Raw genomic sequence first — 54,934 nt, forward strand, 5'->3', positions numbered from 1 at the left:
TTGAAGGAGTTGGCGATCGTCAGGAACACCGGAAAGAGCGCCACCAGTGTATAGGCGATCAGCGCGACATGGACGGCGCCGGTGCGGGCGAGGGAGCTACGTGCTTTCGACATTTTGGTCCTCCTCAGAACTGATAGCGGCGCATGCGGCGCTGGATGACGAAGAGGTAGAGCGAGACGCCGGCAAGGATGATCAGGAACATCACCGTTGCGATCGTCGCGCCCATCGAACGGTCGCCGAGCTGGAGCTGGAAACCGAAGAAGGTGCGGTAGAGCAGCGTGCCGAGAATGTCCGTTGACCCATTCGGTCCGGCGAGCGCGCCCTGCACCGTGTAGATCAGGTCGAAGGCGTTGAAGTTGCCGACGAAGGTGAGGATCGAGACGATGCCGATCGCCGGCAGGATCAAGGGCAGCTTGATCTTCCAGAACTGGCTCCAGCCGGTAACGCCGTCGAGCTCGGCCGCCTCGATCACCTCGTCGGGAATGTTGAGCAGCGCGGCATAGATCAGCATCATCGGTATGCCGATATATTGCCAGACCGATATCAGCGAAACGGCGACCAGCGCCGAATCGGGCCGGCCCAGCCAGGGAGCGAAGAGCCATTTGAGGCCGACGAGATCCATGAGATGGGGGGCGACGCCCCAGATCGGGGAGAGGATCAGTTTCCAGATGAAGCCGACGATGACGAAGGACAAGAGCGTCGGCAGGAAGATCGCGGTGCGGTAAAAGGCGCTGAAGCGCAGCTTCGGCACCGACAGCATGGCAGCGAGCGCTATGCCGATCGGGTTCTGCACGGCCATGTGGATCAGGAAGAAGACGACGTTGTTCCGGAGCGCGTTCCAGAAATCCGCGGCCCAGCGCGGGTCGCCGAAGAGCACGTTGAAATTACCGAGGCCCACGAAGGCATATTCCCCGTCGACCGTATTGAAGAAGGATTGGCGGAGCGTCTCTATGAGCGGCAGGATCATCACCGCCGTGTAGATGAGAAGCGCCGGAGTGAGGAAGACGAGGATGTGCCAGCGCCGCGGGCGCTTCAGCTCACCGACATCCATCATGATCTCGCGTTTGTTCATCGGCCTCTGGCCCGTTCTAACCGGCTTGCGCGTGGCGCAGCCTCGATGTCGTTCGAAATGGGCGCATTCGTCCGCGCCTCGTCCTGCAGCGCCGCGCGTCTAATCAGACGCGCAAAGGTCGCTGTAGCACTTTGAAATGCTGCATGTCTTTGTTCTTAAATCGAAATCGATTTAAGGAGACATGCAGTGGGCGCCGCCGCGGCAGTCGAAAATGCGGGCCATGCCGCATTCCTGTCCGCTCAAGTCCGGCCCTGCCGGATATCTCGATACTGATGGCGGCGTCGCTCACCGTGCGAATCCTCGCGCGGGAGCGAAAGAGGGGCGCGAAGCCGCGCCCCTTCGGCTTACTTTGCCGGCTTAAACCAGCTTTCAAGCCCTTCCTGCAGCTTCTTGGCCGCCTCTTCCGGCGTCTCGGTGCCGTTGATGACGTTTGCCGACGCCACCCAGGTCTCGTTCTCGAGGTTCGGGGTGCCGCGCGAGAGGATCTGATAGGTCGAGCGAATGGTCGACTGGCACTTCTCACGCCAGGAGACGAACTCCTGGGCGAGCGGGTCGCTCATCTTCACCGCAGTCGAGTTCAGGCTGAAGAAGCCCGGCAGGGCATTGGCGTAGATTTCCGCGAATTCCGGCGAGGCGACCCAGGTGAGGAAGGTCTTGGCGGCCTCTGCATTCGGGCTCTTGGCATTGAGCCCGATGCCGATGTCGTTGTGGTCGGAGATGTAGCAGGTGTCGCCGGCGTTTTTCACCGGCGGCGGGAAGGCCCCCATCTTGAAGTCCGCCTGCGCGTTGAAGCCGGCGATTTCCCAGGAGCCGGCCGGATAGATCGCGGCGCGGCCGAGCGTGAAGAGGTTCTGGCTGTCCGGATAGGTCTGCGCCTCGAAGCCGTCGCCGAGATAGTCCTTCCACTTGGCGAGCACGCGATAGGGCTCGACCCAGGGCTCGTCGGTGAGCTTCTGCTCGCCCTTGATCAGCGCCAGCCGGCCTTCCTCGCCCTTCCAGTAGTTGGGGCCGATATTCTGGTAGCCCATGGTCGCGGCTTCCCAGAGATCCTTGGTGCCCATCGCCATCGGGATGTAGTTGCCGTCTTCCTTGATCTTGTCGAGCGCGGCGAAGAACTCCGCCTCGGTCGTCGGTACCGAGAGGCCGAGCTGATCGAAGGCATCCTTGTTGTAGATGAAGCCGTGGATGACGGAGGCCATCGGCACGCAGAAGGTGGCCGAGCCGTCGTCGGTCGTCCAGGCGGACTTGGCGACGTCGGAGAAGTTCTCCATGCCGGCAAGGCCGGTCAGGTCGGCGAGGTGCTTCTTGTTGTAGAGCTCGAGCGAGGCGTCGAAGGGGCGGCAGGTGATGAGATCGCCGGCGGAGCCGGCATCGAGCTTGGCATTGAGGGCGGCGTTGTACTCGGTCGGGGCGGAAGGCGAGAAGACGACCTTGATGCCCGGGTTCTTGGCCTCGAAAGCCGGGATCAGCTTCTCCTGCCAGATCGCCAGGTCGTCATTGCGCCAGCTCTCGATGGTCAGCGTAGCGTCCTGCGCCTGCGCAAGCCCGGCGGAGCCGAGAATGCTCGATGCAAGCAGCAGGCCTTTCATTGTCGTGCGGGTCATTCAGGTTCTCCCTCTTATAGGCGCCGTCTCGGGCGCGGTTTTGGATCCCAGTTTTACGTCTGCGAGACGATCGCGATCGCCTTGCGCAAATTCTGATCGGCCTTTGCCAGCGCCGCTTCGGCTTGCCCCATGTCCTTTGCCCCAGAGCCAAGCAGGATCGCCAGCTTCACCGAGCCGGAGGCGGCGTCGACCAGCCGTCCCGCCTCATCGGCGCTGACGCCGGTAATGTCGGATACGATCCGGACGGCGCGGCCGCGCAGCTTGATATTGTCGGCACGCAGATTGACCATGTGGCCGTCGAGCACATGGCCGAGACGGATGCCGACAAGCGTCGAAAACATGTTGAGGGCAATCTTCTGCGCGGTGCCGGCGCCCATGCGCGTGGAACCGGAGACGACCTCCGCCGGCGTCTGCAACAGGATCGAGACATCGGCGGCTTCGAACAGGGGAGCGCCGCTATTATTGGCGACCCCAACGACCTTCGCGCCGCGCTTGCGCGCCTCGTCCGCGGCGGCGAGCGCATAAGGGGTCGATCCGCTGGCGGAAACGGAAACCAGGCAGTCGCCGGCCGAAATCCCGGCCTCGCGGACATCGCGGCGTGCCAGCTCCGTGTCGTCCTCATAGCCGCCGGCGAGATCGCCGAGGCTGGCGGTGCCGCCGGCAAGGAGGATGACGATCTGGTCCTTGGCTATGCCATAAGTTCCCGGCAGTTCCAGCGCGTCGGCCATGGCCATCAGGCCGGAACTTCCCGCACCCGCATAGGCGAGCCGCCCGCCGGCGCAAAGCGCTTCTGCAGCCAGGGCAGCCGCGGCTGCAATGGGTTCGAACGCCTCGTCGACGGATTTCGCCGCCGCCTGCTGCCCGCCGGCGAGCAGGCGAAGGGCAAGCGCCGGATGCATCAGGTCCAGATCCTTGGCCTTGTCGTCGCGCTCTTCGGTCTTAGCTGCCGGCATCGGTTTGTTCTCCTCTTCCCGAATTAATGCCAAAAAAATACCAATTGTCTAGCAGAAATTTAACTTTTGGCCTGTCCGAGCGTGGTGCTTAAAAAAAAATCATTGAAAAGCAAGAACTTGGGAAGAAATTTAGATTCAGCGCGAAATCATGCTTGGTTAATGGTATTTTTTTGGTATCTTTAGGCCTCGGAGGTGCCCATGACATCCTATCTCGTCGGAATCGACGGCGGCGGAACCAGCTGCCGGGCGGCGGTTGCAAGCCCGGATGGCCGTATCCTCGGCCGCGGAAAGTCCGGTGCCGCCAATATTCTCACCGATCCGGAAACGGCGCTGCAAAATATTGCGGGAGCGGCGCGTGCGGCTTTCGAAGACGCCCGCCTCGATCCGGCCGGAATCGCCGCGGCCCGCGCGATCGTCGGGGTTGCGGGGCACAATGTCGGCGACGCCGTCCACTACGTGAAGCGACGGCTGCCCTTCGCGCAGGCCGACATCGAATCCGACGGGCTCATTGCACTGCAGGGCGCGCTCGGCGACGGCGACGGCGCCGTCGCGATCCTCGGGACCGGCACGATCTATATCGCGCGCCGGGGCGAAGTGGTCGGCTATATCGGTGGCTGGGGTTTCACGATCGGCGATCACGGCAGCGGCGCGCGGATCGGCCACGCGCTCTTGCAGGAGACCCTGCTTGCCTATGACGGCATCCATGCGGCGTCGCCGGTCACGGACTCCGTGCTCCTGGAATTCAACAACGATCCCCGCGATGTGGTCGATTTCGCGCGGCTCGCCAAGCCCGGCGAGTTCGGCCGCTATGCGCCGCGCGTCTTCGATCATGCGGGGAGCGGCGATCCGGTCGCGACACGCCTGTTGAAGGCGGCCGCGACGACGGTGGATGAAGCGCTCGACGTGGTGGTCGCGAGAGGGGCGCGGACGATCTGCCTGCTCGGCGGCCTTGCTCCCCTCTATCGCCCATGGCTCGCCGAGCGGCACCAGCCGCACTTCGTGGAAGCCGAGGCTGACGCGCTGACCGGCGCCGTCGCGCTTGCGGCGCAGCGCTTCGGCACCCGGCCGGAGATCGTCGCATGAACCACGCGCTAGCCGCCATATTGCCGCTCGAAGGCTTGCTATCGGGAGGCGCGGGCCCGCTCTATCTCAAACTTCGGCAGTCGCTCGAAGAAGCGATCCTGTCGGGCAAGCTCAGTCACGGCGATGCCTTGCCGGCCGAGAGGGACCTCGCCGAATACGCCAATGTCAGTCGCGTGACCGTGCGCAAGGCGGTCGACGACCTCGTGCGGGATGGTCTCCTGGTGCGCCGCCACGGCTCCGGAACCTTCGTCGTCCGACCGGTCTCGCGCGTCGAGCAGTCGCTCTCGCGCCTCACCTCCTTCACCGAGGACATGGCACGTCGCGGCCTCAATACCCGGGCGGAGTGGTTGGAACGGGGGCTCTTCCATCCTTCGCCCGACGAGATGATGACGCTCGGCCTTCCGGCGGACGCGCTGGTCGCCCGCCTCGGTCGCCTGCGTATCGCCGACGACCTGCCGCTGGCGATCGAGCGCGCCTGCGTTTCGGCGGAGTTCGTGCCCGACCCACTTTCCGTCGCCTCGTCGCTCTATGCCGTGCTCGAAAAGGTCAATGCAAGGCCGGTGCGCGCCGTGCAGCGCATCTCCGCCTGCAACATCAAGGACCCGGATGCCTCGATGCTCGGCGTCGCCGTCGGCTCGGCCGGGCTCTCCATCGAGCGGGTCTCCTATCTCTCTTCGGGGCGGGTCGTGGAATTTACCCGATCGCTCTATCGAGGCGACGCCTATGATTTCGTCGCGGAGCTGACAATCCCGGAAAGCTGACCGGCGCCGAAGCGGGATGAGGAAAAGTGTGAGCGGTTTTCCGCCCGCAACCCACGCTGAACTTACAGCGCCGCGCGTCTTTTCAGACGCGCAAAGGTCGCTGTAACGCTTTGAATCTGCGCATCGAGCTTTCCGAAAATCGGGTACGATTTTCGGAAAGCTCGATGCGGTAGCTAAGGAAAGGACTTTGATCATGCAGACCAACATGCGGCGAGAAATCGACGAGATTCCCGAGGCCGCCGCACGATTGCTCGATCGCTCGGGGACAGCGCTCGCCGCGGCGGGGGCCGCGATTCGCGCCAGGGATCCGGCCTTTCTCGTGACGATCGCCCGCGGATCCTCCGACCATGCGGCGCTCTTCCTCAAATATGCGATCGAACTCACGGCCGGGCGCCCCGTTGCCTCGCTCGGGCCTTCGCTCGCCTCCATCTACGGCGCCGAATTGAAGCTCGGCGGGGCGGCGGCCATCGCCATCTCGCAGTCCGGAAAGAGCCCGGACATCGTCGCCATGGCCGAGGCCGCATCGCGGGCCGGCGCCGTCTCGATCGCGCTCACCAACACGCTGCCCTCACCGATCGCTGACGCCTGCAGCCATCCGCTCGATATTCTGGCGGGGCCCGAAATTGCCGTCGCGGCGACCAAATCCTATGTTAACTCGATCGTCGCTGGGCTTGCCGTGCTCGGCGAATGGACGGGCGACCCCGGCCTGAAGCGGGCCGTGGCTGATCTCCCGAACCGCTTCGCCGAAGCGGTGAAGCTCGACTGGCAGGAATTCGCCGCCGAACTTGACGAGGCGGAATCGCTCTATGTGCTCGGCCGCGGGCCGGCGCTGGCGATTGCCAGCGAAGCAGCGCTGAAGTTCAAGGAGACGTCCGGCATGCATGCCGAGGCCTACTCGGCGGCGGAAGTGCTGCATGGACCGGTCGCGCTTGTCGGCGCCCGCTTCCCGGTCCTGGCGCTCGCCGCACGCGATGCCGCCGAAACCTCGGTCGCCGAGATCGCCGACGGCCTGAGCGAGAAGGGCGCCGTCGTGCGTGTCACCTCGGCGCGGGCAGCAAAGGCAAAGCGCCTGCCCTTCGTCGAGACCGGCCACCCGATCACCGACGCGCTGGCGCTGATCCTGCCGTTTTACGGCTTCGTCGAAGCCTGGTCGCGCTCGCGCGGGCTCAATCCCGATGCGCCGGCGAGCCTCAAGAAGGTAACGGAGACACGATGACTGCGAAGAAGAAAATCACCGGCGCGCGGATTTTCGACGGCATCGACTGCCACGATGGCGCCGCGCTCCTGATCGAGGCGGGGCGTGTCAAGACGATCGTCCCCGCAGGGGCTGCCGCCAACGACGCGGAGACGGTCGACGCACGCGGCCTGCTGCTCGTCCCGGGCTTCATCGACCTGCAGGTCAATGGCGGCGGCGGCGCGCTCTTCAACGAGCAGCCGACGCTCGAAGGCATCCGGCGGATCTGTGCCGCCCATGCGCGGTTCGGCACGACGGCATTGCTGCCGACGCTGATCACCGACACGCGCGCGGTGCGGACCGCAGCAATCGGTGCCGGCGTCGAGGCCAGGGCCGCCGCTGTACCGGGTTTCCTCGGGCTGCATCTCGAGGGCCCACACCTTTCCCTGGTCCGCAAGGGCGCGCATGATCCATTGCTGATCCGGCCCATGGAACAGCCGGACCTGGACGAGATGCTGGCCTGCATGAAGGCGCTCGGCTGCCTGATGGTGACACTTGCCCCGGAAAATGCCACCAAGGAGCAGGTAAAGGCACTTGCCGATGCCGGCGTCGTCGTCAGCCTTGGCCATACGGATGTCGGTTTCGAGACGGCCTGCGCCTATGCCAGGGCAGGTGCGCGCACCGTGACGCACCTTTTCAATGCCATGAGCGGTCTTGGCCACCGTGAGCCCGGCGTCGTCGGTGCAGCGCTGGCGGCCGGCACGCTCCATGCGGGAATGATCGCCGACGGCTTCCATGTCGATCCGGCGGCGATGGGCATTGCCATACGCGGCAAACAGGGACCGGGGCAGATCTTCCTGGTGACCGACGCGATGTCGACGATCGGCACCGAGATGACGCGCTTCCTCCTGAACGGGCGCGAGATCCTGCGCAAGGATGGGCGGCTGACGCTCGCCGACGGCACGCTTGCCGGCGCCGACATCGATATGCTCTCCTCCGTCCGCTTCGTGCACGAAAGGCTCGGCCTGCCGATGGAGGAAGCGCTCCGCATGGCCTCCGCCTATCCCGCAGACGCCATGGGCATCGCCTCGCATAAGGGCCGCCTCCTGCCCGGGGCCGACGCCGATTTCGTGCTGCTGACCCCGGAGCTTCGAATGAAGTCCACCTGGATCGGCGGGGAGTGCGTCTATTCCGCCTAGAGCATTTTGCAGCCAGGTAGAATCACCTGGCGTCGCACAAATGCGGCAAAAACAAACTCAATGAATCTGCGCATCGAGCTTTCCGAAGATCAGGTAGGACCTTCGGGCCGATACTATAGCGCGCTGAGCCGCCGCTTCATCGTCCTGACCGTTGCCGCATCCGTGCGGCGGCGCTCCGGCGGCGCGAAGCGCATCTCGACGATATGCTGGTCATTAGCCGGCTCACGAACGGAGCAGGATGAATGGATCTCGATGACCGCAAGCTTCGGCAGGAGTGCGTCGATCGTATCGGGATTGACGCCGGCGCCGGGCATGATCGAGAGCCGGCCGGCCGCGAGTTCGATGAGCTGCGCCAATGTGTCGATCGCTTCCGGCGCGCTTCTGGCGCCGCCCGACGTCAGTATGCGTTCGAAGCCGAGTTCGGCGGCGATGCCGATCGCCTCGGCAAAGTCCGGCACCAGATCGAAAGCCCGGTGCAGGGTCAAGCCGAGGCCGGCTGCGTGGCCGGTGAGTTTGACCAGCATGCGCTCGTCCAGCCGGCCATCCGGGCGTGATGCGCCCAGCACGACGCCCGCCAGCCCCACCTTGCGCGCCACATCGATATCGCCGCGCATGATGTCGAGCTCGGCGGGGCTGAAGACGAAATCGCCGGCGCGGGGGCGGATCATCGCATAGACCGGCACCGGCGGCGGTTTTGCGCATGCCATCAGCCCGGCGCTCGGCGTCAACCCGCCGACGGCAAGCGCCGAACAGAGCTCGATGCGATCGGCACCGCCCTCGACCGCGGCCTTCAATCCCTCCGCGTCGTCGACGCAGACCTCGAGCAGGATGTCCTTCATGCCGGTGGCCCCCCGTCCAACTGGTTCCGATTGCGGCCGAGCAGGGCGGCGCCGATCAGGCCCGGCTCCACCCGGCACTCGCCCCGCACCACCAGCGGCCGATCGAACCGGCGCAGGATCCGGCCGCGCACCGCCCGGTCGATCTCGCCGACCAGTGCCTCGGAATTCGAAAGGCCGCCGCCGACGGGGACGATCGTCGCGCCGGTGATGTTGATCACCAGGGCCAATGGCGAACTGACGAGATCGACATAGACGCCGATCGTGCCGTTCGCTTCGCCGTCGCCTTGCTGCCAGGCTTCAATGACCTCGTGGCTGGCCAATTGCCTGCCATGGAGGGCCGCATGCAGCCTTTCCAGTCCGCGCGCGCCCCCGATGGTGTCGATGCAGCCGCGCTGGCCGCAGCCGCAATCGAAGGCCGGTATTGCGACGGGCGGGTTGCCGGCTTCGCGGGCGGCAACCGGCCCATGGCCCCATTCGCCGGCAAAGCCGCCATCGGCATTGATCAGTCTACCGTCGACCACCAGCCCGCCGCCGACACCGGTCCCAAGGATTGCGCCGAAGACGATGCGGTGGCCGCGTCCGGCACCGAGGCCGGCTTCGGCAAGCGCAAAGCAATCGGCGTCATTGGCGATCACCACGGGCAGATGCAGCGCCGCCTCGAGTTCAGCCGCAAGCGCACGCCCGTCGATGCAGGGGATGTTGGCGCATTTGATCCGTTGCGTCTCTGGGTCGATGACGCCGGTGATCGAGATTGCCAGGCGGTCCGGCAGGCCGCCCGCTTCGTCGACCACCGCCTCCAGGGTCGAGACGAAACGATGGAAGTCTGTAGGCGGCGTCTGGCGCCGCGGCAGCGGAAATATGCGGTCGGGCGAATGGGTGATGGCGCCCTTGATCGCCGAACCGCCAATATCGAAGCAGATGATCATGCCTCGCCCCGGATCGGCGCCTCGAGCGCAAGAGCGGCGGAAAGCAGACGATCGTCCTGATGATGCGGCGCCGACAGGAGTAAGCCGACCGGCATGCCGGCCGCGCCCGTTCCGCAAGGGATGGAGATGCCGCAGAAATCGAGAAAATTGCCGATCAGCGTGTTGCGCAGCGTCCGGGCATTGGTCTTGAAGAAGAGCTCGTCGTCGCCAAGAAGAGGCGCGAGCGGCGGCGCCACATGCGGCAGGGTCGGATGCGCGATCAACTCGCCGGCATACAGCCTCTCCGCCGTTTCATGGATCAGCCGCTCGCGTGCCTCGACGAGGGCGATGTAGTCGCTGGCGCTGATCTTCTCGCCGAGGCGGACCCGTGTCACGACTCGGGGGTCCATCCGGGCGGCTTCGGGGCTGGCGAGGCGCTCGCGATGCAGCGCATAGGCTTCCGCATTCACCAGCGCCCCGTGACGCCTCATCAGGTCGAAGATCGCGGCGAAGCTCGGGAAGGGCTGGCGTCGGACCCGGACACCGGCGGCCTCCACCCTCTTGATCGCCGCCTCGAAGGCGGTCACGATCTCCGCTTCGGCATCGTCGAACACGATGGTTTCGGGAATGACGAGCGAAAGCTCGGCAGGTTCGGCGCGGCGGACCACCGGTGCGGTGAGGCTGTGCATGGCCGCATCCGCCCAGACGGCGTCCTGGACTGTCAGGCACAGGGGACCGAGCGAATCGAGACTTCCGGCGAGCGGAAAGACGCCCCTCATCGCATATCGCCCGCGCGTCGCCTTGTAGCCGACGACCCCGGTCATCGCCGCCGGAATGCGCACCGAACCGCCTGTATCGGTACCGATGGCGAGAGGCACAAGGCCGGCGGCGACTGCCGCCGCCGAACCGGAGGAGGAACCGCCGGGAATGCGATGGACGTCGGCCGCTGCGGGATTGCGCGGCGTGCCGTAATGCGGATTGAAGCCGAGACCGGAGAAGGCGAACTCGTTCATGCCGGTACGCCCGACGCTGACCATGCCGGCGCCGCTCAATGCCGCGACCACCGCCGCATCGGCCGGCGCCGGCGGCTGGTCCTTGAGCACCACCGAGCCGGCGGTCGTCACGCTGCCGGCCATGTCGAAGAGGTCTTTCCAGGCGACGGGAAGGCCATCGAGCAGGCCAAGCGAGCGACCGGCCCTGATGCGCTCGGAGGCCGCCTTCGCTTCCCGCCCCGCCCGCTCGCGCGTCACCTCGAGGAAGACGGCCCGGTCGTCGTGGCCCTCGATCCGGGCAAGTGTCTCCTCTGTGAGCGTGACGGGATCCACCTCGCCGGATTGCACAAGAACGGCGAGACTCGCGAGCGTCTTTTTGCTGGTCATGGTCTCTCCTTACTCTCCTTCGTCCGGGCGCCGGGCTGCACTCAAGCCTGCTCAAGCGGCGCGGGTCTCTCTGCCCTAACATATCGCCACCCATTGCGTTTGCCAGCGCCTGCCCGCCGTCGAAGCTGTAGATTGTCGAAGCGTCTTGCCGCGCCGTTCGCCTTTGCCTACATGGCGTTCGACTCATCGCCTCAAGGAGACCTGTCATGATTCTGGATGCGGCGCGGCTTGCCTTCGCCAATCTCTTTGCGGCCGAGACCCGCGCGGTCTTTTGGAAGGTCATAGGGCTCACGCTTCTGGCACTCGTCGCGCTCTGGTTTGCGCTGCGCGAGCTGTTCGTCTGGCTTGCCTTGCCGTGGTTCGACACGCTGTTTCCCGGAACGCCCGAATGGGCGGGATGGCTTACCTTCATCGTCGGCATATTTGCCAGCCTCGGCCTCGCCTTGGGGCTGGCGCTGCTGCTCGCCCCGGTGACGGCGATGATTGCCGGCTTCTTCCTCGACGACGTCGCCGAGGTGGTCGAGAAGCGCGACTATCCGGGCGAAGCCCCGGGAGTGCCGCTGCCGCTTGCCGAAGCGATCGGGAGCTCGGCGAAGTTCCTGGGGGTCGTGGTACTCGGCAATCTCGTGGCGTTGTTCCTCCTGCTGGTGCCGGGCATCAATCTCATCGCCTTCTTTGTCGTCAACGGCTACCTGCTCGGCCGGGAATTCTTCGAGTTCGCCGCCATGCGGCACCGCGTGCCGGACGAGGCGCGGCTCTTCCGCAGGAAGCACCGCGCAACGGTGTTCCTCGCGGGCCTCATGCTTGCGGCCTTCCTGGCCGTGCCCGTGCTGAACCTGCTGACGCCGCTTTTTGCCGCGGGCATGATGGTGCATCTGCATAAGATGCTCTCGGCCCGCGACCCCGGCTTCTCGGCCGTCCGCGCATCGGCCCGAAAATCGTAACCGGTTTTCGGAAAGCGCGGTGCGCAGATTCACAGACCCGCGCCGCTGTAGCCGTGTCGCGGCCGGAACGGGGGCTGATTGCTTCACGCCGCGAGCGGCCGGAAGGCCGCGCCGGTTTCAAAATGGAGAGGGAGAACCCCGCATGAGCCAGGCAGACGACCGGATTACCCGATTGGAGGAAATGGTGGCTCACCAGGCCAAGACGATCGAGGAACTCTCGGATCAATTGGCCGAGCAATGGAAGGTGGTGGAACAGACGCGGGCCAAGCTGGACCGGCTGACCGAGCGGTTTCTGACGCTCGAGGAGCAGGCGCAGGAGGCGATCCCGGTGGCACGGCCGCCGCATTACTGATTACCAACGGTGCTGCAAGTCGAGGTCCGCTTTGGGACGCGCAGCAGAAAGCCGCCGGCTCGCGAGAGCCGACGGCTTCATGACATTACAGCATAGTGCCGCGATCAATAGGGGCAGGACTCGTCCGTCATGTAGTCGTGCACCTCGAGATTGCCGGCAATGATTTCGGCCTTCACCTTTTCGACCGCTTCGAGCATGTCCGGCGTGATCAGCGCCTTGTTGTGCTCGTCGAGCGCATAGCCGACGCCGTCTTCCTTCAGGCCGAGATTGGAGACGCCGAATTCGAACTTGTCGTCCTTGGCGGCCGTGAAGGCGTCGTAGACGGCGACATCGACGCGCTTCAGCATCGAGGTCAGCACCTTGCCCGGCTGCAGCATGTTCTGGTTGGAATCGACGCCGATGCCGAGCTTGCCCGCGTCCGCTGCCGCCTGCAGAACGCCGACACCGGTGCCGCCGGCGGCGTGATAGACAACATCCGCGCCTTGGTCGATCTGCGACTTGGTGATCTCGCCGCCCTTGACCGGATCGTTCCAGGCATCCGGCGTCGTGCCCGTATAGGCTTCGAGCACCTTCAAGCCCTCACCGGTCGATTTGGCGCCGCCGACGTAGCCGCAGGCGAATTTGTGGATCAGCGGGATATCCATACCGCCGACGAAGCCGACCGTCTTCGTCTCGGAGGCGAGACCGGCGAGCACGCCGACGAGATAGGAGCCTTCCTGCTCCTTGAAGACGATGGATTTGACGTTCGGCTTGTCGACCACCATGTCGATGATGGCGAACTTGGTGTCCGGGTATTCCGGCGCGATCTTCTCGAGCGATGCCGCCCAGTTGAAGCCGGCCATGACGATCGGGCTGTTGCCGTCGCTGGCGAAACGGCGCAGCGCCTGCTCCCGCTGGGCATCGTTGGCGATTTCGAATTCGCGATATTCGATGCCTGTTTCGGCCTTGAACTTTTCGGCGCCGTTGAAGGCGGCCTCGTTGAAGGATTTGTCGAACTTGCCGCCGAGATCGTAAATGATCGCCGGCTTGATGTCCGCGGCCAGCGCCGTCGCGGACATCATCGAGAAAGCAAAGAGACCGAGAATGGTTTTTTTCATCTTGCAGCCCTGTCGTCGCAATTGAATGTTTTCGGGTTTTCCGGCGGCATCGGAAGCCTCGCCGCGGAACCCGCCCCTCTTCTGTTTAAGGCTTGGGTGGCGGCATCCTTGCACGGCTTCGGCAAAAAAACACTCGAAATTTTTCGGATGGTAAAAAACCACGCGCGGCGCCGTTGGACAATGCTCGCGTCAGCCGACGGGGCAGTTGACGCCGGTGCCGCGCAATCCGCAATAGCCGTCGGGGTTTTTGGCGAGATACTGCTGGTGGTAGTCATCGGCGAAGTAAAAGGGTCCGGCCATCCCGATCTCGGTGGTGATCTCGCGCCCGTGGCCGGAGGACTTCAATGCCTTCCGGTAAATGTTTCGGGCGGCATTCGCCTCGGCGAGCTGCTCTTCGTCATGGACATGGACTGCCGAGCGATAGGTCGTGCCGATATCGTTGCCCTGCCGCATGCCCTGTGTCGGGTCATGCTCTTCGAAGAAGGTCTTGAGCAGCCGGGCGAAGGAGACCTTACCGGGATCGTAGACGACCAGCACGACCTCGGCATGCCCCGTCAGACCGGTCGTCGTTTCCTGGTAGGTCGGGTTCGGCGTCAGCCCGCCGGAATAGCCGACGGCGGTCACGTGCACGCCGGGCGTCTTCCAGAAGAGCTGCTCGGCGCCCCAGAAGCAGCCCATGCCGAAGAGCACTTTCTTCGTCCCTTCCGGATAGGGGCCCTTGAGCGGCCGTCCGGAGACGAAATGCGTCTCGGCGGTGGGGATTTCCTGGCTGCGTCCGGGCAGCGCGGTCTCGGCGTCCGGCAGGAGGGTTTTCTTGTTGAACATGTCGATCAGAAACATCTCGGTGCTCATTTCATGCGCCGTAGGTACTCAGGAAACATGCGGACCGGAATAGGGCAGCCGATTGCTCTCAGGCGGCAAAGCGCCCGGCCGCCGGCCTTCTCCTGTAGCCCGCCATCCAGAGAAGGAGGGCGATGACAAGAAACACCGCAAATGCCGGCTGCATGAACAGCCAATGCAGAGCGGCGAGCCAGATTGCCGGCCCGGAATCGGTCCGCTGCAGCGATTGCACCCAACCGAGCGCTTCCGGCCCGAGCACCTCAATGCCCTCTCCAAGCGGCGTCATCACCGGCGCGGAGGCCGCCACCGACTGGATCGAGTCGATCGTTCCCGCGAGCACGGCAACCGTCAGCGCAAGCAAGCTCGCAAAGCGCAGCAAGAAACGCATCCGTCCTCCTTTGACGCCGGGCGCGCGCGAAAGACTATTTCGTGAGTTCCGGGCATCGGCATCTGCATCAAGAGATAGGCCGGCCGCCGAATGAGCGCAATGGCCGGCGGCGCACGCGCGCGTAACGTGCTGTCAATATTCTGTCAGAAACCAGTTGATCCCGTCCGCATCATCGGTATATATCGCGCCCGTCCGCCGGTTTTCGCCGGCGCACCAGCCGGATTGACCAACGGCTGCAGACGGATGGACAGGTGGCCGAGTGGTTGAAGGCGCACGCCTGGAACGCGTGTATACGTGAAAGCGTATCGAGGGTTCGAATCCCTCTCTGTCCGCCATCAAACTCTAAGCGTGATGCGGCGTAGCGCCGGTGGCCGTGGCGGATCGGTGTATTCTAAGCCGTCTGGGGAGCGCCTTTCCGGGAAATCCTCGCCCTAGCGCGGAGTCCTCGATGACAGAGACCGTTACAGTCACGCAGGAGATCACAGAGAAGGTCGCAGCGGCGGGGCTTCGCCTGCGGTTCGACAAGGTGGCTTTGCGGCTCATCGAGAATTTACAATCCGCCCTGGCCGAGATCGTACCAGAAGACCAAACCTTGATCTTCACCCTGACCGCTCCAATAAGACTTCCCGCAAAGACGGCTATTGCAATAGAAGGTCTGGTGCGCGACGGTCCGCCTGATAGCGAGGTGGGAAACACAATCCACGGCAACCATATCCGGCTTTGCCGCGTTACGGGTGTCTCGGCAAAAATGCCGAGGGTTGTCGGGTTCGTGCACAATCCCGATTCAGACGCCAGTCTTATCCTGACCTTGGCTGAGGCGCGGCTGCTCGGGCGGAATCCGTTCAGTCCCGAGGCCTGACTGGCGCCTGGGCTGGGTGCCTGATCATCCTTGGGCCATTCGATAGGGCTATAGCGTATAAGTTGTTCATCACTATCGGTCGTGGTCCGCCATCCCGCTTCTTTTGCTACAATTCATCCCGGTTGGATCTGCTGCGCGGTAGGCGCCCGCACGGGCTCGTCCTTTGCGCAAAACGAACGATCCTGGCTTGCTCGTCGGAGTGAGCCACGTCGGGGGATTGGACAGGGCGTATGCCAGACGCGGATGATGGGAGCCCCTACTGGAGCGTGGACCAAATCGCGGTGGCGGATTCGCTTGGATCCGGACCGAATGGACTTACCTCTGATCGCGCTGCCGCCCGGCTTGCCTCGGTCGGCCTCAACAGCGTCGAGGACGCCGCGCATCTAAGTGCCCTGCGCCTTTTGCTGCGCCAGTTTGAAAGCCCACTCGTTCTTATCCTGGTTTTCGCCGCGGCGATCTCACTTATTCTGCGCCAATGGATCGATGCCGGAATTATTCTGGCCATCGTTATTGGAAGTGCGCTGCTGAGCTTCTTTCAGGAGCACCGGGCCTCCGCCGCCGTCGAGGAGTTGAAGAAACGCCTTGCGCTGACCTGCCGCGTCATTCGCGACGGGGCGGAGCGAGAGATCCCGGTCAGCATCATCGTGCCCGGCGACGTCATCCTGCTGTCCGCTGGCAATCTCATTCCCGCCGACGGTGTCGTGATCGAGGCAGCGGATTTCCTCGTCAGCGAGGCCGGCATGACCGGCGAGTCCTTCCCGGTCGAGAAGCGCCCGGGGGCGGTCCGGCGGGACGCGGCGATCGCGGAACGGACGAATTGCGTGTTTCTGGGGGCGTCGGTGCGTAGCGGCACGGCCAGGGTGCTCGCGGTCAAGACGGGGCATCGAACCGAGTTCGGCGCGATCGCCGCCCGTTTGCACGCCCGTCAGCCAGAAACCGACTTTGCCCGAGGCGTGCGCCAGTTCGGCTATCTGCTTATCCGTGTGATGGTTGTCATCGTCCTGTTCGTGCTGACCGTGAACTTGCTGCTCGATCGTCCGGTGGTCGAATCGCTGCTCTTCGCGGCGGCTCTGGCTGTTGGGCTGTCGCCGGAGCTCCTGCCCGCGATCATCAGCGTGACGCTTTCGGCTGGCGCGCGCACCATGAGCCGGCGTGGCGTCATTGTGCGCAGGCTCGACGCCATTGAGAATCTTGGCAGCATGGACATTCTCTGCACCGACAAGACCGGCACGCTGACCGAGGGCACCATCGTGCTGAGCGAGGTGCTCGATACGGCGAGTCGGCCCTCTGACGAAGTCAGACGCCTGGCCCATGTCAATGCCGCGCTTGAGACCGGGATCGGGAACCTGCTGGATGCGGCCATTGTCGCGGCTGGCGAGAGCCTGGGATTGTCCATCATCGGTCTGACCAAGATCGACGAGATCCCCTATGATTTCGAAAGGCGTAGGCTGACCGTCGTCGTGGCCGAAGATGCCGCACCGGGACAGCACCTGATTGTCACCAAGGGGGCATTTGCCAACGTCCTCGATATCTGCACGTCGCTCGAGCGCGATGGCGCGACGGCACCTCTGGATGAGGCCGCGCGGGCAGATCTGGAGGCCGTTTTCAAGGCGAAAGGCCACCAAGGCTTTCGCGTGCTGGCCCTGGCCACCCGCCGCGTTGTCGCGCGGGCTGACTACGACCGCCAGGATGAATGTGAGATGACTTTTCGCGGGTTCCTGGTGTTCCTCGACCCGCCCAAGCCTGATGCGAAGCAGACGATCAGCGATCTCGCCCGGCTGGGCATCGCGATCAAGGTGATCAGCGGCGACAACCGCCATGTCACCGCCCACATGGCTGAGGCCGTCGGGTTGAACGCCAAGTCGATGCTGACCGGAGCGGAACTGGCCGGGCTCAAGGACGAGGCGCTATGGCACCTGGCTCCGCGCACCGATCTTTTCGTCGAGGTCGACCCGCAGCAGAAGGAACGGATCGTCCGGGCCCTGCAGCGCACCGGCCATTCCGTGGGCTATCTGGGAGACGGGATCAATGACGCACCAGCCCTCTACACGGCCGATGTCGGCATTTCCGTTGACGATGCGGTGGATGTTGCGCGCGAAAGCGCCGACATCATCCTGCTGAGCCGCGACCTGGACGTGCTTCGCACGGGTGTCGAGGACGGCCGCCGGACCTTTGCCAACACTCTCAAATACATCTCGATCACGACAAGCGCGAATTTCGGCAACATGATCAGCATGGCGCTGGCGACGCCACTCCTGCCGTTCCTGCCGCTGGCGGCCAAGCAGATCCTTCTGAACAATTTCCTTTCGGACGTGCCCTCGATTGCGATCTCCAGCGACAACGTCGACCCGGAGCGGGTGCTCCGTCCCCAGGGCTGGAACGTCAAGGACATCCAGAAATTCATGATCGTCTTCGGGCTGATCAGCTCGGTCTTCGATCTTTTGACGTTCGGCGTGCTGCTCCTCCTCTTCCAGGCGGACGAGGCGACGTTCCAGACCTCCTGGTTCATGATATCCCTGCTGACGGAACTGGCGGTCGTGCTCGTCCTGCGGACCCACAAGCCCGCCTTTCGCAGCAAGCCCAGCCGGTTGCTCCTGTGGTCGACCCTTGCCGTGGTCATCGCCACCTTCGCGATGCCATTCCTTGGGGACTTGACGTCGGTGTTCGGTTTCGTGCCGCTCTCGACCGCCCTGCTTGCCGCCATCGTTGCTATCGTGCTCGGATATATCGTAGCCACAGAAGCGGCCAAGGCGCGGTACTTCCGTTTGGAGAACTCGACGTGAGTCAGGCCTCCGGGTCGACCTGCTCGAGAATATCCGCCGCTTCGTATTTCGGCGAGCCCACCTTTCTGTCGATCGGCCACATGATCATCAGTTCGGCCGGGAACGGTTTCATCAGCTCCGAGGGATCCGGCTCCGGCGAGAGCCAGCGCTCGTAGTCGGCCCGGTGCAGGACCACCGGCATGCGGTCGTGGATTGTTGCCATCATTTCGTTCGGCGGGCAGGTGATGACGCAGAAGGTGCGGATATCCTCGTCGGTTTTCGGATCGCGCCAGGTCTCCCACAGGCCGGCCAGCGCAAAGGGTTCGCCGGACTTCATGGCGATCGCATAGGGCTGCTTGTTCTTGCCGGTGCCGTAGATGTCCTTCCATTCGAAGAAGCCGTCGATCGGGATGAGGCAGCGGCGGCTGCGATAGGCGTGCTTGAAGAGGCCATTGGTCGCGATACCCTCGCAGCGCGCATTGACCGGCGGCCGGCCGGTCGCCTTCATCCAGCGCGGCATCAGTCCCCAGCGTGCGCTGACGAAGGTGGGACCGAAGACATCCGGGTCGCGGATCACGTCGGTGATGATAATCGGATAGGTGAGCGACGGCGCACCGTTATAGCGCGGAAGCTGGTTTGCCATTCCCTCGACCGCCTGCCGCTCGGCGAAGGAGAATTCACGCAGCAGCGCATCGAGAGTGCTCTTGATATAGACGCGTCCGCACATCGGCCGTCCTCCCTTGAGGGGAGGGTACCGCGACGACGCGCCGCGTCAATGAAAACGTCCTGCGGTCGAAGCCGGAAAGCCGGAGATGCGGTGAATTCCGAACGGATGATCAGCCTTCGACATAGGTCTTGATGTTCCGTGCCTGAATTTCCCATCCCTCGTCATTGCTGCGCAAAGCCGCCGCCCGCTGGTCCTCCGGCAAGTTGTCGAACCCGGATTCGATGATCGTCAGGCGCGTGCCCGTGGCCGTCGGCTGCAGGTGAAATTCGACCCGCGTCGCGGGTTCCCGCAACGGATCCGGATCCGGGTCTTGCGAGTGCGGCCACCGGAACCAAAAAAGCCGCGGCGCCTCCATGCGCTCCGTGACCGAAGTCCATTTGACTCCTTCATGGCCCGGATAGGTTATTTCGCCGGTGGTGACCTCCCCGACGACAAAAGGTCCGTCGAGCCGAACCCGAAACCATTCCCCGAAGGCATTGTGGTCGGTCAGGGCGTGCCAGACGTCTTCGGCCGGTGCGTTCACCTCGACGGTCTTTTCGATGCGGTTCTCCACCATGCAATCTCCTGATCCGCGGGGGTCATTCCTCCGCTTTTTCTCCGCGCGCCGTCAGCTGATTGTCGACGCGCGCGACGCCGATCACCGCGGCTGCGGCTTCGCCGAGATGGGCGACGTCCGCCTCCGTCGCGACCGTCCCCGAAAGCAGGATCCAGTTGCCCATTGCGGTGATGGAAACATCGCGCGTGTCGATTGTGGTCGCATAACGAAGGAAGCGTCCAACCTTCTCCGCCAGCGCGTCGTCGGTCAGATGCGGGTGGTCGTCTCCGCGTGAATAGATCGAATGCTCCGTAGCCATGTCCATACCCCGTCGAGGCCAACGCTTGTGCGGACCGAAATGTTCCGAAGCCGGGCGGCATGCTTGCTCCTGCGATCGTGGCCATGACATTGCAGCGCCGCGTCTTTCCCGGCGCGCAAAGATCGCTGAAACGCTTGGATCCGCGCATCGAGATTTCCGAAAACCGGTTCCGATCGTCGGGCCGATGCGCTAAACCTCCATCAAAGAAGGCGCGATTTCCGCGATCCGCGCCACCCGTCCCTCCGGATCGCTTCCCCATCTTTCTGGACCAAGGCCCATCGATGTCCGAAGTCTTTCTGAACGTGCTTCCGATCTTCATTCTGATTCTGACCGGCTGGCTGGTGGTGCGGTTCGGCTACCTGAAACCGGCCGTCGGCGAGGCGCTCGGCGATTTCGTCTTCCGCGTCGCCGTGCCGGTCCTGCTCTTCCGCACCATTGCCGAGGCGGATTTCCGGGAGGGCTCGCCGTGGCCGCTCTGGCTTGCTTATTTCTCCGGCGTCGCAGTCACCTGGACCATGGGCCATCTCGCCGCGACGCTCGGTTTCGGGCGCGACCCTCGCATGGGCGTGCTCGCGGGCGTATCCTCGGCTTTCGCCAATACGGTCTTCATCGGCCTGCCGCTGGTCTCGCGTGTGGTGGGGGAGGAGGGCGTGGTGGCGCTTTCGATCCTGCTCTCGGTGCATCTGCCGGTGATGATGATCGCCGGAACGGTGTTCATGGAACGCGCCGAGCGTAAGACGAGCGGCAAGCCGGGCCAGGGGCTCGGCCGGCTGCTTGCGGGCGTCGCGCGCAATCTCGTCCGCAATCCGCTGGTGATCGGGCTTGCCCTCGGCGCGCTCTTTCACCTCCTCGGCCAGCCGCTCGGCGGGCCGGCGAAAATCGTCGTCGATCAGCTTGCTGCCGTTGCAGCACCTGCTGCGCTCATCTCGATCGGCATGGCGCTCGACCGCTACGGTGTGGCTGGCAATACCGGGCTCGCCAGCGTCACCAGCGGTCTGAAGCTCGTGGTGCTGCCGGGCACCGTCTTCGCCGCCTGTCATCTCCTGGGCTTGAGCGAGAGCTGGACCGCCGCTCTGGTGCTGACCTCGTCCGTGCCGACCGGCGTCAACGCTTGGCTGATCGCCAACCATTTCAATGTCGGCCATGCGCTCGCCTCCTCGACGATCACGCTGACCACGGCGCTCGGCGTCGTCAGCGTTTCCGCCTGGGCCTATCTGTTGATGTGATTCGCGCCGTCGCGCCAAACCTGCGCACGCGATGATCTCAAGGCCGCCGATATCCGGTCGGCTGAGCGTAGAGCCAGCCGATCCGGCGGATGGCGTCGTCCAGCCCTTCGCGGGCGACGGTCATAGTGTGGCCGTTTGCATGCAGCAGTGTCAGCTCGTCTTCCATGATGGCGACATGGCCTTTCCAGAAGACGAGATCGCCGCGAACGAGCTCTTCGCGCCCGATCGGCCTGCCGATCGCCTCCACCTGCATATCGGTGTCGCGCGGAACGTGGCGACCCGTCATCAGCATGGAAAGCTGGACAAGGCCGGAGCAGTCGATGCCGAAACCGGAGCGGCCGCCCCACAGATAGGGCGTTTCAAGCATGCGGGCGGCAACCGACACGTAGTCTTCAGCGACAGGTAGCCCGGCCGGGGCGCAATGATCGGCGACGACCGCCAGCCCGCCATCGAGCAGGAAATAGCGCATGCCGCGCGTCTCCGTCTCCCCGACGACTGTGAGCCGGCTTCCCATCGAAAGGGCGAAGGCCTGAGGAAAGCGCAGGTCCGCGCCGCGATAGGCGAAGGTCCGCGGCACCTGGACGATGTGGGTCGGAGGCAGGGTCGCTTCTTCCATCGCGCCGTGTGGCACATAGCCGACGTAACCGTCGAGCTCGGATTTGACCCAGGCCCAGCCGTCGGCGACGTCGAGAACCCGCGCCGCCTCGCCATAGAGCAGCTCCGTATCCGCACCACAGGCAAGGTCCGGCCTTGCCCTGAGCGGCGTCACCGGCGCTGAGACCGTCGCCGGCCTGCCTTCGACGTAGCGCTTCGCATCTATCACGCCGCGCAGGCGCGCCTCGGCAAGGTCCTCGCGATAGGCATTGAGACGGCGATCGAGGGTGTCGGGCATGGCTGAGCTCACAGTTTCCGTCCCTGATTGATGATCAGATCGCCGAATTTTTCAAGGTAGAGAGCACCCTCGACCGTGCGTTTGATGATGACATTGCGTCGGTCGCGGTCGTCGCGCACCCGATCGACGAGACCGAGCGCGCCCATGGTGTCGAGCGCCCGCGTGATTACCGGTTTCGTCACGCCGAGGGTCGCGGCGAGGCCGCGCACGGTGTGCGGCGGCGGCACCAGATAGATTTCGAGCAGGATCGCCATCTGGCGCAGCGTGAGGTCGCGGCTGTCGACGCGCACCTGCTCGCGCGAGACCGCGTGCCAGAGCCCCAGCGCTTGGGAGGGCGTCAGTTCGACCGGCAAGGGAAACTCCTGCGCAAAACCACTCGCCGGCACCCTAGCCGCCCGATCGTTACGCAAGCGTTTCTTCCAGACGTGAATCCTGGTGGGCCGCCTCCTCACGTGGACGAGAGCGAGCGCCCCTTGTCCGTCATCGCGACAGGCCGGCCTTGCGCCTTGCGACGACGCGTTCGCGCCAGACGGTGAAGATGCCGGCGGCCACCACCATAGCCGAACCGGCGATCATGTTCGTGGTCAATGTCTCGCCGAAGATGGTGACGCCCATGATCGAGGCGAAGACGAGCTGCAGATAGGTAAGCGGCTGGACCGCGACCGCGTCCAGCATGTCATAGGCGCGAATGAGGAAATAGTGGCTGACACTGCCGGTGATGCAAAGCAACAGCATCCAGCCCCAGTCGAAAGGTGCAAGATTCGTCCAAAAGAAGGGGCCGACCAGGCTGATCGAAACGGCGCCGACGACACCCGTATAGAAGAAGCTGGTCATCGCCGGGTCGTCGCGGCTGACGAGCCGTGTCGCGATCACATAGATCGCAAACATCAGCGCCCCGGTCAGCGGCAGCAAAAACTCCATGTCGAATGCGTTCCCGCCGGGCTTCAGGATCAGAAGCACGCCGAGAAGTCCGGCCCCGATCGCGGTCCAGCGCCGCCAGCCGACGCGCTCGCCGAGCAGGGGCATGGACAGGAGCGCGACGAAGATCGGGGTGGCCGCCAGGATCGCCTGCGACAGCGCAAGCCCGACGACGGTGAAGGAGGTGATGATGACGACGATCTGCGCCGGCAGGAGCATGCCGCGCATCACTTGCAACGCCGGCCTCTTCGTCACCGCCGTCACAGCAAGCCCGCCCGGCGCCCGCGCTGCAAGGAAGACCGCGAAGGCGGCAAAGACCCAATAGCGGATCATCGCCACGAAAACCGGCGGGTAGATGGCGCCGAGATGTTTGGAGATGCCGTCCTGAATCGAGAAGATGACGATTGCAGAAAGCGCGAAGACGTAGCCGTTTGCCTTGGGTTTCATGCCGTTGCCGATACACGCGCCTACTGCATTTCTCTTCAAAGTGCTACCGTGATCTTTGCGCGTCTGACAAGACGCGCGCCGCTGTAGCGGCCGTGGCCAATGCCCGGGGCCGAGAGAAATAAAAAGACCCCGAGCCGGGAGGAGGTGGCGTCGGGGTCTTTAATCTAGGCCGGCTCTTGGGAGGAGGAGTGAACCGACCGACACCGAGCGCCGCGGGAGGAGGTGCAGCGCTTCGATGAGGAGGAATATAAATCATTCCGCCTGACGTAACAGTGTCGATGTTGCATTGCAGCATTGCATGGGACGCACATCGGAACCTCCTATCAACTCCGGCAGGCCCGACTGGTTCCACCGATTCGATCCGTGCCTGCGGGCGGCGTCTTGGGGATTGCGTTTCGGGAGGAGCAGCCGCAACGCCTTGAACCCTCGGCATTTTTCCCTATCCCGCTTCTTAACGCCCCCTTAAATTGCCGCATTTAGAGTTCAACGCATCGGCGCGGTCGGACCTGCTGGCGACCTCGGTCCAGGACGCGCAGCGCCGTAGAGCCTCGCGTGACACCGGCAATCGCTACGGCGCCGCGCGTCTTTTCAGACGCGCAATAGGGCTAGGGAGATTGGTGAAGCGGGCCGACGATCGGAGCGGGATCAGGAACAATAGCGGGATTTCCGCCCTGTCCGGCGCCGACCTATCAGAATCGATCGCGTTTTGATTGACCATCATCGTGATCCAGGGGACATATCCTTCCGGCATGGCGAGCAGAAAATCAGGACAGCGGATCGAACCTTCCTTTGGCGACGATGAGGACGACGGCCTGCGCGTCGACGCGACCGACCGCGTGAGCGGCGGGGGTCGAGTGGCGAATCGCGCCCGGAGTGCATCGAAGAAGCGGCGCGAACCTGGCGGCGGGCGCCGCCGGGGCGGCTCCGGCGGGGGTTTCTTCGGCCTTGCGCGCCGCCTCTTCTACTGGTGCATCGTGCTCGGCATCTGGGGTGCGATCGGTGTCGGCGGGCTCGTCCTCTATTATGGCGCGCGCATGCCGAGCGCGACGACCTGGACGATCCCGGACCGGCCGCCGAACGTCAAGATCCTCGCGGTCGCCGGCGACATCATCGCCAATCGCGGCGCGACCGGCGGCGAGGCGCTCGCGCTCGAGGAGATGTCGCCCTACATCCCGCAGGCGGTGATCGCCATCGAGGATCGCCGCTTCTACTGGCATTTCGGCGTCGACCCGCTGGGGCTCGCGCGCGCCATGCTGACAAATCTTACGAGCGGCCGCATGGTCCAGGGCGGCTCGACGTTGACGCAGCAGCTCGCCAAAAACCTGTTCCTTTCGCCCGAGCGTACGCTCGAACGCAAGGTGCAGGAGGTTCTGCTCGCGCTCTGGCTCGAGCACAAATACACGAAGGACCAGATCCTGACGATGTATCTGAACCGCGTCTTCTTCGGCTCCAACGCCTATGGTGTCGAGGCTGCGGCGCGGCGCTATTTCAACAAGTCGGCGCGCGACGTCAATCTCGGCGAGGCGGCGATGCTTGCCGGCCTCTTGAAGGCGCCTTCGCGCCTCTCGCCCGCGCGCGACCCGGAAGCAGCCGAGGAGCGCGCTCAGGTGGTGCTCGGCGCAATGCGCGAGGAAGGCTACATCACCGACGCCGAGATCAAGACGGCGATGTCGCAAACGCCGACGCGGGCGAAAAGCTTCTGGTCGGGAGCGCAGTATTACGTCGCCGACATGGTGATGGACCAGCTTCCCGGCATGATCGGCGAGATCAATCAGGACCTGATCGTCGACACCACCATCGACCTGGCGCTGGAAAAAAAGGCCGAGGAGGTCATCGCCGCCACGCTCGACGAGGAGGGTGGCAAGCTCAATGCCGCCCAGGCAGCCCTCGTCTCGATCGACGGCACCGGCGCCATCCGGGCGCTCGTCGGCGGCAGGGACTATGCCGAAAGCCAGTTCGACCGCGCCTCCAAGGCGAAGCGCCAACCGGGTTCCGCCTTCAAGCCCTTCGTCTATGCGGCCGCGCTCGAAATCGGCCGCACGCCGATGTCGGTCCGCAACGATGCGCCGGTCCGGATCGGCAACTGGACGCCGGAGAACTATGACCAGAAATATCGCGGCGAGGTGACGCTCGCCGATGCGCTGGCCAATTCGCTGAACACGATCGCCGCCCAGCTGGTCATGGAGGTCGGGCCGCAGAACGTGGTCAAGCTCGCGCATCGGCTCGGGATCGATTCCGAGATGCAGGCGAACGCCTCGATCGCGCTCGGAACGTCGGAGGTGAGCCTCGTCGAGCTTACCTCGGCCTATGCGCCCTTCATGAATGGCGGCTTCAAGGCGACGCCGCATGTCATCCGCCGCATTTCCACCGCGGACGGAACCGTGCTCTACGAAAACACCTACGACAATCCGCCGCGCGTGCTCGATCCGGCGATCGTCAGCGAGATGAACCAGATGATGGTGCGCGTGCTGACGAACGGCACCGGCAAGAGGGCCCGCCTCCCGGACTGGGAGGCGGCGGGCAAGACCGGCACGACGCAGTCCTTCCGCGACGCGCTGTTCGTGGGCTACACCTCCAACCTGACAACCGGCGTCTGGTTCGGCAATGATGACGGCAAGTCGATGAAGAAGGTGACCGGCGGCGGCTTGCCGGCCAAAGCCTGGCACGATTTCATGGTCGCTGCCCATAGGGGCCTGTCGCCTTCGCCGCTCTTCGGCACGACCGGTGTGCAGCCGGTTTTCGATCAGGGCGGCGCTGTTGCCGGCGCACTTGCGAATGGCGATGGCTTTGTCGGGGGCGACGCCGAGGCTTTCCCCGAACCTCCGCCCGTCGACGGTGCGCTCGCGGTCGATCAGACGCGCCCGGCGGGAGAGCCGGCCGGCAGCGATCCGATGCCACCGGCCGGCGTCGGCGAGGCGACGGGAACGACCCGCCGCACGACGCTGTTCGAGCTTTTGACCGGCGGCTGACGGGGCTTCCGCCCCGAACTGCGGTGCGGGCGGCGAATCCCCTTTGCGGACGGGCTTTGCCGATGTGCAAAAAGCGGCTTGTATTTGCCGCTGCTCAAGCCGCAGAATGCCTTGCAGTCCGATACGCCGGTCCTTATATACGCCGCATCGACGCAGCCCGTCGCTGCGTTCCAATTGAAGACCATCCCGCTAGGGGCTGTCCCATGAATGCCTGACCGGGGTTCCGACAGTCCGCTGTAAGGAGAGAACGACATGGCTAAAGTTATTGGTATCGACCTCGGAACGACGAACTCCTGCGTCGCCGTCATGGACGGAAAGGACGCGAAGGTGATCGAAAACGCCGAGGGCGCGCGCACGACCCCCTCGATGGTGGCCTTCACGGACGACGGCGAACGCCTCGTCGGCCAGCCGGCCAAGCGCCAGGCGGTCACCAATCCGGAAAATACCCTTTTTGCGATCAAGCGCCTCATCGGCCGCACTTTCGCGGACCCGACGACGCAGAAGGACAAGGGGATGGTCCCCTACAAGATCATCAAGGCCGACAATGGCGACGCCTGGGTGGAGGCGCACGGCAAGACCTACTCGCCGTCGCAGATCTCCGCGATGATCCTTCAGAAGATGAAGGAGACCGCCGAATCCTATCTCGGTGAAAAGGTCGAGAAGGCCGTCATCACCGTCCCCGCCTACTTCAACGACGCCCAGCGCCAGGCCACCAAGGACGCCGGCAAGATCGCCGGTCTCGAAGTGCTGCGCATCATCAACGAGCCGACTGCGGCCGCGCTCGCCTACGGCCTCGACAAGAAGGAAGGCAAGACAATCGCCGTCTACGACCTGGGCGGCGGCACCTTCGATATCTCGGTGCTCGAAATCGGCGACGGCGTCTTCGAGGTGAAGTCCACCAACGGCGACACCTTCCTCGGCGGTGAAGACTTCGACATGCGTCTCGTCGAGTACCTCGCGGCCGAGTTCAAGAAGGAGCAGGGCATCGACCTCAAGAACGACAAGCTCGCGCTGCAGCGCCTGAAAGAGGCAGCCGAAAAGGCGAAGATCGAGCTGTCGTCCTCGCAGCAGACCGAAATCAACCTGCCGTTCATCACGGCCGATGCAAGCGGTCCGAAGCACCTGACGATGAAGCTGTCGCGCGCCAAGTTCGAAAGCCTGGTCGAGGATCTCATCCAGAAGACGATTGCCCCCTGCAAGGCGGCGCTGAAGGATGCCGGCGTCTCGGCTGCCGAAATCGACGAAGTCGTTCTCGTCGGCGGCATGACCCGCATGCCGAAGGTCCAGGAAACCGTGAAGCAGCTGTTCGGCAAGGAGCCGCACAAGGGCGTCAACCCGGATGAGGTGGTCGCGATGGGCGCCGCCATCCAGGCCGGCGTTCTGCAGGGCGACGTCAAGGACGTGCTGCTGCTCGACGTGACCCCGCTGTCGCTCGGCATCGAAACGCTCGGCGGCGTCTTCACCCGTCTGATCGAGCGCAACACGACGATCCCGACGAAGAAGAGCCAGGTCTTCTCGACGGCCGACGACAACCAGTCCGCCGTGACCATCCGCGTCTCGCAGGGCGAGCGTGAAATGGCGGCCGACAACAAGCTGCTCGGCCAGTTCGATCTCGTCGGCATTCCGCCGGCGCCGCGCGGTGTGCCGCAGATCGAGGTGACCTTCGACATCGACGCCAACGGCATCGTCCAGGTATCGGCAAAGGACAAGGGTACGGGCAAGGAACACCAGATCCGCATCCAGGCCTCCGGTGGACTTTCCGATGCCGACATCGAGAAGATGGTGAAGGATGCCGAAGCCAATGCCGAAGCCGACAAGAAGCGCCGCGAAGCGGTCGAGGCCAAGAACCAGGCCGAAAGCCTGATCCACTCCTCGGAGAAGTCGCTGAAGGAATATGGCGACAAGGTGTCGGAAACGGACCGCAAGGCGATCGAAGACGCCATTGCGGCGCTGAAGTCCGCCGTCGAGGTCGCCGAGCCGGACGCCGAGGACATCAAGGCCAAGACCAACACGCTCATGGAAGTTTCCATGAAGCTTGGCCAGGCGATCTATGAAGCGCAGCAGGCCGAAGCCGCCAATGCCGACGCGGCAGCCGACGCCAAGCGCGATGGCGAGGACGTCGTCGACGCCGATTATGAAGAGGTCAAGGACGAGGACGACCGCAAGCGGTCTGCATAACGCCGTCCTGCCGCAACCGAGCCCGGGAGCGATCCCGGGCTTTTCTCTTGCCCGAAGCATCCGAAGCGGTAGACGGGCGCCGATGGCCGACGGGCAGGAGCCGGCTCGAGCGCGCCGGAAGAGTTTGCCAGCGGGTTCGGTGCGGCAGCAAAAGTGAGATATTTCCGATAAAAACCGCTCGGACGCCCGGCTTGGCTATGGTATGGCGCTTTCAGGTTTACTAAATCCTGTGCAAGATATTCGCATCCGTCGGATCCTTCGCGCTGGCAAGCCCTGTGAACAGGACAATCTTTGAAGCATGAAACGTGATCTTTACGAAACGCTTGGCGTGGGAAAGAACGCAGACGAGAAGGAGCTGAAGAGCGCCTTCCGCAAACTGGCGATGAAGTATCATCCGGATCGTAATCCCGGTGACACGGAAGCGGAACGGACCTTCAAGGAAATCAACGAAGCCTATGAGATGTTGAAGGACCCGCAGAAGCGGGCGGCCTACGACCGCTACGGCCATGCGGCCTTCGAGCAGGGTGGCATGGGCAACGGCTTCGCGGGCGGCGGCGCCAGCGGCTTCTCCGACATTTTCGAGGACATCTTCGGCGAGATGATGGGCGGCCGCCAGCGCCGCTCGACGGGCGGGCGCGAGCGCGGAGCGGATCTCCGCTACAACATGGAGATCACGCTCGAGGAGGCCTATACGGGCAAGACGGCGCAGATCCGTGTGCCCACCTCCGTCACTTGCGACGTCTGCACCGGAACGGGCGCCAAGCCCGGCACCAGTCCGAAAACCTGCTCCACCTGCCAGGGCAGCGGCCGCATCCGCGCCGCCCAGGGCTTCTTTTCGATCGAACGCACCTGTCCGAGCTGCGGCGGCCGTGGCCAGACGATCACCGATCCCTGCACAAAGTGTCACGGCCAGGGCCGGGTGATGGAGGAGCGCACGCTCTCGGTCAATATCCCGGCCGGTATCGAGGACGGCACGCGCATTCGCCTTTCCGGCGAGGGCGAGGCCGGGCTTCGCGGCGGTCCGCCGGGCGACCTGTATATTTTCCTTTCGGTGAGGCCGCATGAGTTCTACCAGCGCGACGGCGCCGATCTCTATTGCAGCGTTCCGATCTCGATGACGACGGGGGCGCTCGGCGGCAAGTTCGACGTGACCACGCTCGACGGAACGAAATCCCGGGTGACGGTGCCCGAAGGCACCCAGGCCGGTAAGCAGTTCCGCCTGAAGGGCAAGGGTATGCCGGTGCTGCGCTCCAGCCAGATGGGCGATCTCTATATCCAGATCCAGATCGAGACGCCGCAGAAGCTCACCAAGCGACAGCGAGAACTCCTGCAGGAGTTCGAGCAGATCTCCTCGAAGGAGAACAATCCGCAGTCGGCGGGCTTCTTCTCCCGCATGAAGGATTTCTTCGACACGTTAAGCGAGTGACGGCCAGGACGCGCAAAAGCAGACATCGGGCCGGGCTCGATCTCCGCTTGGGTCAGAGCGTCCCCGGCAGCAATTGCCAGAGGCCTGCCGCAATGAGCACCGCGCCGGCCGCACGGGGAAGAACGCGCCCGGCGCGCACCAGCTTCTCGACGAGAACGAAGCCAGCGATCGCCGCGATCCACAGCACATTCATGATGCCGCCGACGAAAAGCAGAGCCATCAGGGCCCAGCAGCAGCCGACGCAATAAAGTCCATGGCGAAAGCCGAGTGCGACTGCGCCGCGCGGATCGCGGCGAAAGCCCCCATGGGTCTGGATGAAAACGATCGGCGCCTGGCAATGACTGAGGCAGGCGTCCTTGAGCGGGGTCCACTGGTAAAGCCCCACCACCACCAGCACGATGCCGCTGAAGACGCGGCTGGCGCTTGCGAGCGCCGGCGACAGCAGCGTTCCTTCGAGCAGCCATTGTCCGAGCGTTGCGGCGAGCGCGAAGCCCGTCCAGGCGAGCAGGTAGCCGCCCGCAAAAAAGCCGGTTGCGGCGAAGGGCTTCCCCTGGCGCAGGCTGTGCCGCCCCACATGCGCATAGAGAAGGATCATCGGCGTCGCCGAGGGAAGCATCATGCCGACCATCATGACGATCCACATCGTCGCCATGACGCCGGCCTCCACCGCGCTCCACGGCCGCGGCTCGAGGCCGAGAACCGAGGCAAGTCCGCCGGCTTGCTGATCCGTCCCCAGGGACCTGCCGGTTTCCGCCGGCATGTGCATATCCGCGCCCATGCCCATATTCGTGCCCATGCCCATATCTGTTCCGGGCACGGCCATGCCGCCCATATCCATGGTCGCAGCCAGCCACAGGATGTAGATCCAGGAGATCGCCGTCAGCGTGGCGAGCGAGGCGGCGACGATCATCCGGTCGCGCCGCAAGAGGCTCACAAGCGCACCATCAGCCATGGCGTCAGTGGACCACGCCGCTTTCGGTCATGTGGAGCTTCGCGAAATGCGCGTGCGAATCCGAGAGCGAGACGGACACCGGACCCGTCGCCGTTGCCCAGCCGCGCCCCACCTCGCAGGTATCGTATTCGAAGCCGTCCGGTAGCGTGAGGCGGGCGCGATGGGGTGTCCCGGTCACCGGATTGACGATAGGCTCTCCGCGCGCCTCGATCCAGCCCGGAACGTTGACGCGGGCCGTGCGGCCATCCACGTCCATTTCGAACTCGATCGGTGCGAAAACCGGATCGTGGACCTTCTCGAAAGTCGTCGAGAACACTTGGAAGAACGTCGCGCCGGGCTCGGTGTCCTGTCCGCTCATGATCCGCAACAGTGCCCCGCGCTGCTCCTCGGAAGCGCGCTCATCGACGATCGGCACGACCTCGCCGCCGCCCTCATGGATCGCGCCCGGCCAGGCGACGATCATGCCGCATCGCAGGCCATCGAGCCGGGTATCGCCATGGTGCCCCTGCTCGATCTCCACCACGCCGATCGCGCGGCAATTCCCTTGCGTCGGCAGGGCATTGTACTGACAGGGGCAGCCATAGGCGCAATTACAATGAATGAATTCACGGCCCTTGATTGTCCATTTGACGTCAACCATCGTCTCCTCCCGGTTTTCTGCTCTTCTGTTCGTCAAACTCCCTGCGCTTCCGGCACGTTCATTAGGTGGGGAGAATATATCGTCGAACAGCGTTCGTGCCAACTTTGGGTCCGTCCGCGGAAGAACAGGCGGCGCCCGGGCGCGGTCTTTCGCCTTGCCTTGGCTCGCCTTTCGTCCTACCTGACAGGAACGTCGAATCCGGACCCGCAATGCCCCACAAGGTCTACATTACGCGCCTCAAGCTCACTGACTTTCGCAACTACGCTTCGGTGGCGTTTGATCTCGACCCGCGTCATGTGGTGCTGACCGGCGAAAACGGTGCGGGCAAGACAAATCTCATGGAGGCGATCTCCTTCCTGTCACCCGGGCGCGGCCTGCGTCGCGCCGCTTACGCGGATGTGGCGCGCGTCGGCGCCGCGGACGGCTTTTCCGTATATGCCGTGGTCGACGGCATGGCGGGGCCGGTCGAAATCGGCACGGGGACGGCGGGCGGGGAAGAAGGGCAGTCGCGCCGGCTGAGGCTCAACGGCACGCCGGCACGCACGGTCGACGAACTTACCGACCACCTGCGCGTGCTCTGGCTGACGCCGGCCATGGACGGGCTCTTCACCGGCCCGGCCGGCGATCGCCGCCGCTTTCTCGACCGGCTGGTGCTTTCGCTCGATCCCGAACACGGGCGGCGGGCGAGCGAGTTCGACCGCGCCATGCGCAGCCGCAACCGCCTGCTTTCGGAGTTCCGGCCGGATCCTTCCTGGCTTTCGGCGATCGAGCGCGAAATGGCGGGGCTCGGCGTATCGATGGCGCGCGCGCGGCTGGAAATGCTGGGCCTGCTCGCGGGTCTTGTCGAGCGCAACCGGGCGAACGGCTCCTTCCCCACTGCCCGCCTTTCGCTTTCCGGGTTCCTCGACGATTGCCACGACCTGCCGGCCTATGACGTCGAGCAGCGCTATCTCGCCATGCTGCAGGAAGGCCGCCCCCGTGACGCCGCCGCGGGCCGCACGCTCGACGGCCCGCACCGCAGCGATCTGCTGATCCGCCACCACGAAAAGGACATGGAGGCGGAACGCTGTTCGACCGGCGAGCAGAAGGCGCTCCTGATCGGACTGGTGCTTGCCCATGCGCGCCTCGTCGGCGAGATGACCGGCCATGCACCGGTCCTGCTTCTCGACGAGATCGCCGCCCATCTCGACCGCAGGCGGCGTGCGGCCCTTTTCGATCGCGTCGATGAACTCGGCGGACAGGCCTTCATGACCGGCACGGATCGGGCGATGTTCGAGGCGCTCGGCGAGCGGGGGCGCTACCTGACAGTTGCAAACGGCCGCATTTCGGAGTGACATCGGCACTGCCGAAGTCCGCTTCGGCGAATATCCAGACGGAGAAGGAAATGACCGCAGCAGCCCTCGATCCCTCCGAAATCGCCCGCTATGCGCGTCATATCGTTCTGGCCGAGATCGGCGGCGCAGGCCAGCAGAAGCTGAAGGCCGCGCGCGTGCTCGTCGTCGGCGCCGGCGGGCTCGGCGCGCCCGTCCTGCAATATCTTGCCGCCGCCGGCGTCGGAACGCTGGGTGTCGTCGACGATGATCGGGTGTCGCTGTCGAACCTGCAGCGGCAGGTCATCCACGGCACGAGCGATATCGACCGGCCAAAAGTCGAGAGCGCCGCGGACCGGATCGCCGACCTCAACCCGCATGTGAGGGTCGTGCCGCATGCGCTTAGGCTTCAGCGCGACAATGCCGAAGCGATCTTCCGCCAATACGACCTCGTCGTCGACGGCTCCGACAATTTCGAAACGCGCTATCTCGCGGCGGACGTGGCGGAAGCAGCCCGCGTGCCGCTCGTCACCGGCGCCGTCGGCCGTTTCGACGGCTCCGTCACCGTGCTGAAGCCCTATGAAATCGACGCTGGCGGAAATCCCCTCCCGTCCTACCGCGATCTCTTCCCGACCAAGCCGCCGGCCGGAGTTGTGCCGGCCTGCGCCGAAGCCGGCATCGTCGGCGCGCTCACCGGCGTCATCGGCACGCTTCAAGCGATGGAAGCCATCAAGCTCGTCACGGGCATCGGCGTGCCGCTGGTTGGCCGGCTGTTGCTCTACGATGCGATGGCCGCCGAGTTCAATACGATCCGCTACCGGCGCGGCAAAGCTTGATGGACACGATTCGATTAGATCCGGGCTTCGATCGCCACGACGAACTGCTCGCGCTGATTCTCGCCGCCTTTGCCTATATGGATGGACGGATCGATCCACCCTCCTCTGCCCACGCCTTGACGGTGGACTCGCTGCGCCGGAAGACGAGCGATGAGATCGCGTTCGGTGCGATCGCGGGCGGCGAGCTGCGCGGCTGCGTCTTCCTGAAGCCCGAGCCGAATTGCCTCTATGTTGGCAAACTCGCGGTTGCGCCTGCCTCCCAGGGAAAGGGGATCGGCCGGCATCTGATCGGCATTGCGGAGGAAAAGGCCCGCAGCCTTTCACTCCCGGCGCTGAGGCTTCAGACCCGCATCGAACTCACGGAGAACCATAAGATCTTCGCGGCCTGGGGCTTCGTCGAAGCGGGCCGCTCTTCCCATCCCGGTTTCGCGGGACCGACCTCGATCGAGATGAGGAAGGTGATCGGGCCGGCGCTTTAGTCTAATCCCGCCCCGGCAAGACGCGGTCCGGCGGCCGGTGGCCGTCGAAGAAGGTGCGGATGTTGATCACGACTTTTTCGCCCATGTCGACGCGCCCCTCGAGCGTGGCCGAGCTCATATGCGGCAGGAGCACGACCTTGCCTTCTCCGGCGAGCTTGATCAGCTTGGGATTGACGGCCGGCTCGTTCTCGAAGACGTCGAGGCCGGCGCCGGCGATCTTGCCCTCGCGCAGGCACTTGATCAGCGCCGTCTCGTCGATAACGTCGCCACGCGCCGTGTTGACGATGTAGCTGTCCGGACGCATCAGCGCCAGCCGCCGGGCTGACAGGAGATGATACGTCGCCGGCGTCGAGGGGCAGTTGACCGAGACGATGTCGACCCGCGCGAGCATCTGGTCGAGGCTGTCCCAATAGGTCGCCTCGAGCATTTCCTCGGTTTCCGGGCTGACGCGATGGCGGTTGTGATAGTGGATGGACAGGCCGAACGCCCTGGCGCGGCGGGCGACCGCAGTACCGATCCGCCCCATGCCGAGAATGCCGATGCGCTTGCCGGCAATGCGCCGGCCGAGCATCCATGTCGGCGACCAGCCCGCCCATTCGCCCTTGCGGTCCGTCAGGATGCGCGCACCCTCGGCGAGCCGGCGCGGCACAGCCAGGATGAGTGCCATCACCATGTCGGCCGTATCCTCCGTCAGCACGTTGGGCGTATTGGTGACGGTGATGCCCTTGCGGGCGGCCGCATCGACATCGATGTTGTCGACGCCGTTGGAAAAGGCGGCGATCAGCTTGAGCTGCGGCCCCGCCTGCTCGATCAGGGCCGCGTCGATCCTGTCCGTCACCGTCGGTACCAGCACGTCGACCCGCTTGACCGCGGAGACGAGCTCCGGCTGGCTGCGCGGCGAGTCGTCGATGTTCAGCTCCGCGTCGAACAATTCGCGCATCCGGGTTTCGACGACGTCCGGCAGTTTCCGGGTGATGTAGACGGTTGGCTTCTTCTTGCTTGTCATGCGCGCGAGCGGCCCCTCGTTGACGGGTCCTTAACCAAGTTGGGCGATAGTTTCTCCCTATAGCCGCAGTTTCTACCAGACCCGGTGGGGAAGACAATTAAAAGTCGCTGCCCAGATACCGGATTTGCGACGCGTGCCCGGCCCGGCGCGCGAGATTGCGGCCGAGTCGGTTCGAAACGACCCGCGCCCATTGCGGTGGATCGATAAAGCTTCGCTTACGAACGGAAGATGAGCTTCGTCATGCGTCATGTCATTTTCAACGCCTCTGCCCTGCTATTGGCCATGTTCCTCGGAACGGCCCTGACGTCCGTCGCCCATGCCCAGGCGGCCAAGGGGCCGAGCGGACTGCCGCTCCCCCGCTTCGTCAGCCTGAAGGCGAGAAGCGTCAATCTCAGAATAGGCCCAAGCCTCGATTATGCGGTAGCGTTCCGCTATCTCAAGTCCGGCGTTCCGGTGGAGATCATCCAGGAATACGACAATTGGCGCCGTGTCCGCGATGCCGACGGGACGGAGGGCTGGGTCAACCAGGCGCTGCTTTCCGGCGACCGCACCGCCCTTGCCGCGCCATGGATGCGCGGCAAGGGCGAGGGCGTCTTCGTCAATCTAAGGCGCGATCCGCAGGGTACGGCGCCGATCGTCGCCCGTATGGAGCCGGGCGTGCAACTGCGCATCGGTGAATGCAACGGCGACTGGTGCCATGCCGAAACGCAAGGGGTGGAGGGCTGGATCGCGCAGAGCGAGATCTGGGGCGCGTACCCGGGCGAGGCCTTCAAATAGGCCTCGGCCTCGCCTCAGAGGAGCACGGCTTCCCTGGCTGCATCGGCGAGCGACACCATCGGCCGCGGCCCGATCTGGCCTATGACGATGCCCGCCGCCAGATTGCCGAGGCGGCTGCAGTCTTCGAGCGAGCGGCCGCTCGTATAGCCGTGGAGGAAGCCGGCGGCATAGAGGTCGCCGGCGCCGGTGGTATCGACCACATTCCGGACTGCGCTTGCCCCCACCCGCACGCATTCGTTGCCGCGGATGACGACAGAGCCTTCCTCGCTCAGCGTCACGGCGGCGACCTTGCAGTCCTTGGCGAGCTTCGCCAGTGCCAGGTCGAAATTCTCCGTTTCGTAAAGCGCCAGCGCTTCCTGCCGATTGGCGAAGACGATGTCGACGGTGCCCGAGCGCATCAGATCGAGGAACTCGTCGCGGTAACGGTGCACGCAGAAACTGTCGGACAGTGTCATCGCCGTTTCGCGGCCATGCGCATGGGCAATGCGCGCCGCCTCGCGGATCGCATCCTTGGCGCGCGGCGGATCCCAGAGGTACCCTTCGAAATAGGTCAGCCTGGATTCGGCGACCACATCGGCCTCGACATCCTCTGGACCAAGCTCGACGCAGGCGCCGAGATAGGTGTTCATCGAGCGTTCGCCGTCCTCGGTCACGAAGATCATCGAACGCGCGGTCGGCGGCACGGCTTCGAGCGGCTTCGTCTGGAAATGCACGCCCTGGGCGCGGATGTCATGGGTGAAGATCTGGCCGAGCTGGTCGTCGGCGATCTTGCCGAAATAGGCGGCACGCCCTCCGAGGCTGGCGACACCCGCCGCCGTATTGCCGGCGCTGCCGCCCGAGGCTTCGACCGCCGGGCCCATGCGTGAATAGAGCAGTTCCGCCCGCTCCGCGTCGATGAGGTTCATCGCGCCCTTGATGATGCCGTTCTCCACGAGGAAGTTGTCGTCGCAGCGCGCAATGATATCGACGATGGCATTGCCGATCGTCAGAACATCGAATCTTGTCATGAGCCCCCGTCCGGTTTCCTGAATGGCCGGTAATCGTTAATACCGGTTTTCCGGGCATTTGGAAGCCGAAACGAGCAAAAGGGGCATAATCACTTCGGCAGTGCCGTCGGCTCGTACAGTGCAGCGAATTCGCCGCTTGGCGGGATCGGCTTGATGATGTCGATCATCACGCCGTTCGGATCGGCGGTGATGAAGTGACGCTGGCCGAACGCCTCGTCGCAGATCGGCTTCAGGATCGGAAGGCCGGCCGCCTGCGCATCTGCATATAGCCGGTCCGGATCGTCGACCTCGAAATTCAGAAGCAGGCCGCTCGCAGGCGCCCTATGCGTTTCCGGCACGGTGGCGTGGCGGTAGTCGAGGATTGCGAGCGTCACATGCTCGTCCTCCGTCGATTGGAGATGCACATACCAGTCGCTCTTGAAGAGAGCCTGGAAGCGGAAATGGCCGATGTAGAAGTCGGACGTGCTCTGCACGTCGGCGGTCATGATCACGGGATAATAGCTCGTCGATTTCATGCTTTTCCTCGCCTCTCCAATAACATACAATCTGCATGTATCATTATTAACATACAGGCTGAATGTATGCAAAGGAAAAGGCTCCGGAACACCAACCGGGAACGATCGGACAAAACGCGCACGGCCCTAATCGATGCCGCCCGCGAACTCTTCGTCGCAAAGGGTTATGCTGAAACGGCGACCCCGGAGGTCGTCGCTGCCGCAGGGCTGACGCGCGGTGCGCTCTACCATCATTTCGAAGACAAGAAGGCGCTGTTTCGGGCCGTGGTCGAAAAGGAGGCAGACAAGGTCGCCGCAACGATCGAAGAATTGGCTGGTGCGGGCCTCGCGCCACGGGAGACGCTCCTTGCGGGCGCCGCCGCCTATTTCGACGCCATGGCCGTTCCCGGCAGGGTCCGGCTCCTGCTGCTCGACGGACCGGCAGTCCTCGGCGTTACCGAAATGGCGGCGATCGACGCCGCTCATGGCGGACGAACGCTGGAGGAGGGGCTTGCGGCGGCCATGGCTCCGCGTCGTCTCGGCGACAAGGCCATCAAGGCGCTGGCCTTCCTGCTCTCGGCCGCTTTCGACCGGGCTGCGCTCGAGATCGATGCCGGCGCCGCGCGGGCGGACTATGCCTATGCGATCGACCGGCTGATCGATCGCCTGATCGCACCGTGAAGACCGCGATTGCGCCGCCGGTCAGCCGGCGACGGGAAGGATCTGCGGCGGCAGTTCCACGAGCGGGGCCGGGATATCGCAGCTCTTCTCGGGCGATTTGCAGAGGTCGGCGATGACGCAGCGTTCGCATTCCGGCCGGCGCGCCTTGCAGACATAGCGGCCGTGCAGGATCAGCCAGTGATGCGCGTGATAGAGATATTTTTCAGGGATCACGCGCAGCAGCTGCGCCTCGACCTCGTCCGGTGTCTTGCCGGGCGCCAGAAGTATGCGGTTGGCAATGCGAAAAATGTGCGTGTCGACGGCGATCGCCGCCTGACCGAAGGCCATCTGCAAGACGACGTTGGCGGTTTTGCGCCCGACCCCCGGCAGGGTGATCAGTTCCTCGCGCGTACGCGGGACTTCGCCGCCGAAGTCGCTAATCAGCTTTTTGCAGAGCGCAATGACGTTCTTCGCCTTATTGCGGTAGAGCCCGATCGTCTTGATGTAATCGCGCAGTCTCTCTTCGCCGAGCGCCAGCATTTTCTCCGGCGTGTCGGCAACGGCGAAGAGCGGGCGGGTCGCCCTGTTGACGCCGACGTCCGTTGCCTGGGCCGAAAGCGCGACGGCGACCAGCAGCGTGAAAGCATTGACATGCTCGAGCTCGCCCTTGGGATCCGGCCGCTGCACCGAGAAGCGGCGAAAGATTTCCTCGACTTCCGCCGTGCTGTAGGCGCTGCGCTTGCGTCCGGCGCGCCGCGGCGTCGCGGATTTCGACCTCAAGGCTCGCGGCGGTGATTTGACGTTTTTCATGGCGCATCTATAGTCATTGGGTATGACCGAAGGCAACGCCCAGCCACACATCGAGGACCAGCCGATCTTTTCGGCGGAGCTTACGCCGCATCGCTCCCTCGGCTTCAGGGGCTTTAAGATCCTGCTGATGATTGCCGGCGCGATGAGCCTCGTTCATATCGTCGTGTTCCTGGTCATCGGCGCCTGGCCGATCGTCTTCTTCTTCGGCCTGGATTTCTTCCTTCTTTTCGGCGCCTTCTGGCTAAACTACCACACAGCCCGCGCCCGCGAGGAGGTCAGCGTTTCGCGCACTGACGTCTCGGTCAAGAAGTTCGCACCGTCGGGGCGGATGACCGAGCACCGGTTCAACACTTTCTGGGCCCGTTTCATCATCAGGCGGCATCGGGAGATCGGTATCGTTTCGATGAGGATCGGCAGCCGTGGCCGGCAGATCGATATTGGCTCGTTCCTCAATCCCGACGACCGCGAAAGCTTTGCCCTTGCCTTTGCTCAGGCGCTCTCCACGGCCAGGTCGCGCAACTGCATGCGCCGCTGAATCGACTTCGATTTCAGGGCCCACAGTCATTCGATTGAATGAGTGCATTTTGCCTCCGAGGGACCCACGGCGCCATGGGCATTCCACGCGACAGGAATCGGGTGGTTATCCGCTCCCCTGCGTGGTTAGCTGCGGCATGACAGGAGATCAGCCATGAACGTCGCCACATCCATCCCGACGGACATCACCCCCGACGGCACCGACTACGACACGGTCAGGCGTGTGATCGAGATGCTGACGGAGGACTATCGCGAACAGCCATCACTCGAGAGGCTTGCCGGCCGGCTGGGTCAGTCGCCGACGCAATTGCAGAAGGCCTTTACCCGTTGGGCGGGCCTTTCGCCAAAGGCCTTTCTTCAGGCCGTCACGCTCGATCGTGCCAAGCGGCTGCTGCGCGAGGAAGACATGCCGCTCCTGGAGGCGAGTATCGAAGTCGGACTCTCCGGACCGGGACGGCTTCACGATCTCTTCGTCACGCATGAGGCGATGTCGCCCGGCGAATGGAAGGCGCGCGGCGGCGGCTTGACCATTCGCTACGGCTATCACCCGTCGCCGTTCGGAACGGCATTGGTGATGGTGACCGATCGCGGGCTTGCGGGTCTTGCCTTTGCCGATCCCGGCGAGGAGCGCGCAAGCTTCGAGGATATGGCGCGCCGGTGGCCGAATGCGGCCTATATCGAGGACAGCGCGGCGACGACCCGCTATGCCGCTCGCATCTTCGATTCGGATCACTGGTCAGCCGAGGAGCCGCTCCGGATCTTCCTGATCGGCTCGGATTTTCAGGTGAGGGTCTGGCAGGCGCTGTTGAAGGTGCCTTTCGGCAAGGCCACGACCTATTCCCGGATCGCGGACGAGATCGGCCAGCCGTCGGCGTCCCGGGCCGTCGGCGCGGCTGTCGGCCGTAACCCGATCTCCTTCGTCGTGCCCTGCCACCGCGCGCTTGGCAAGGGTGGCGAGCTCACCGGCTACCATTGGGGCCTGACGCGCAAACGCGCGATTCTCGGTTGGGAAGCAGGAAGGGCGTGAGGCGATAAAAGGGGCGCCGCGGCGCCCCTTTCTTGAAAACAGATATATGGCGCTCAATGCGCGCCCAACATGTCGCCGAGCACTTCCTTGGAGGCGACCGTGGAGTCCGACTTCAGCTTGTAGACCATCGGCACGCCGGTCGCGAGGTTGAGGTTCAGGACTTCTTCCTTCGTGAGCCGGTCGAGCACCATGACGAGCGCGCGCAGCGAGTTGCCGTGGGCAGCGACCAGCACCTTCTCGCCGGAAAGCACGCGCGGCAGGATGTCGGTCAGATAGTAGGGCCAAACGCGGGCACCGGTGTCGCGCAGGCTCTCGCCGCCGGGCGGCGGCACGTCATAGGAGCGGCGCCAGATGTGGACCTGCTCCTCGCCCCATTTCTTGCGGGCGTCATCCTTGTTGAGCCCGGAGAGATCGCCGTAGTCGCGCTCGTTGAGCGCCTGGTCGCGGGTCGTTTCCAGCGACGATTGACCGACGGCGTCGAGCACCAGCTGGCAGGTCCGCTGCGCGCGGACGAGGGAGGAGGTGAAGGCGATGTCGAACTTGATGCCGTAGTCCGCGAGCGCCTTGCCGCCCCTCTTCGCCTCTTCGACGCCGAGCTCGGTCAGGTCCGGATCGCGCCAGCCGGTGAACAGGTTCTTCAGGTTCCAGTCGCTCTGGCCGTGCCGGACGAGGACGAGTGTGCCGCTCATTTCGATTTCCTCTTCAAGAGATTGATGGATCAGTTGAGCCCGAGAACGTCGAGCATGGAATAGAAACCGGGCTTTCGGTCGCGAGCCCAGAGCGCCGCCGTGACGGCGCCGCGCGCGAAAATCGCGCGATCCGTGGCGCTGTGCGACAGCGTCACCACCTCGCCCTCGCCGGCGAGCATGACGGAGTGCTCGCCGATGACCGATCCGCCGCGCAGCGTCGCAAAACCGATCGTCCCCTGCGGCCGGGCGCCCGTATGACCGTCGCGCACCCGAACGGAATGGTCCCTGAGGTCGATCCCCCGTCCCTTGGCCGCCGCCTCGCCGAGGAGGAGCGCCGTCCCGGATGGCGCGTCGACCTTGTGCCTGTGGTGCATTTCCAGGATCTCGATGTCCCATTGGGCAGCGGCAAGGGCGCGCGCCGCCGTTTCCGTCAGCACGCCGAGCAGATTGACGCCGAGGCTCATATTGCCGGACTTGACGACGCGGGCGTGGCGGGCGGCGGCGCGGATCTTCATCTCGTCGTCCGCAGAACATCCGGTCGTGCCCACGACATGGACGATTCGCGCCTGGGCGGCAAGGCCCGCAAACTCGACGGTGCCGGCCGGGGCGGTGAAATCAAGCACGCCGTCGGCGTGAAGAAAGGCCTCGAGCGGATCGTCCGTGACCGGAATTCCGATTGCGCCGAGACCGGCAAGCTCGCCGGCGTCGCGGCCGATAAAGGGCGAACCGGGCCGCTCGACCGCCGCCTGCAGCCGCACCCCTTCCATGCCGGCGACGGTCCGGATCAGCGTCTGCCCCATTCGACCACCCGCGCCGACCACCACGAGCTTCATCTCCGTTTCGCTCATCGTCGCTGTCCTCGCTTCTTACAGGATTTCGGCCTCGGCGGTGGCGTCCGAGCTGTGGCCTTGCAGATTGTGCAGGCGAGCGTAGAGCCCGTCCGGACGCCGCGCAAGCTCGTCATGGGCGCCTTCTTCCACGACCCGGCCATCGCTCATGACGACGATCCTGTCTGCGTTGACGATGGTGGAGAGCCGGTGGGCGATGACGATGACGGTGCGGCCGCTCATGGCATGATCGAGCGCCTTCTGGACGGCCGCTTCCGACTCGGTGTCGAGTGCCGACGTCGCCTCGTCAAGAAGAAGAATGGGCGCGTTGCGCACCAGCGCCCGGGCGATCGACAGGCGCTGACGCTGACCGCCGGAAAGGGTCACGCCATGCTCCCCGACCGGCGTGTCGTAGCCCTGCGGCTGCGCCAGGATGAAGTCATGCGCATAGGCAAGCCGCGCGGCCTCCTCGATTTCCGCGTCGGTGGCATCCGGGCGGCCATAGCGGATGTTGTCGCGGATCGAGCCTTCGAAGAGGTAGGGCTGCTGCGAGACATAGGCGAGCCCGTTGCGCAGCGACTGCTTGGTGACGCCGGCGATGTCCTGGCCGTCGATCAGGATCTGACCCGACTGCGGATCGTAGAAGCGCGGTATAAGGCTGATGATCGTCGACTTTCCGGCGCCCGAGGGGCCGACAAGCGCCGTTGTCTTGCCGCCCTCGGCGCGGAAGCTGACGCCCTTGAGGATCTCGTCGCCATTGCCATAGGCAAAGCGCACGTCCTTTAGCTCGACCGTTGCCGCGCCAAGCTTCAGCTCGGTCGCGTCGGGCCGGTCCCGCTGATGGGGAACCGTGTCGAGGACCTCGTAGATCATGCGCGCATTGACGGCGGCGCGTTCGAGCGACACCTGCAGGCGGGCCAGCCGCCGGGCTGGATCGTAGGCCATCAGCAGCGCGGCGACGAAGGCAAAGAAGGCGCCCGGCGGGACGTTGTAATAGATGGTCCGGAAGGCGGCATAGGCAAGCACGCTGGAGATGGCGAGCCCGGCAAAGGTTTCCGTCATCGGCGCCGTTCGCTCGCTGAGCCGCGCGATCCGGTTCGCCCGGTTTTCGGCGCGGTCGATGATCGACTCGACCTTGCGGCGCAACTGGTCCTCCATCGTGAAGGCCTTGACGATGGTGACGCCCTGGATGGTCTCCTGCATCGCCCCGAGAACGCGGCTGTTGACCTCGACAGCCTCGCGCGTTGCCGCCCGCAGGCGCCTGGAAATGTAGCGCAGGCCGAAAAGCAGGGGCGGCGCGACGAGGAAGACGATCAGCGAGAGCAGCCAGTCCTTGCTGAACATGACGGCGATCAGGCCGATGAGGGTCAGAAAGTCGCGCGCGATCGACGTCACGGTCATGTTCAGGACGTCGCGGATGCCGCTGACGTTCTGGCTGATCTTTGCGGCAAACTGCGCCGAGCGATGCTCGTGGAAATAGCCGACGCTGAGCGCCATGAGATGCGCATAAAGCCGCCGCTGATAGCGTGCGACGATGTTGTTGCCGATCTTCGAGAGCGCCACGGCCTGCCCGTAGGTGGCGAGCCCGCGCAGGACGAAGGCGGCAAAGATGGCGCCGCAGATCAGGAGCACGATATCGGACCGCCGGTTGGCGAAGGCCTCGTTGACCACGGTTTCCATGATCCAGGCCGTGAAGCCCGTCGTGGCCGCCACCACCACCAGGCATAGAATGGCAAAGGCATAGCCACGAACGTGATCGCGGCCATTCTCGGCAATGATGCGCCGCAGAATTCCGCTGATGGTTTCGGAATCGACTGCGCGCTCTTTTCTATCCCTGGCGTTCAATAAGCCCGTCTTCCCTGCCTCGAAGTGGCAGCCGCACGCCGGCGCCACGCGTCGGGGCTCTATAGTGGTTTGAAGCCCCGTTGGCGAGTCTTTGCGACGATCGTCACGTCAGCTTCTCCAGCGCCGTCCCTCTGTTGCAACACCGAAATCGCCGGGCCTCTGCGCAAAGGCGGCGAGCCCGGAAAGAGCTGCCATGGGGTGGATCACCGCAAAAGTCGGAACGGTCCGCATCAGTGCCGAGTGCGGCGCCTTGTCCTCGAAGGCCGCGCGAAACTCCGGTTGCATCAGTGCGGACAATATCTTTTGCGAAATGCCGCCGGCGAGGAACACGCCGCCACGGGCCATGAAGATCAGCGCCATGTCGCCGGCGACACGTCCGAGATAGGTGCAGAAGAGCGACAGGGTCTCTACCGCCGCCGGATCTGCCCCCGCAAGCGCCGCCGTCGTCACGTCAGCCTGGTCTGGGTGCACCGGGTCGACCCCGTCGGCGGCGCAGACGGCGCGATAGAGATTCATGATGCCGCGACCGCAAAGAATCTGTTCACGCGCCATACGTCCCTCGATCGGCTCCAGGAAGGGCCAGATCTGGAAATCGCGTTCGCTGGAGGGCCCGATATCGACATGGCCGCCTTCGCCGGGCACCGGGATCCAGGTGTTCTGGGCGAAGACCAGGCCCGCGACGCCAAGCCCGGTGCCCGGACCGAGCACGACGCGGGAACTGCGCGGAAGGACGCTGCCTCCACCGATCTGCACGATATCCCCATCGGCCGGCGCGGCAACCGCCAGCGCCTGCGCCTCGAAATCGTTTATGACCAGCACGTCATCCAGTCCGAGGCTCGCAAGCATGTCCTTCGGCCGGATGACCCAGCCGGCATTCGTCAGCGGAATCTCGTCACCCTGGATCGGCCCGGCGACGGCGAGGATCGCCGAGCGAGGACGCAGCGATGTCTTGTCGAGGATGCTTTTTTGCATCGCCTCCTCGATGGTCTCGAAATCGCCGGTCTTGATCGGCGGCAGTTGCCGCGGCTCGGCATAGGCGTCGATGAGCAAGGCGAAACGGGCATTCGTACCGCCGATGTCGCCGATCAGCAAAGGAAAGGGAAAGGTCTGGTCACTCGCAACGGGCATGGCAGATCGTCCTGGTCGCGGCTTGGAGATGTTCGGTTATGTATCAGTTGCGACGAAAGTCGATCAACTGCTCGGCGGTCGCGCGGTTCAGCGCCATCGGGATATCATAGACGATCGCCAGCCGCATCAGCGCCTTGACGTCGACGTCGTGCGGCATCGGGGTCAGAGGATCAACGAAGAAGATCAGGCAATCGACGTCGCCGGTCGCGATTAGCGCTCCGATCTGCTGGTCACCGCCGAGCGGACCGCTCTTCAGCCGCGCGACGTCGAGACCGGGGCAGACGTCGAGTACGCGGCCGCCGGTCGTGCCGGTCGCGACGATCTTCCAGCCGGCCAGCACCGCCTCGTTCGCTTTGGCGAAGGCGGCAAGGTCGTCCTTTTTCTGATCATGGGCGATCAGGGCCAGGCATTTGCGGTCCGCCAAGGGGTGCCTCCCGGAAGTTCACGGCGAACCGTCTGCCACAGGGGGCGGTCCGCGCTCTTTAAATCGATTGAATGCCCTATACATGAGCGCTGCGAAGATGGGAAGGCATTTTGCCGCCAGCGGCTCTCTCAACGGCCATGCTGCTCGTCTCTTTGGATCACGACCCAGGACAAAGGCATGCAGCAATTCAGGGCCCTGTCGCGATCTATTGCAGAGCCGGGCGCGGCAAGGGCACCGGGATATTTGCGAGCGGCGCCTCTTCCGCGGCACCGATGGCCGCCTCGATGCTGGTCGCGGCGGCAGGCACGGCGGCTACCGCCCGATAGGCGGTGCCATAGGTCGCCTGCAATTCGGAGGCGGGGGCCGGTCCGTTCAGCACCAGTGCGCAGGTCTTCGGCAGATCGGCGAGCGTCGTAAATTTCGGCTTCACCGGCTTCACCGGTTTCTCCGTCGGCTTCGCCCAAGGCTCGTCGGTGAACCACCAGGCAAGCGACTTGTCGCAACCGTCGCCCGCCGGCACCGCGGCCTGATCCTTGCACCCCTTGGAATCGCCCGGGCATTTGATGCGGACATGGAAATGGTAGTCGTGGCCATAGATCGGCCGGACCTTGCCGAGCGCCGAGCGGTCGCCCTTCCAGCTATCGCAGAGCTTCTTTTTGATGGCCGGATTGACGAAGATGCGCTCGACCTCCGGATAGCTCGCCGCCAGCATGATCAGCCGCGCATGGGCGGGCGTCCAGGCGGCCGGGTCGATCGTCAGGAACTTGCTCTTGTCGAGCATGGACGTGGCTGAAATCGTCTCGCGCTCCTGGTAGCTCAGCGTCTTTTTCGGCATCGGCGTCAGCCAGATATCGGCGTCGAGGCCGATCTGGTGCGAGGCGTGACCGGACAGCATCGGCCCGCCGCGCGGCTGCGAGATGTCGCCGAGCAACAGGCCGGGCCAGCCGATATTGTCGGCCGCGTCATGGGAGAGGCGCTCGATGAGCGCGATCATCGCCGGATGTCCCCAGCGCCGGTTGCGCGACAGGCGCATGGCCTGCCAGGTCGGGCCGTCGGTCGGGATCGCAATACCGCCGGCAAGGCATCCCTTGGAGTAGAAGCCGTAGGAGGAGGGCTCCGATTGCGTCGGCAGCGCCTTTGCGCCGAAAAGCTCCTTGGCGGGCGTACCGTCGGCCGCAGCCGCATCCGCCGACAGCAGGCCGGCGGCCACAATCGAGCTCAAAAGCGCGGAAGCGCAACGTGCAAGCGCTGCGCGCGTATCAATTCCCATTCAATCCCCCATCGGCAGCGATGAAAAACACATAGCCTCCAATTGCTGCAGCGACCTTTGCGCACATGAGCCGCGCGGCGCTGGAGACCCGTCGCACCTAACCTGATTCGCTGCGATTGCATCAATCTTGCGACTCACCGGGATGTGACCGAAAAAATCCGCCCCATTTTTGGCAGGTCCTGTCAATTGCCGTGATTTCGCCTATTCTGCTTTTAAAAGCATGATCGAAAATACAAGGAGAAACGACGGGATGCTGGACATTGGCGGTGTTGGAAGAAGGAATTTTGCGGCCGCGTTCCTGGCAATGTCCTTGCTACTGGTGCCAGCCGCGGAGGCTCAAGAGCAGCCGGTCTGGCATCACGGATTGTCGCTCGTCGACGATCTCAAATATCCGCCAGGTTTTGCCCACTTCGACTATGTGAATCCCGAGGCACCGAAGGGCGGAGACCTCAGGCTTTCGCAGACCGGCACCTTCGACACGTTCAATCCCCTGCTGGTGAAGGGCGAAACGGCCGCCGGTCTCGCGCTCGTCTTCGACACGCTCATGAAGCCGGCAGAAGACGAGATTTCGACGGCCTATGGGCTTCTGGCCGAAAGCGTTTCCTTCCCCGACGATATCTCCTCGGCCACGTTCCGGCTGAGGCAGGAAGCGACATGGGCAGACGGTCAGCCGGTGACGCCGGAAGACGTCGTGTTCAGTTTCGACAAGGCGAAGGAACTGAACCCGCTCTATCAGAGCTATTATCGGCATGTGGTCAAAGCGGAGAAGACCGGGCAACGGGACATCACCTTCCACTTCGACGAGAAGGACAATCACGAACTTCCGCATATTCTCGGGCAGATTCTGATCGTGCCGAAACACTGGTGGGAGGGCAACGGGCCGAACGGCAAGCCGCGCGACATCTCCCGAACGACGCTTGAACCGGTCATGGGGTCGGGTCCCTACCGAATCGCGTCGTTCTCCCCCGGCGGGACCATCCGCTACGAGCGCCGGCCCGATTACTGGGGCGCCGCGCTCAACGTCAATATCGGGCAGAACAATTTCGATTCGATCACCTACTCCTTCTATGGCGATCGTGACGTCGAGTTCGAGGCCTTCCGCTCCGGCAACACCGATTTTTGGCGTGAGAACCAGGCGATGCGCTGGGCCACGGGCTTCGATTTTCCGGCAGCGAAGGCCGGCCGCGTCAAGCGCGAGGAGATCCCAAATCCCTTCCGCGCGACGGGCGTGATGCAGGCGATGGTGCCCAACATGCGCCGCAAGCCTTTCGACGACGAGAGGGTGCGCGAGGCATTGAACTATGCCTTGGACTTCGAAGAGCTGAACCGCACCGTCTTCTTCAATCAGTACCAGCGCGTCGACAGCTTCTTTTTCGGCACGGAGCTTGCCTCCTCCGGTCTACCGGAAGGGAGAGAACTGGAAATCCTGAACGAGGTCAAGGATCTCGTGCCGCCGGAAGTATTCACCACGCCCTATAGCAATCCGGTCGGCGGCACGCCGCAAAGGGCCCGTGAAAATCTGCGCAAGGCGATCGAGCTCTTGAGGCAGGCAGGGTTTGAACTCAAAGGCAACCGGATGGTGAATACGGCCACGGGCAAGCCGTTCTCCTTCGAGATCCTGTTGAGCAGCCCGGCGCTCGAGCGCGTCGCCTTGCCTTATGCGCAGAACCTGAAACGCATCGGCATCGAGGCGCGCGTTCGCACGGTGGACCCCTCGCAATATACCAATCGCGAACGCGCCTTCGACTACGACGTGACCTGGGAAGTCTGGGGACAGACCTTGAGCCCCGGAAACGAACAGGCGGATTACTGGGGGTCGGCAGCCGCCACACGCGAGGGCTCCAGGAACTATGCCGGAATTTCCGATCCCGGCGTCGACGCCTTGATCCAGCGCGTAATCTTCGCGAAGGATCGGGACACGCTGGTTGCCGCAACCAAGGCGCTCGATCGAGTGCTGCTCGCCCATAATTACGTCATTCCGCTCTACTACAAGATGGCCGCTCAGATTGCCTATTGGGACAAATTGGCCCGGCCGCAAGAATTGCCGAAATACGGGCTCGGCTTTCCCGACACGTGGTGGTCCAAGAGCGCCGCCAGCCAATGAAGCACTTGCACTCAAGGCCTCACTCGATTCCAAATGCGGGGAACGAATCACTTAAGCTACGGACGGGGCCGGCGCAATCCGGCGCGCCGGCTGCATCTTTCCTTGAATCGACCTCGATTTAAGGACATGCAGCAATTCAAAGAGCTACAGCGGCCGTGGGCGGCGCTGCAGGAGTTCGGGCCCGAGGAGTTCAGGAATTGAGACGACATAGACGGCGAACGACAGCCAGGTTGGTCGCGGCGGCCGACGGCGTGAAAATGCCGAGGCTCGCCTGATGGGTGCCTACATCCTGCGCCGCTTGCTCCTGATGATCCCAACCATCGTCGGGATCATGGCCATCTCCTTCGCCGTCGTGCAGTTCGCCCCCGGCGGACCGGTGGAGCAGGTCATAGCCGATCTTACCAGTGCCGCCGGGTCCGACCGGCTTTCCGGCACCGGCGGCGACCTCCTTCAGGGCGGCGGTGGCGATGAGGGCGGGCGCTATCGCGGGGCGCAGGGGCTCGATCCCGAATTCATCGCCAAGCTCGAAAAGCAGTTCGGCTTCGACAAGCCGCCGCTCGAGCGCTTCGCCACAATGATGTGGAACTATATCCGCTTCGATTTCGGCGAGAGCTTCTTCCGCAACACCTCCGTCATCGACCTGATCATCGAAAAAATGCCGGTGTCGATCTCGCTCGGCGTGTGGATCCTGATCTTCTCCTATCTCATCTCTATCCCGCTCGGCATCAAGAAGGCGGTCTCCGACGGCTCGACCTTCGATGTCTGGACCTCCGGAATCATCGTCATCGGCTATGCGGTGCCGAGCTTCCTCTTCGCCATCCTGCTGATCGTCGTCTTCGCCGGCGGCTCCTTCTTCGACTGGTTCCCCTTGCGCGGCCTCGTCTCGGACAATTTCCATGAGCTTGCCTGGTGGCAGAAGGTCCTCGATTACTTCTGGCACATGACGCTGCCGCTGATCACGCTCTTGCTTTCGGCCTTTGCCACGACGACATTGCTGACCAAGAACTCCTTCATCGACGAGATCAAGAAGCAATATGTCACCACGGCGCGCGCGAAGGGCCTGAGCGAGCGGCGGGTGCTTTACGGCCATGTCTTCCGCAATGCGATGCTGATCATCATCGCCGGCTTCCCCGGCGCCTTCATCTCCGCCTTTTTTACCGGCTCGCTGCTGATCGAATACATCTTTTCGCTCGATGGGCTCGGCCGCCTCGGCTATGACGCGGTCGTCAAGCGCGATTATCCGATCGTCTTTGCAACACTCTACATCTTCTCGTTGATGGGCCTGTTCGTCAGCCTCGTTTCCGATCTGGTCTATACCTGGGTCGACCCCCGCATCGACTTCGAGCGGAGGGACGTCTGATGAGCGCCGTCACGACCTATGCGCAAGCGCCGGAAAGAGGTTGGCTCACGCCGATCGGCCGGCGGCGCTGGCAGAATTTCAAGGCGAATCGGCGCGGCTACTGGGCGCTCTGGATATTTCTCCTTCTCTTCGGCCTCAGCCTCTGTGCGGAATTCATCGCCAATGACCGGCCGATCGTCGCCTCCTACAAGGGCGAACTCCTGTTCCCAGTCTTCGTCAACTATCCGGAAGAGACGTTCGGCGGATTCCTCGCCGAAACCGACTTTCGCTCCGAATTCATCCGCGACGAGATCGAGGCAAACGGCTGGATGATCTGGCCGCCGATCCGCTATTCCTACCAGACGGTCAACTCCTACATCCCGCATTCGGCGCCGACCCCTCCCTTCTGGCTGATGAGCAAGGAGGAGCGCTGCGCCGCCTACCCGCAGGGTGCCGACGACCCCGGCTGCACCCTCGGCAACATGAACTGGCTCGGCACCGACGACCAGGCGCGCGACGTGATGGCGCGCATGATCTATGGCTTCCGCATCTCGGTGCTTTTTGGTCTCGTGCTGACGATCGCCTCCGCCGTGATCGGCGTTTCGGCGGGCGCCGTGCAGGGCTATTTCGGCGGCTGGACCGATCTTCTTTTCCAGCGCTTCATCGAGATCTGGTCGTCGATGCCGGTGCTCTACATCCTGCTCATCATCGCCGCCATCCTGCCGCCCGGCTTCTTCATCCTGCTCGGCATCATGCTGCTCTTTTCCTGGGTCGGCTTCGTCGGCGTCGTGCGCGCGGAGTTCCTGAGGGCGCGCAATTTCGAATATGTCAATGCGGCGCGCGCGCTCGGCGTCGGCAACGGCACGATCATGTACCGGCACCTGCTGCCGAACGCGATGGTGGCGACGCTCACTTTCCTGCCCTTCATCCTCTCCGGCTCGATCACCACGCTCACCTCGCTTGATTTCCTCGGCTTCGGCATGCCGCCGGGGTCCCCCTCGCTCGGCGAGATGATCGCTCAGGGCAAGTCGAACCTGCAGGCGCCGTGGCTGGGGCTCACGGCCTTCTTCGCCATGTCGATCATGCTGTCGCTTTTGATCTTCGTCGGCGAAGCGACGCGCGACGCCTTCGACCCGAGAAAGACGTTCCGGTGAGGGCGACCATGACAGACACCCTTCTCTCCGTGCGCGATCTGTCCGTGGCCTTCCACCAGGGCGGCGAGACCTCGACGGCCGTCGACCACATCTCCTTCGACATCCGTCGCGGCGAAACCGTCGCGCTTGTCGGCGAGTCCGGTTCGGGCAAGTCGGTCTCGGCCAACTCGATCCTGAAGCTGCTGCCCTATCCGGCGGCGAGACATCCGAGCGGCGAAGTCATCTTCAACGGCAAGGATCTCCTCAAGGCAAACGACGAAGAACTCAGGCATGTCCGCGGCAACGACATCACGATGATCTTCCAGGAGCCGATGACCTCGCTCAACCCGCTGCACACGATAGAGCAGCAGGTGGGCGAAATCCTCGAACTCCATCAGGGCCTCAAGGGGCCGGCTGCGCGCGCGCGAACGCTGGAACTCCTCAACCAGGTCGGCATCCGCGAAGCGGAAAAGCGCCTCGGCGCCTATCCGCATCAGCTTTCCGGCGGTCAGCGCCAGCGCGTGATGATTGCCATGGCGCTTGCGAACCGCCCGGAGCTCCTGATCGCCGACGAGCCGACGACGGCGCTCGACGTCACCGTTCAGGCGCAGATCCTCGAACTCCTGAAGTCGCTCAAGGATGAGCATGGCATGTCCATGCTTTTCATCACCCACGACCTTGGCATCGTCCGCAAGATCGCCGATCGCGTCTGCGTCATGACCAAGGGCAAGATCGTCGAGACCGGCCCGACGGCGGAGATCTTTGCCAATCCGCAGCATTCCTATACCAGGCACCTGCTCGCCTCGGAACCGAAGGGCGAACCGCCGGCCTCCGATCCCTCGAAGCCGATCGTCATCGAAGCGAAGGACGTGAAGGTCTGGTTTCCGATCAAGGCCGGCTTTCTGCGGCGCGTCGTCGATCACGTCAAGGCAGTGGACGGCATCGACCTGACGCTGCGCGCCGGGCAGACGCTCGGGGTCGTCGGCGAGTCCGGCTCGGGCAAGACGACGCTCGGGCTGGCGCTGACGCGGCTGATTTCGTCGAAAGGGCGGATCGCCTTCGTCGGCAGAGACATCGATGCCTATAGCTTCGGCGAGATGCGGCCGCTCCGCAACCGCATGCAGGTGGTTTTCCAGGATCCCTACGGGTCGCTCAGCCCGCGCATGTCTATCGCCGACATCGTTGGCGAGGGGCTGAAGATCCACGAAAGGGCGCTCGCCAATGGCGAGCGTGACGCGCGCGTCGCCGCCGCATTGGAAGAGGTCGGGCTTGACCCCGCCACCCGCTGGCGCTACCCGCATGAATTCTCCGGCGGCCAGCGCCAGCGCATCGCAATCGCCCGCGCCATGGTGCTCAAACCCCAATTCGTCATGCTCGACGAGCCGACCTCGGCGCTCGATATGAGCGTGCAGGCGCAAGTAGTCGATCTTCTGCGCGACCTGCAGCGCAAGCATAATCTCGCCTATCTCTTCATCAGCCATGACTTGAAGGTCGTGCGGGCGCTTGCCAACGAGGTGATCGTCATGCGGATGGGCCGGGTCGTGGAGCAGGGACCGGCCGAACGCATCTTCGAGGCTCCGAGCGAGGACTATACCAAGGCGCTGATGGCCGCCGCCTTCAACCTCGAAGCCGTCAATCTTTCCGCCATCCGCCAATAGAGCCGCCTCATGCCCCTCATAAGCCCCGTCATCGTCGACCTGAAATTCATTCCCGAAGAGGTCGATGCCGCCCTCCATGGCGCCTTTCCGTGCCGCGAGGTGATCAACCTTGCCGATCCGGTCCATGAGGGCCGGGATCTCTCCGGCATCGATTATGCGGTCGTCTGGAAATCGGCGCCCGACCTCTTCTCCCGCGCGCCTGACTTGAAGGTCGTCTTTTCCGGCGGCGCCGGCGTCGATCACGTGCTGACTCTGCCGGGCCTGCCGGACGTGCCGCTGGTGCGCTTCGTCGACCGGACGCTGACGACGCGCATGAGCGAATGGGTGGTGATGCAATGCCTCATGCACCTGCGCCAGCATCGCGCCTACGAGGCGCTGGCAAGAATGCACGAATGGCGGGACCTGAGCCAGCCCGAGGCAGCCGACGTGACCGTCGGCATCATGGGCATGGGCGTGCTCGGCCAGGATGCGGCCCGCAAGCTTGCGGTCATGGGCTTCAAGGTGGTCGGCTGGTCGCGCACGAAGCGCGTGGTCGAGGACATCGAGACCTACGACGCCGCCGGCCTCGACACCTTTCTCGATCGCAGCGATTTCCTCGTCGGCCTCCTGCCGCTGACGCCGGAAACGACCGGCATTTTCAACCGCGGTCTCTTTGCAAAACTCAGCCGCAAGGGACCCTTCGGCGCACCGGTCTTCATCAATGCCGGCCGCGGCGGCAGCCAGGTGGAAGCCGATATCCTCGCGTGCCTCGACGACGGCACGCTCGCGGCAGTCTCGCTCGACGTCTTCGAACGGGAGCCGCTTTCGCCGGAAAGCCCGTTCTGGACCATGCCCAACGTTTATGTGACGCCGCATGTCGCCGCCTCATCCGACGTCAAGGCGCTATTCGTTCACGTCGAAGAGCAGATCGCCCGCTTCGAAAATGGCCTGCCGCTGCAGCATGTAGTCGACAAGGTAGCCGGCTACTGATAGCCGCGGCCACAGCGGCGCCCAGGCCGCCGTGGCGCGCTGTTTGCGTCGATCAGAACAGTCGGTCGACCCAGCCATGCGGGTCGGGTGCGCGGCCGTTCTGGATATCGAGCAGCGCCGCCTTCAGCTTGCCGGCGACCGGACCGGCCCCGCCGTCGCCGATCGTGAAGCTGTGTTTGCGACCCTTCACCCTGCCGATCGGCGTGACCACCGCGGCGGTGCCGCAGGCAAAGGCCTCGGTCAGTCGGCCGCTCTGCGCATCCGCCTGCCATTGCTCGATCGCATAGGGTTCCTCGCGCACGGTGAGCCCCCTGTCGCGGGCAAGCGTGATCAGCGAATCGCGGGTGATGCCGGGCAGGATCGTGCCGGTGAGCGGCGGTGTCTGCAATGAGCCGTCGTTGAAGACGAAGAAGACGTTCATGCCGCCGAGTTCCTCGACGAAGCGGCGCTCGACGGCATCGAGGAAGATCACCTGCTCGCAGCCTTCCCGGGTCGCCTCGGCCTGGGCAGCGAGGCTCGCCGCATAATTGCCGCCGCACTTTGCTTCGCCGGTGCCCCCCGGCGCGGCGCGCGTGTAGTTCTCCGACACCCACAGCGTGACGGCCGGCGCGCCGCCCTTGAAATAGGAGCCGACCGAAGAGGCAATGACGCAATAGATGTACTCGGCCGAAGGCTTTACCCCGAGGAGGACCTCGGTTGCGATCATGAACGGCCGGAGATAGAGCGCCGAACCGTCGGCACTCGGAATCCAGTCGCGATCGACGCGGACCAGTTCACGGACAGATTCCACGAACATCTCCTCCGGCAGCGGCGCCATGGCGAGCCGGAGGGCGGAGTTGCGGAACCGGCGCGCATTGGCGTCCGGGCGAAACAGCGCGGCGCCGCCGTCAGGCAGGCGATAGGCCTTCATGCCTTCGAAAATCTCCTGGGCGTAGTGGAACACCACCGTTGCAGGATCGAGGTCGAACGCCTTGCGTGCTTCAATCCTGCCGCCATGCCAGCCGCGTCCCTCGGAATAGCGGACGGTTACCATGTGATCCGTGAAGACCCGGCCGAAGCCCGGATTCTGGAGGATCGTCTCCCGCTCGCTCGCGGCCAGGGGATTCGGATTTTTCTCGAACAGGAAAGTCTTTGCGTCGCTCTCGGTCATCTATCGTCCGTCCTTCGT

General features: G+C 64.1%; 53 protein-coding genes and 1 tRNA gene (1 of these 54 running past the window's edge). 25 read left to right on the forward strand and 29 right to left on the reverse strand.

Annotation, left to right across the window (positions count from 1 at the left end):
• The 4 genes from AC4P1R_RS15985 to AC4P1R_RS16000 form a co-directional block, all read right to left on the reverse strand.
• Positions 1 to 113 carry the 5' portion of a carbohydrate ABC transporter permease gene (locus AC4P1R_RS15985; protein WP_069459936.1) on the reverse strand. It extends 727 nt beyond the left edge of the window, so only the first 113 of its 840 coding nucleotides appear in the window; it begins with the start codon at positions 111 to 113; the stop codon falls past the left edge of the window.
• An 11-nt stretch (positions 114 to 124) separates the two neighbouring features.
• A complete protein-coding gene (locus AC4P1R_RS15990; RefSeq protein ID WP_151611844.1) occupies positions 125 to 1,072 on the reverse strand; it encodes a carbohydrate ABC transporter permease in 948 nt (315 codons plus the stop codon).
• A 344-nt stretch (positions 1,073 to 1,416) separates the two neighbouring features.
• Positions 1,417 to 2,676: an ABC transporter substrate-binding protein gene (locus tag AC4P1R_RS15995; protein WP_151611845.1), complete on the reverse strand. Its 1,260-nt coding sequence runs from the start codon at positions 2,674 to 2,676 to the stop codon at positions 1,417 to 1,419.
• Positions 2,677 to 2,729: 53 nt separating this feature from the next.
• The gene (locus tag AC4P1R_RS16000) at positions 2,730 to 3,629 is read right to left on the reverse strand and encodes an N-acetylmuramic acid 6-phosphate etherase (RefSeq protein ID WP_069459933.1); all 900 of its coding nucleotides are present in this window, start codon (positions 3,627 to 3,629) and stop codon (positions 2,730 to 2,732) included.
• Positions 3,630 to 3,827: 198 nt separating this feature from the next.
• Between AC4P1R_RS16000 and AC4P1R_RS16005 the strand changes: the two genes are divergently transcribed.
• The 4 genes from AC4P1R_RS16005 to nagA all read left to right on the forward strand — a co-directional run bounded on the left by AC4P1R_RS16005 (position 3,828) and on the right by nagA (position 7,846).
• On the forward strand, positions 3,828 to 4,712 hold the full coding sequence (locus tag AC4P1R_RS16005) for a glucosamine kinase nucleotide-binding domain-containing protein (protein ID WP_069459932.1): 885 nt from the start codon (positions 3,828 to 3,830) through the stop codon (positions 4,710 to 4,712).
• A complete protein-coding gene (locus AC4P1R_RS16010; protein ID WP_069459931.1) occupies positions 4,709 to 5,473 on the forward strand; it encodes a GntR family transcriptional regulator in 765 nt (254 codons plus the stop codon). Before AC4P1R_RS16005 ends, AC4P1R_RS16010 begins: the two co-directional genes overlap by 4 nt.
• A 193-nt stretch (positions 5,474 to 5,666) precedes the next feature.
• Complete coding sequence (locus AC4P1R_RS16015; protein ID WP_151611846.1) at positions 5,667 to 6,689, forward strand: SIS domain-containing protein; 1,023 nt, start codon at positions 5,667 to 5,669, stop codon at positions 6,687 to 6,689.
• Positions 6,686 to 7,846 (forward strand): N-acetylglucosamine-6-phosphate deacetylase, encoded by a 1,161-nt coding sequence (gene nagA, locus AC4P1R_RS16020; protein WP_069459930.1) that lies wholly within the window; start codon positions 6,686 to 6,688, stop codon positions 7,844 to 7,846. The genes AC4P1R_RS16015 and nagA overlap by 4 nt, the downstream gene beginning before the upstream one ends.
• Before the next feature lie 113 nt (positions 7,847 to 7,959).
• Here the strand turns inward: nagA and AC4P1R_RS16025 are convergent, their stop codons facing one another.
• Genes AC4P1R_RS16025 through AC4P1R_RS16035 form a run of 3 tightly spaced genes read right to left on the reverse strand, consistent with a single transcriptional unit; the run spans position 7,960 to position 10,969 of the window.
• A complete protein-coding gene (locus AC4P1R_RS16025) occupies positions 7,960 to 8,685 on the reverse strand; it encodes a copper homeostasis protein CutC (protein ID WP_492177192.1) in 726 nt (241 codons plus the stop codon).
• Complete coding sequence (locus AC4P1R_RS16030; RefSeq protein WP_225190774.1) at positions 8,682 to 9,611, reverse strand: ROK family protein; 930 nt, start codon at positions 9,609 to 9,611, stop codon at positions 8,682 to 8,684. The genes AC4P1R_RS16025 and AC4P1R_RS16030 overlap by 4 nt, the downstream gene beginning before the upstream one ends.
• Positions 9,608 to 10,969, reverse strand: coding sequence for an amidase (locus tag AC4P1R_RS16035; RefSeq protein ID WP_069459927.1), 1,362 nt, complete (start codon positions 10,967 to 10,969; stop codon positions 9,608 to 9,610). The genes AC4P1R_RS16030 and AC4P1R_RS16035 overlap by 4 nt, the downstream gene beginning before the upstream one ends.
• A gap of 206 nt (positions 10,970 to 11,175) precedes the next feature.
• Here AC4P1R_RS16035 and AC4P1R_RS16040 point away from each other — a divergent pair, with 206 nt between their 5' ends.
• Together AC4P1R_RS16040 and AC4P1R_RS16045 are read left to right on the forward strand one after the other, a co-directional pair.
• A complete protein-coding gene (locus AC4P1R_RS16040) occupies positions 11,176 to 11,913 on the forward strand; it encodes a sulfate transporter family protein (RefSeq protein ID WP_069459926.1) in 738 nt (245 codons plus the stop codon).
• Positions 11,914 to 12,055: 142 nt separating this feature from the next.
• On the forward strand, positions 12,056 to 12,265 hold the full coding sequence (locus AC4P1R_RS16045; RefSeq protein ID WP_069459925.1) for a SlyX family protein: 210 nt from the start codon (positions 12,056 to 12,058) through the stop codon (positions 12,263 to 12,265).
• Positions 12,266 to 12,369: 104 nt separating this feature from the next.
• Here the strand turns inward: AC4P1R_RS16045 and AC4P1R_RS16050 are convergent, their stop codons facing one another.
• The 3 genes from AC4P1R_RS16050 to AC4P1R_RS16060 form a co-directional block, all read right to left on the reverse strand.
• Positions 12,370 to 13,362, reverse strand: a complete 993-nt coding sequence (locus AC4P1R_RS16050) for a BMP family lipoprotein (protein ID WP_492177193.1) — start codon at positions 13,360 to 13,362, stop codon at positions 12,370 to 12,372.
• A 189-nt stretch (positions 13,363 to 13,551) separates the two neighbouring features.
• Complete coding sequence (msrA, locus tag AC4P1R_RS16055; RefSeq protein ID WP_492177756.1) at positions 13,552 to 14,202, reverse strand: peptide-methionine (S)-S-oxide reductase MsrA; 651 nt, start codon at positions 14,200 to 14,202, stop codon at positions 13,552 to 13,554.
• A 70-nt stretch (positions 14,203 to 14,272) separates the two neighbouring features.
• Positions 14,273 to 14,590, reverse strand: coding sequence for a hypothetical protein (locus AC4P1R_RS16060; RefSeq protein WP_225190775.1), 318 nt, complete (start codon positions 14,588 to 14,590; stop codon positions 14,273 to 14,275).
• 245 nt (positions 14,591 to 14,835) lie between these two features.
• Here AC4P1R_RS16060 and AC4P1R_RS16065 point away from each other — a divergent pair.
• The 3 genes from AC4P1R_RS16065 to mgtA all read left to right on the forward strand — a co-directional run bounded on the left by AC4P1R_RS16065 (position 14,836) and on the right by mgtA (position 18,232).
• Positions 14,836 to 14,925, forward strand: a tRNA-Ser gene (locus AC4P1R_RS16065).
• Positions 14,926 to 15,038: 113 nt separating this feature from the next.
• Positions 15,039 to 15,449, forward strand: coding sequence for a hypothetical protein (locus tag AC4P1R_RS16070; protein ID WP_492177194.1), 411 nt, complete (start codon positions 15,039 to 15,041; stop codon positions 15,447 to 15,449).
• A 230-nt stretch (positions 15,450 to 15,679) separates the two neighbouring features.
• Positions 15,680 to 18,232, forward strand: a complete 2,553-nt coding sequence (gene mgtA, locus AC4P1R_RS16075) for a magnesium-translocating P-type ATPase (RefSeq protein WP_492177195.1) — start codon at positions 15,680 to 15,682, stop codon at positions 18,230 to 18,232.
• A 1-nt stretch (position 18,233) separates the two neighbouring features.
• On the opposite strand, the gene AC4P1R_RS16080 is transcribed toward mgtA, so the two are convergent.
• From AC4P1R_RS16080 to AC4P1R_RS16090, 3 genes are all read right to left on the reverse strand, one after another.
• On the reverse strand, positions 18,234 to 18,938 hold the full coding sequence (locus AC4P1R_RS16080) for an SOS response-associated peptidase (RefSeq protein ID WP_069459920.1): 705 nt from the start codon (positions 18,936 to 18,938) through the stop codon (positions 18,234 to 18,236).
• Between the two features lie 109 nt (positions 18,939 to 19,047).
• Complete coding sequence (locus tag AC4P1R_RS16085; protein ID WP_151612006.1) at positions 19,048 to 19,491, reverse strand: SRPBCC family protein; 444 nt, start codon at positions 19,489 to 19,491, stop codon at positions 19,048 to 19,050.
• Between the two features lie 25 nt (positions 19,492 to 19,516).
• Positions 19,517 to 19,792: a BON domain-containing protein gene (locus AC4P1R_RS16090; RefSeq protein WP_069460037.1), complete on the reverse strand. Its 276-nt coding sequence runs from the start codon at positions 19,790 to 19,792 to the stop codon at positions 19,517 to 19,519.
• A gap of 281 nt (positions 19,793 to 20,073) precedes the next feature.
• Between AC4P1R_RS16090 and AC4P1R_RS16095 the strand changes: the two genes are divergently transcribed.
• Positions 20,074 to 21,018 carry an AEC family transporter gene (locus tag AC4P1R_RS16095; RefSeq protein WP_069460036.1) on the forward strand — a complete coding sequence of 315 codons (945 nt, stop codon included), beginning with the start codon at positions 20,074 to 20,076 and terminating at the stop codon, positions 21,016 to 21,018.
• A 37-nt stretch (positions 21,019 to 21,055) separates the two neighbouring features.
• Here AC4P1R_RS16095 and AC4P1R_RS16100 read toward each other — a convergent pair whose 3' ends face one another.
• The 3 genes from AC4P1R_RS16100 to AC4P1R_RS16110 form a co-directional block, all read right to left on the reverse strand.
• Positions 21,056 to 21,910: a C40 family peptidase gene (locus tag AC4P1R_RS16100; RefSeq protein WP_069459919.1), complete on the reverse strand. Its 855-nt coding sequence runs from the start codon at positions 21,908 to 21,910 to the stop codon at positions 21,056 to 21,058.
• Between the two features lie 8 nt (positions 21,911 to 21,918).
• Positions 21,919 to 22,263, reverse strand: coding sequence for a MarR family transcriptional regulator (locus AC4P1R_RS16105; RefSeq protein ID WP_069460035.1), 345 nt, complete (start codon positions 22,261 to 22,263; stop codon positions 21,919 to 21,921).
• Positions 22,264 to 22,390: 127 nt separating this feature from the next.
• Positions 22,391 to 23,275: a DMT family transporter gene (locus AC4P1R_RS16110; protein ID WP_069459918.1), complete on the reverse strand. Its 885-nt coding sequence runs from the start codon at positions 23,273 to 23,275 to the stop codon at positions 22,391 to 22,393.
• A gap of 749 nt (positions 23,276 to 24,024) precedes the next feature.
• Here AC4P1R_RS16110 and AC4P1R_RS16115 point away from each other — a divergent pair.
• From AC4P1R_RS16115 to dnaJ, 3 genes are all read left to right on the forward strand, one after another.
• Positions 24,025 to 26,244, forward strand: coding sequence for a transglycosylase domain-containing protein (locus AC4P1R_RS16115; RefSeq protein ID WP_492177196.1), 2,220 nt, complete (start codon positions 24,025 to 24,027; stop codon positions 26,242 to 26,244).
• Positions 26,245 to 26,496: 252 nt separating this feature from the next.
• Positions 26,497 to 28,422 carry a molecular chaperone DnaK gene (gene dnaK, locus AC4P1R_RS16120; RefSeq protein WP_069459917.1) on the forward strand — a complete coding sequence of 642 codons (1,926 nt, stop codon included), beginning with the start codon at positions 26,497 to 26,499 and terminating at the stop codon, positions 28,420 to 28,422.
• A 298-nt stretch (positions 28,423 to 28,720) separates the two neighbouring features.
• Positions 28,721 to 29,848 (forward strand): molecular chaperone DnaJ, encoded by a 1,128-nt coding sequence (gene dnaJ / locus AC4P1R_RS16125; protein ID WP_069459916.1) that lies wholly within the window; start codon positions 28,721 to 28,723, stop codon positions 29,846 to 29,848.
• Between the two features lie 52 nt (positions 29,849 to 29,900).
• On the opposite strand, the gene AC4P1R_RS16130 is transcribed toward dnaJ, so the two are convergent.
• The gene (locus AC4P1R_RS16130) at positions 29,901 to 30,800 is read right to left on the reverse strand and encodes a DUF2182 domain-containing protein (RefSeq protein ID WP_492177197.1); all 900 of its coding nucleotides are present in this window, start codon (positions 30,798 to 30,800) and stop codon (positions 29,901 to 29,903) included.
• A gap of 4 nt (positions 30,801 to 30,804) precedes the next feature.
• Positions 30,805 to 31,440, reverse strand: a complete 636-nt coding sequence (locus AC4P1R_RS16135; RefSeq protein WP_069459914.1) for a DUF1326 domain-containing protein — start codon at positions 31,438 to 31,440, stop codon at positions 30,805 to 30,807.
• A 209-nt stretch (positions 31,441 to 31,649) separates the two neighbouring features.
• Between AC4P1R_RS16135 and recF the strand changes: the two genes are divergently transcribed.
• The 3 genes from recF to AC4P1R_RS16150 are packed head-to-tail and all read left to right on the forward strand — an operon-like array spanning position 31,650 to position 34,065.
• Positions 31,650 to 32,774 (forward strand): DNA replication/repair protein RecF, encoded by a 1,125-nt coding sequence (gene recF, locus AC4P1R_RS16140; protein WP_492177198.1) that lies wholly within the window; start codon positions 31,650 to 31,652, stop codon positions 32,772 to 32,774.
• 50 nt (positions 32,775 to 32,824) lie between these two features.
• Complete coding sequence (locus AC4P1R_RS16145) at positions 32,825 to 33,586, forward strand: molybdopterin-synthase adenylyltransferase MoeB (RefSeq protein WP_151611857.1); 762 nt, start codon at positions 32,825 to 32,827, stop codon at positions 33,584 to 33,586.
• Positions 33,586 to 34,065, forward strand: a complete 480-nt coding sequence (locus tag AC4P1R_RS16150; RefSeq protein WP_069459912.1) for a GNAT family N-acetyltransferase — start codon at positions 33,586 to 33,588, stop codon at positions 34,063 to 34,065. The genes AC4P1R_RS16145 and AC4P1R_RS16150 overlap by 1 nt, the downstream gene beginning before the upstream one ends.
• Before the next feature lies 1 nt (position 34,066).
• Here the strand turns inward: AC4P1R_RS16150 and AC4P1R_RS16155 are convergent, their stop codons facing one another.
• Positions 34,067 to 35,071, reverse strand: coding sequence for a 2-hydroxyacid dehydrogenase (locus AC4P1R_RS16155; protein WP_069459911.1), 1,005 nt, complete (start codon positions 35,069 to 35,071; stop codon positions 34,067 to 34,069).
• A gap of 228 nt (positions 35,072 to 35,299) precedes the next feature.
• Here AC4P1R_RS16155 and AC4P1R_RS16160 point away from each other — a divergent pair, with 228 nt between their 5' ends.
• Entirely contained in the window at positions 35,300 to 35,848 is a 549-nt protein-coding gene (locus AC4P1R_RS16160) for an SH3 domain-containing protein (protein WP_083265386.1), read from the forward strand.
• 14 nt (positions 35,849 to 35,862) lie between these two features.
• On the opposite strand, the gene AC4P1R_RS16165 is transcribed toward AC4P1R_RS16160, so the two are convergent.
• Positions 35,863 to 36,855, reverse strand: coding sequence for an adenosine kinase (locus AC4P1R_RS16165; RefSeq protein WP_492177199.1), 993 nt, complete (start codon positions 36,853 to 36,855; stop codon positions 35,863 to 35,865).
• A gap of 89 nt (positions 36,856 to 36,944) precedes the next feature.
• Positions 36,945 to 37,370, reverse strand: a complete 426-nt coding sequence (locus tag AC4P1R_RS16170) for a VOC family protein (RefSeq protein WP_069459909.1) — start codon at positions 37,368 to 37,370, stop codon at positions 36,945 to 36,947.
• Positions 37,371 to 37,436: 66 nt separating this feature from the next.
• On the opposite strand from AC4P1R_RS16170, the gene AC4P1R_RS16175 reads away from it, so the two are divergent.
• A complete protein-coding gene (locus AC4P1R_RS16175) occupies positions 37,437 to 38,030 on the forward strand; it encodes a TetR/AcrR family transcriptional regulator (RefSeq protein ID WP_069459908.1) in 594 nt (197 codons plus the stop codon).
• Between the two features lie 21 nt (positions 38,031 to 38,051).
• Here the strand turns inward: AC4P1R_RS16175 and nth are convergent, their stop codons facing one another.
• Positions 38,052 to 38,819 carry an endonuclease III gene (gene nth / locus AC4P1R_RS16180; protein ID WP_069459907.1) on the reverse strand — a complete coding sequence of 256 codons (768 nt, stop codon included), beginning with the start codon at positions 38,817 to 38,819 and terminating at the stop codon, positions 38,052 to 38,054.
• A 22-nt stretch (positions 38,820 to 38,841) separates the two neighbouring features.
• Between nth and AC4P1R_RS16185 the strand changes: the two genes are divergently transcribed.
• Together AC4P1R_RS16185 and AC4P1R_RS16190 are read left to right on the forward strand one after the other, a co-directional pair.
• Entirely contained in the window at positions 38,842 to 39,354 is a 513-nt protein-coding gene (locus AC4P1R_RS16185; protein ID WP_069459906.1) for a DUF2244 domain-containing protein, read from the forward strand.
• A gap of 153 nt (positions 39,355 to 39,507) precedes the next feature.
• Positions 39,508 to 40,380 (forward strand): methylated-DNA--[protein]-cysteine S-methyltransferase, encoded by an 873-nt coding sequence (locus AC4P1R_RS16190; protein ID WP_492177200.1) that lies wholly within the window; start codon positions 39,508 to 39,510, stop codon positions 40,378 to 40,380.
• 53 nt (positions 40,381 to 40,433) lie between these two features.
• Here the strand turns inward: AC4P1R_RS16190 and AC4P1R_RS16195 are convergent, their stop codons facing one another.
• The 6 genes from AC4P1R_RS16195 to mepA all read right to left on the reverse strand — a co-directional run bounded on the left by AC4P1R_RS16195 (position 40,434) and on the right by mepA (position 46,563).
• On the reverse strand, positions 40,434 to 41,069 hold the full coding sequence (locus AC4P1R_RS16195; RefSeq protein ID WP_492177201.1) for a 2,3-bisphosphoglycerate-dependent phosphoglycerate mutase: 636 nt from the start codon (positions 41,067 to 41,069) through the stop codon (positions 40,434 to 40,436).
• 29 nt (positions 41,070 to 41,098) lie between these two features.
• Positions 41,099 to 41,917, reverse strand: coding sequence for a 4-hydroxy-tetrahydrodipicolinate reductase (gene dapB / locus AC4P1R_RS16200; RefSeq protein WP_069459903.1), 819 nt, complete (start codon positions 41,915 to 41,917; stop codon positions 41,099 to 41,101).
• An 18-nt stretch (positions 41,918 to 41,935) separates the two neighbouring features.
• Positions 41,936 to 43,741, reverse strand: a complete 1,806-nt coding sequence (locus AC4P1R_RS16205; RefSeq protein ID WP_492177202.1) for an ABC transporter ATP-binding protein — start codon at positions 43,739 to 43,741, stop codon at positions 41,936 to 41,938.
• A gap of 108 nt (positions 43,742 to 43,849) precedes the next feature.
• Entirely contained in the window at positions 43,850 to 44,869 is a 1,020-nt protein-coding gene (locus AC4P1R_RS16210) for a glucokinase (RefSeq protein WP_069459901.1), read from the reverse strand.
• Positions 44,870 to 44,912: 43 nt separating this feature from the next.
• Positions 44,913 to 45,293 (reverse strand): methylglyoxal synthase, encoded by a 381-nt coding sequence (locus AC4P1R_RS16215; protein WP_069459900.1) that lies wholly within the window; start codon positions 45,291 to 45,293, stop codon positions 44,913 to 44,915.
• A gap of 205 nt (positions 45,294 to 45,498) precedes the next feature.
• Positions 45,499 to 46,563 carry a penicillin-insensitive murein endopeptidase gene (gene mepA / locus AC4P1R_RS16220; protein WP_069459899.1) on the reverse strand — a complete coding sequence of 355 codons (1,065 nt, stop codon included), beginning with the start codon at positions 46,561 to 46,563 and terminating at the stop codon, positions 45,499 to 45,501.
• A gap of 250 nt (positions 46,564 to 46,813) precedes the next feature.
• On the opposite strand from mepA, the gene AC4P1R_RS16225 reads away from it, so the two are divergent.
• The 5 genes from AC4P1R_RS16225 to AC4P1R_RS16245 all read left to right on the forward strand — a co-directional run bounded on the left by AC4P1R_RS16225 (position 46,814) and on the right by AC4P1R_RS16245 (position 53,766).
• Entirely contained in the window at positions 46,814 to 48,667 is a 1,854-nt protein-coding gene (locus AC4P1R_RS16225; RefSeq protein WP_492177203.1) for an extracellular solute-binding protein, read from the forward strand.
• Between the two features lie 274 nt (positions 48,668 to 48,941).
• Positions 48,942 to 50,027 (forward strand): microcin C ABC transporter permease YejB, encoded by a 1,086-nt coding sequence (locus AC4P1R_RS16230; protein ID WP_069459897.1) that lies wholly within the window; start codon positions 48,942 to 48,944, stop codon positions 50,025 to 50,027.
• Positions 50,027 to 51,160, forward strand: coding sequence for an ABC transporter permease (locus AC4P1R_RS16235; RefSeq protein WP_069459896.1), 1,134 nt, complete (start codon positions 50,027 to 50,029; stop codon positions 51,158 to 51,160). The genes AC4P1R_RS16230 and AC4P1R_RS16235 overlap by 1 nt, the downstream gene beginning before the upstream one ends.
• 8 nt (positions 51,161 to 51,168) lie before the next feature.
• Complete coding sequence (locus AC4P1R_RS16240) at positions 51,169 to 52,797, forward strand: ABC transporter ATP-binding protein (protein ID WP_069459895.1); 1,629 nt, start codon at positions 51,169 to 51,171, stop codon at positions 52,795 to 52,797.
• Between the two features lie 9 nt (positions 52,798 to 52,806).
• Positions 52,807 to 53,766 carry a 2-hydroxyacid dehydrogenase gene (locus tag AC4P1R_RS16245; RefSeq protein WP_492177205.1) on the forward strand — a complete coding sequence of 320 codons (960 nt, stop codon included), beginning with the start codon at positions 52,807 to 52,809 and terminating at the stop codon, positions 53,764 to 53,766.
• 52 nt (positions 53,767 to 53,818) lie between these two features.
• On the opposite strand, the gene AC4P1R_RS16250 is transcribed toward AC4P1R_RS16245, so the two are convergent.
• A complete protein-coding gene (locus AC4P1R_RS16250; RefSeq protein WP_069459893.1) occupies positions 53,819 to 54,916 on the reverse strand; it encodes a branched-chain amino acid aminotransferase in 1,098 nt (365 codons plus the stop codon).
• Positions 54,917 to 54,934 lie beyond the last annotated feature (18 nt).

This window comes from Sinorhizobium sp. Y406 (genome assembly GCF_058732025.1).

What these genes read in the sequence shown, in the direction of transcription:
- AC4P1R_RS16235 (WP_069459896.1), top strand. Translation starts at nt 50,027, where the DNA reads ATGAGCGCCGTCACGACCTATGCGCAAGCGCCGGAAAGAGGTTGGCTC.
- AC4P1R_RS16240 (WP_069459895.1), top strand. Translation starts at nt 51,169, where the DNA reads ATGACAGACACCCTTCTCTCCGTGCGCGATCTGTCCGTGGCCTTCCAC.
- AC4P1R_RS16035 (WP_069459927.1), bottom strand. Translation starts at nt 10,969, where the DNA reads ATGACCAGCAAAAAGACGCTCGCGAGTCTCGCCGTTCTTGTGCAATCC.
- AC4P1R_RS16230 (WP_069459897.1), top strand. Translation starts at nt 48,942, where the DNA reads ATGGGTGCCTACATCCTGCGCCGCTTGCTCCTGATGATCCCAACCATC.
- AC4P1R_RS16015 (WP_151611846.1), top strand. Translation starts at nt 5,667, where the DNA reads ATGCAGACCAACATGCGGCGAGAAATCGACGAGATTCCCGAGGCCGCC.
- AC4P1R_RS16095 (WP_069460036.1), top strand. Translation starts at nt 20,074, where the DNA reads ATGTCCGAAGTCTTTCTGAACGTGCTTCCGATCTTCATTCTGATTCTG.
- dnaJ (WP_069459916.1), top strand. Translation starts at nt 28,721, where the DNA reads ATGAAACGTGATCTTTACGAAACGCTTGGCGTGGGAAAGAACGCAGAC.
- AC4P1R_RS16110 (WP_069459918.1), bottom strand. Translation starts at nt 23,275, where the DNA reads ATGAAACCCAAGGCAAACGGCTACGTCTTCGCGCTTTCTGCAATCGTC.
- AC4P1R_RS16160 (WP_083265386.1), top strand. Translation starts at nt 35,300, where the DNA reads ATGAGCTTCGTCATGCGTCATGTCATTTTCAACGCCTCTGCCCTGCTA.
- AC4P1R_RS16195 (WP_492177201.1), bottom strand. Translation starts at nt 41,069, where the DNA reads ATGAGCGGCACACTCGTCCTCGTCCGGCACGGCCAGAGCGACTGGAAC.
- AC4P1R_RS16250 (WP_069459893.1), bottom strand. Translation starts at nt 54,916, where the DNA reads ATGACCGAGAGCGACGCAAAGACTTTCCTGTTCGAGAAAAATCCGAAT.
- AC4P1R_RS16010 (WP_069459931.1), top strand. Translation starts at nt 4,709, where the DNA reads ATGAACCACGCGCTAGCCGCCATATTGCCGCTCGAAGGCTTGCTATCG.
- AC4P1R_RS16005 (WP_069459932.1), top strand. Translation starts at nt 3,828, where the DNA reads ATGACATCCTATCTCGTCGGAATCGACGGCGGCGGAACCAGCTGCCGG.
- AC4P1R_RS16060 (WP_225190775.1), bottom strand. Translation starts at nt 14,590, where the DNA reads ATGCGTTTCTTGCTGCGCTTTGCGAGCTTGCTTGCGCTGACGGTTGCC.
- AC4P1R_RS16190 (WP_492177200.1), top strand. Translation starts at nt 39,508, where the DNA reads ATGAACGTCGCCACATCCATCCCGACGGACATCACCCCCGACGGCACC.
- AC4P1R_RS16090 (WP_069460037.1), bottom strand. Translation starts at nt 19,792, where the DNA reads ATGGCTACGGAGCATTCGATCTATTCACGCGGAGACGACCACCCGCAT.
- AC4P1R_RS16130 (WP_492177197.1), bottom strand. Translation starts at nt 30,800, where the DNA reads ATGGCTGATGGTGCGCTTGTGAGCCTCTTGCGGCGCGACCGGATGATC.
- AC4P1R_RS16080 (WP_069459920.1), bottom strand. Translation starts at nt 18,938, where the DNA reads ATGTGCGGACGCGTCTATATCAAGAGCACTCTCGATGCGCTGCTGCGT.
- AC4P1R_RS16175 (WP_069459908.1), top strand. Translation starts at nt 37,437, where the DNA reads ATGCAAAGGAAAAGGCTCCGGAACACCAACCGGGAACGATCGGACAAA.
- dapB (WP_069459903.1), bottom strand. Translation starts at nt 41,917, where the DNA reads ATGAGCGAAACGGAGATGAAGCTCGTGGTGGTCGGCGCGGGTGGTCGA.
- recF (WP_492177198.1), top strand. Translation starts at nt 31,650, where the DNA reads ATGCCCCACAAGGTCTACATTACGCGCCTCAAGCTCACTGACTTTCGC.
- AC4P1R_RS16185 (WP_069459906.1), top strand. Translation starts at nt 38,842, where the DNA reads ATGACCGAAGGCAACGCCCAGCCACACATCGAGGACCAGCCGATCTTT.
- msrA (WP_492177756.1), bottom strand. Translation starts at nt 14,202, where the DNA reads ATGTTTCTGATCGACATGTTCAACAAGAAAACCCTCCTGCCGGACGCC.
- nagA (WP_069459930.1), top strand. Translation starts at nt 6,686, where the DNA reads ATGACTGCGAAGAAGAAAATCACCGGCGCGCGGATTTTCGACGGCATC.
- AC4P1R_RS16245 (WP_492177205.1), top strand. Translation starts at nt 52,807, where the DNA reads ATGCCCCTCATAAGCCCCGTCATCGTCGACCTGAAATTCATTCCCGAA.
- AC4P1R_RS16225 (WP_492177203.1), top strand. Translation starts at nt 46,814, where the DNA reads ATGCTGGACATTGGCGGTGTTGGAAGAAGGAATTTTGCGGCCGCGTTC.
- AC4P1R_RS16165 (WP_492177199.1), bottom strand. Translation starts at nt 36,855, where the DNA reads ATGACAAGATTCGATGTTCTGACGATCGGCAATGCCATCGTCGATATC.
- AC4P1R_RS16030 (WP_225190774.1), bottom strand. Translation starts at nt 9,611, where the DNA reads ATGATCATCTGCTTCGATATTGGCGGTTCGGCGATCAAGGGCGCCATC.
- AC4P1R_RS16135 (WP_069459914.1), bottom strand. Translation starts at nt 31,440, where the DNA reads ATGGTTGACGTCAAATGGACAATCAAGGGCCGTGAATTCATTCATTGT.
- AC4P1R_RS16115 (WP_492177196.1), top strand. Translation starts at nt 24,025, where the DNA reads ATGGCGAGCAGAAAATCAGGACAGCGGATCGAACCTTCCTTTGGCGAC.
- AC4P1R_RS16150 (WP_069459912.1), top strand. Translation starts at nt 33,586, where the DNA reads ATGGACACGATTCGATTAGATCCGGGCTTCGATCGCCACGACGAACTG.
- AC4P1R_RS16025 (WP_492177192.1), bottom strand. Translation starts at nt 8,685, where the DNA reads ATGAAGGACATCCTGCTCGAGGTCTGCGTCGACGACGCGGAGGGATTG.
- AC4P1R_RS15995 (WP_151611845.1), bottom strand. Translation starts at nt 2,676, where the DNA reads ATGACCCGCACGACAATGAAAGGCCTGCTGCTTGCATCGAGCATTCTC.
- nth (WP_069459907.1), bottom strand. Translation starts at nt 38,819, where the DNA reads ATGAAAAACGTCAAATCACCGCCGCGAGCCTTGAGGTCGAAATCCGCG.
- AC4P1R_RS15990 (WP_151611844.1), bottom strand. Translation starts at nt 1,072, where the DNA reads ATGAACAAACGCGAGATCATGATGGATGTCGGTGAGCTGAAGCGCCCG.
- AC4P1R_RS16155 (WP_069459911.1), bottom strand. Translation starts at nt 35,071, where the DNA reads ATGACAAGCAAGAAGAAGCCAACCGTCTACATCACCCGGAAACTGCCG.
- dnaK (WP_069459917.1), top strand. Translation starts at nt 26,497, where the DNA reads ATGGCTAAAGTTATTGGTATCGACCTCGGAACGACGAACTCCTGCGTC.
- AC4P1R_RS16045 (WP_069459925.1), top strand. Translation starts at nt 12,056, where the DNA reads ATGAGCCAGGCAGACGACCGGATTACCCGATTGGAGGAAATGGTGGCT.
- AC4P1R_RS16070 (WP_492177194.1), top strand. Translation starts at nt 15,039, where the DNA reads ATGACAGAGACCGTTACAGTCACGCAGGAGATCACAGAGAAGGTCGCA.
- AC4P1R_RS16100 (WP_069459919.1), bottom strand. Translation starts at nt 21,910, where the DNA reads ATGCCCGACACCCTCGATCGCCGTCTCAATGCCTATCGCGAGGACCTT.
- AC4P1R_RS16000 (WP_069459933.1), bottom strand. Translation starts at nt 3,629, where the DNA reads ATGCCGGCAGCTAAGACCGAAGAGCGCGACGACAAGGCCAAGGATCTG.
- AC4P1R_RS16170 (WP_069459909.1), bottom strand. Translation starts at nt 37,370, where the DNA reads ATGAAATCGACGAGCTATTATCCCGTGATCATGACCGCCGACGTGCAG.
- mgtA (WP_492177195.1), top strand. Translation starts at nt 15,680, where the DNA reads ATGCCAGACGCGGATGATGGGAGCCCCTACTGGAGCGTGGACCAAATC.
- AC4P1R_RS16050 (WP_492177193.1), bottom strand. Translation starts at nt 13,362, where the DNA reads ATGAAAAAAACCATTCTCGGTCTCTTTGCTTTCTCGATGATGTCCGCG.
- AC4P1R_RS16210 (WP_069459901.1), bottom strand. Translation starts at nt 44,869, where the DNA reads ATGCCCGTTGCGAGTGACCAGACCTTTCCCTTTCCTTTGCTGATCGGC.
- AC4P1R_RS16040 (WP_069459926.1), top strand. Translation starts at nt 11,176, where the DNA reads ATGATTCTGGATGCGGCGCGGCTTGCCTTCGCCAATCTCTTTGCGGCC.
- mepA (WP_069459899.1), bottom strand. Translation starts at nt 46,563, where the DNA reads ATGGGAATTGATACGCGCGCAGCGCTTGCACGTTGCGCTTCCGCGCTT.
- AC4P1R_RS16145 (WP_151611857.1), top strand. Translation starts at nt 32,825, where the DNA reads ATGACCGCAGCAGCCCTCGATCCCTCCGAAATCGCCCGCTATGCGCGT.